Origin of the sequence: Oceanimonas sp. CAM02, from assembly GCF_032842915.1 — a bacterium.
GTDB classification, from domain to species: Bacteria; Pseudomonadota; Gammaproteobacteria; order Enterobacterales; family Aeromonadaceae; genus Oceanimonas; species Oceanimonas smirnovii.
On the sequence record NZ_JAWJBK010000007.1, the window covers coordinates 1 to 56,357 of the forward strand.

The following is a 56,357-nucleotide window of genomic DNA, read 5'->3' on the forward strand; positions in this document are numbered from 1 at the left end:
TACGCAACTCTTGGTGTTCGTCAAGCGTTGAATCAAACTTTGTTTCGTTGTCTTTCAACGTTTGTGACCGTAGGCCGCTTGCCCCGTGTCAGTGGATGCGCATTATAGGGAGCCGCGATTTTTGCGCAAGGGCTTTTTTGACAAAAAACGGGGTTTCAGCACCGAACGCTTATTAACTCAGCAAAACCACATGTTAGCCACAGAGTTATACACAGATCCTGCACTTTTATCTGGGTTTCGGTACTATATTGCCCTGTCAGCCCCCAATAAAGAGATGAAGGCATGAAATCATTAAAGGCATACCAGGGAATCGTTCCAACGCTGGGCGAGCGCGTGTTTGTGGAAGAATCTGCCGTGCTTTACGGCGACATTATTCTGGGTAACGACAGCAGCATCTGGCCTCTGGTTGCCGCCCGGGGCGATGTGAACCACATTCGCATCGGTGCCCGTACCAATATTCAGGATGGCAGCGTGCTGCACGTCACCCGCCAAAGTGATTCCCGCCCCGACGGCCTGCCGTTGCTGATCGGGGATGACGTAACGGTTGGTCACAAGGCCATGTTACACGCCTGCACCATCGGTAATCGGGTACTGGTGGGCATGGGTGCCATTATTCTGGATGGTGCCATCGTTGAAGACGATGTGATTATCGGTGCCGGCAGTCTGGTGCCGCCGGGCAAGCGACTGAAGACAGGTTTTTTATATGTCGGCTCACCGGTGCGTCAGGCGCGCCCGCTGACCGAGGAAGAAAAGGCATTTTTGCCCGCCTCAGCCGACAACTATGTACGCCTGAAGGATGAATATCTCCAGCAGAGGTAATCAACAGACAAATCTCGGTCACAAATATCATCGTCTGCAGAGCAGTGCACTATCGTCGCTCAAAGCGCACTACTTCGCCGGCACGCTGTGAATACCTCCATGTACGCTCCGTCGCGTCATCCCTGACGCGAAGGGCACGGCGAAGCAGACACCCTTTGCCCTCCTCTGCACGCCTGACGCTGACTGATTGTATGCAGATAATGCCGATGTTGCCCGAAGTAGCAGTGGGGATTGCCGTAGCCGAACATTAAATGCCAGGGATGGCATTTTCGAGCGTTCATGGGGCGAGCTTTGCTCGCCATGACGAATTAAAAAAGCCTGACCGAACATTAACTATGTTCGCAACAGGCTTTTTTAGTGAGTGGCAATAAGTGAAGCGTGTCGGCGGAGTGCAACCGCACTGATGCTTCGCGTAGCGCCCTCTCTGCCGGCTCTTGACCAAGATACAAGCCCTACAGGCTGATGCTGCCGTCCGGTGCAAAGGCTTCTTCTTCGATGCGCTCGCACACCAGCTCTTCAATATCAAAGCGCACCTGCTCAAAGGCCAGCATGGCACTGGCCTCGTCGGGTAACTGCTGACCCGCCAGGTGCTCCAGCCGGTGCTGAGTGATAAAACAGAATACCTGCCTGCCCTGCCAGTGAGCACTGAAGGCCAGCCGTTGTTCTTCGGGCTGCCAGTAAACTTCGTCGCCGACAATAATGTCCTGATTCATTGTGCCTGTTCCAGTCTGGTCCTGAGTGCCTGCAGTACCGGTGCCATATTCGGGCGCACACCACGCCAGAGATAAAAGCTTTCTGCCGCCTGTCCTACCAGCATGCCCAGGCCATCATAACGATGACTGACGCCCTGCTCCGTCGCCCAGCACATAAAGGGAGTTTCTTCCCGCCCATACATCATATCGTAGACATGGGTGCCGGAATGGCAAAGGCTGGCAGGCAAGGTCAGCCGCTCTCCCTGCAAACTGGCAGAAGTGCTGTTAATAATCAGATCAAAGGATCCCTGCAAGGCATCAAGCGGCTGGCTGCTGACCGGTCCCAGGCTGGCAAAGCGGCTGGCCAGTTCATCGGCCCGTGCCCGCGTGCGATTGGTCACCACCAGCATGGCCGGCTGCTCCGCCAGCAACGGGCCCATCACTCCCCGGGCTGCTCCGCCCGCGCCCAGCAGCAAAATGCGTTTATCCGTCAGCGGTACGCCCAGTCGTTTTAAATCCATGACCAGGCCGGCCCCGTCGGTATTATCGGCAAATAACCGGCCATCGCTCATTACTTTAAGAGTATTAACCGCTTCTGCCAGACTGGCACGCTCACTCAGCTCATCGGCTACCGCCAGCGCATCGGTTTTAAAAGGAACAGTCACATTGCAGCCAAGTCCCCCCTGCTTTACGAAATCCGCTATTCCCTGAGCAAAACCATCCAGTGGCAACAATAGCCTCTCGTAGCTGATTTGCTGACCGGTTTGATCGGCAAATGCCTGATGAATAAAGGGTGACTGACTGTGAGCGATGGGATTACCGGTAACGACGTATCTGTCCATGATGCTTCTCACTGCTACTGAATTTAAAGGAGATAGAAATTATATTGCCATCAAAGGCATTTTTTTGGTTGCATTAGCCGCCAAAACGAATAGATTTTGCGCTAACGAACAAAATAATTGTGGTTGGCCTTGGATACCGAACTTTTAAAAACCTTTCTGGAAGTGTCACGTACCCGTCACTTTGGCAAGGCAGCAGAGCACCTGTACCTGACGCCGTCTGCGGTCAGCTTTCGCATTCGCCAGCTTGAAAGCCAGCTGGGCGTCACCCTCTTCACCCGGTTGCGCAACAATATTCAGCTGACCTCATCAGGTGAAGCACTTATCCCTCATGCAGAATCCATGCTGCTGGCCTGGGCCCGGGCCCAGCACGAGGTAGCTTTAAGCGAACGGCAAACTCAGCAGCTGGCAGTGGCAGGCACCGCTAACCTGTGGGACGCCTACCTGCAAGACGGTTTGCACCGGCTTTATTGTGAGCTGCCGGCATTATCATTACGAGCCGATATTCGCACTCCGGAGCAAATGACCCGGGCGCTGCTGAGCCGCACTCTGGATCTGGCCTTTCTTACGGATCCAGCCCGTATTGAGGGAGTACGCCATATTGCTACCCACACCATGGATCTGCAGCTGGTCTCCACTTATCCAGGTTTGGATGCCAGCCGGGCCATGGCTCAGGATTACATTCGTATCGACTGGGGCACCGCCTTTAATACTCAGCACGCCAAACTGTTCAATACCGCCACGCCTCCGTTGCTGCATACTGGTTCAGTACGCATTGCGCTGGAATATCTGCTGCATCACGGCGGCAGTGCCTTTTTACCCAGTTCCATGATCCGTCAATACCAGGATCAGGAACGGCTGTTTCTGGTGGAAGAGGCTCCCACCATCAGTCGGGAAGTCTATGCAGCTTTTTTGCCCGGCGGTGAGCGCCAGGCATTAATTGACAAGGTGATAGAGCTATTTGGCACCGAGTCCGGCCGTACTTAAACCCAGCTACGCGGCACCAGAAACGCCTGCAGCCGTGCCTCTCTGGAGCCGGCTTCTGGCTGCCAGTCATATTCCCACCGGGCCAGCGGCGGCATCGACATCAGAATAGACTCGGTACGGCCGCCGGTCTGTAGTCCGAACAAAGTACCTCTGTCATATACCAGGTTGAACTCGACGTAGCGGCCCCGGCGATACAGCTGGAACTGACGCTCATCCTCACCATAGGGGGTATCTTTACGGCGCGCGATAATCGGCAGATAAGCATCCAGGTAGCCCTCACCCACTGCTTTCATAAAGGCAAAGCACCGCTCAAAAGGCCATTCATTCAGATCATCAAAAAAAAGCCCGCCCACGCCCCGGGTTTCATTCCTGTGCTTGAGGTAGAAATAGCGGTCACACCATTCCTTGTATTTGGGATAGACATCCTCACCAAAGGGTTCACACAAATCCTTGGATACTTGATGCCAGTGCCGGCAGTCTTCTTCCACCGGATAAAACGGCGTCAGATCAAAACCACCACCAAACCACCACACCGGATCGGCCCCTTCTTTTTCGGCAATAAAGAAACGCACATTGGCATGACTGGTGGGCACATGAGGGTTGTGCGGATGGATCACCAGCGACACCCCCATGGCCTCAAAAGAGCGGCCCGCCAGCTCCGGGCGGTGCGCTGTGGCCGACGCCGGCATGGCAGCACCGTATACATGAGAGAAGTTCACGCCACCCTGCTCGATTACGGTACCATTGCGCAGTACCCGACTGCGGCCACCGCCGCCTTCTTCCCGGGTCCAGCTGTCTTCAATAAAACGGCCGCTGCCGTCGGCCTGTTCCAGCTGCCGGCAGATATTGTCCTGCAGTGCCAGTAAAAATGCCTTTACGGCCGACGTATCCGGTTTGCTACTCATGATAATTCCTTGTTGATAAACAGTCAGGCCGGGCGTAATACAGCGCCGGTAATGCCATCGCGAATCAGCGACGGGTTAGCCCGGCCGCCGGTATCGCCGGGCAGAATATAGTCGAGCTCATTGCCCAGCCGGTCAGCCAGCTCGGCAGCACTGCGGGCAGGCTCTTCACCGCTCTTATTGGCACTGGTCGACACCAGCGGCTTGCCATAGGCCAGGCAGAGATCGTGGGCCTGAGGATGATCGGTGACCCGCACCGCCAACGAATCGAACCGGCCTTTCAGCCATTCGGGCACTTCGGGACGCGCCGGAATAATCCAGGTATAGGGCCCGGGCCAGCTTGCCAGAATCACCTCCAGCCGCCCTTCGGGCAGCCGGGTCAGATCCAGATAAGGCAACAGCTGACTGACATCGGCGGCGATTAGTACCAGCCCCTTGTCGACCGGGCGCTCCTTGATGGTCAGCACTCTTTGTACTGCCTCACCATTATCGGGATCACACCCAATACCAAATACCGCTTCCGTGGCATAACCGATGACACCGCCCTGTTGCAGCTGTTCAACGGCCGTAAAGAAAGCTTGCTGAGTCATGAAAACGAAATTCCTGAAGATGTTTATTGCTGGTAACCACAGCCTTTTTTCGGGCAACAAAGCCGGCCCTTGCGCTCGGTAAGAATACCAAAACCGCACTCCGGGCAGGGTTTGGCTACCGGTTTGTCGTTAACAATATAGCGGCAGCCCGGGTAAGCATCGCAGGCATAAAAGCGCTTGCCGTAACGGGAGGTACGAGCCACCAGATGACCTTTTTCGCACACCGGACAGGCAGGATCGCTGTTGCCCTGATCGTTGATATCAGCCACATAATGACACTCAGGATAATGAGAGCAGCCAATAAAAAGTCCGTAGCGCCCCTTGCGAATGGCCAGGGTATGACCACACAGCGGGCAGGTACTGCCTTTCAGCAGTTTTTCCACGTCTTCATCGTGCTCAATGACCTTGAGCGGCCTCAGATAGTCACAACCGGGATAGGCTGAACAGCCAAGAAAGGCACCATGCTTGCCATGGCGCAACTGCAGAGGTTTGCCACAAGCCGGGCAAGCCTCTTCGGCCGGGCCTGAATGCTGGCCACTGAACAGACTGGTATCGATTTTCGACATGCCGCGCCTCCGAATTCACTGGCTGTGAAGTCTACCAGCGCGGCCGGGATCAGTGAACCGCTCCGTCAGGTTGTTCAAACAGCAGATCTTCCAGCTCGTGATAAGCCGACTCACTCCCGGGCACATTGAACAGCACCATCAGCACTACCCACTTGAGGTCATCGAGTTCAATCACCGGCGAGTCCAGCTCCATTACCCGGTCAATCACAATTTCGCGGGTTTCGGCATTCAGCACCTTGATTTGCTCAAGGAACAACAAAAAACCACGCCCTTCGGTGTCGAGCTTATACAGCTCTTCCGGTGTATAGATGCGGAATGAATCGGGAGCAGAGCAGGCCCAGGCCGGCGGCTCTTCTGCTTCCTGCAGTGCAGCCAGGCGTTCCAGCCAGGCCAGCGCCTTGAGGATCTCTTCCTTGTTGAAGCCCGCGTCAGTCAGTTCTTCAGCGAGTTCATCCTGATCCACCATGGTGTCTACATCTGCATGGATGTAGGTCTCGAACAAGTACATCAGTACTTCGAACATGATCAGCTCCTCCTCGCTCTGACATAACCCCCGGGCACGGATTCCACCCAGCCGGCCAATTCCAGCTCGACCAACCGGGTTAACACCTGATGCACCGGCTGCTGGCAACGTTCTGCAATAATATCCAGTGCCGTTGCCTCTAAACCTACGTTATCCAACAAGTCCGGATAAGGCAATAATTGCTCCGTGGCAGCATCGTGAATTTTGACCGCTGCCGCAGAGAAGCCCGCCAGCTCTTCCAGTACGTCATTGGCCTCGTCCACCAGCTTGGCCCCCTGCTGTATTAACCGGTTACAGCCTGTCGCCTGCGGGTTTTGCCGGGCACCGGGCACGGCAAATACCTCTCGATTCTGCTCCAGGGCAAAGCGGGCAGTAATCAGCGAGCCACTGCGCTCAGCCGCTTCCATGACCAGCACCCCAAGAGCAAGACCGCTGATAATGCGGTTTCGTCTCGGAAACAGAAATGCCTGTGGTTTTTCCCAGGGGTAACATTCAGACATAATGACACCACCACACTCCACGATGTGACGAGCCAGCCGCAGATGCCGTTTGGGATGGCACTGGGCCAACCCGGAGCCAAACACCGCCAGCGTGGTACCGCCGGCATTCAGGGCGGCCTGATGAGCCAGACCATCAATCCCCATGGCAAGTCCGGAGGTAATGGCCAGCCCCGCTTCAACCAGAGGCGGAATAAGCTGGCGAGTGTTCTCCTTGCCCACATAGGAAGGATGCCGGCTGCCCACCACCGCCAGCTGGGGCAGTGTCAGCACCGCCGGATCCCCTTCTACAAATAACAGTAAGGGCGCGGCAGAAACCCGATTGAGTTGCTCGGGGTAGCGTGGATCGGCGCGCGTCAGCAAATGGCGCTCGGGGCCATCATTCAGCCACGCCAGCACTCGTTCCAGCAGGGCATGCTGAGGCGTCAGCAGATGAGTGAGAGTGGAGTCATCCAGGCCGGTTTCGCGCAAATATTCCGCCCGGCAGCAATTTTCCTGCAGTTTTTGCCACAGTTTCCAGCCGCGCACCGGGCCCAGGCCCTTGGCCTGCTGCAGGGCCAGCCAGGGTAATAAAGCGTGAGCATCAAGGTCTGTGTTGGTCATCTTCCTCTGCCTGCTGCCGACTGTTGCTGATTTTTGTGTTGCAAATGGCTAAAATACTGACAGAACCTAATACAGGAAATGAATCTCGTTATGGCCAAAGTTTTAGAAGTATTGCGCTTTCCCGATGAACGCCTCAGAACCGTCGCCAGGCCGGTAGACGCCTTTACTCCCGAGTTACAGACCATTGTAGATGATATGTTTGAGACCATGTATGCCGAAGAAGGCATCGGTCTGGCCGCCACTCAGGTGGATATTCATCAGCGTCTTATTGTGATCGACGTGTCCGAAGACCGGGAGCACCCCCTGGTGCTGATCAATCCGGAAATTCTGGAAAGCCACGGCAGCACCGGCATTGAAGAAGGCTGCCTGTCGGTGCCCGGTGCCCGCGCTCTGGTACCCCGGGCCGAAAAAGTAAAAATTCGTGCGCAAGACAGACACGGCGAGACCTTTGAGCTGGAAGCGGACGATCTGCTGGCCATCTGCATTCAGCATGAAATGGATCACCTGCAAGGCAAACTGTTTGTGGATTACCTGTCTCCGCTCAAGCGCCAGCGCATTCGTCAGAAAATGGAAAAAATGGCCCGTCAGGAACAGCGCTGATTCATCGCTAAGGATTTTTCTTGAGCAAACTCAATCTGGTTTTTGCCGGCACGCCCGACTTTGCCGCCCGTCATCTGCAGGCGCTGCTGGATGCCGGCCACAATGTCATTGCCGTTTACACTCAGCCCGACCGCCCTGCGGGCCGGGGCAAAAAGCTGACCCCAAGCCCGGTCAAGGTGACCGCTGAGCAAGCCGGCCTGCCGGTGTATCAACCTCAGAGCCTGCGTGACGACACCGCTCAGGCCGAGCTGGCCGCCCTGGGTGCCGATCTGATGGTGGTGGTGGCCTATGGCCTGATCCTGCCACAAGTGGTGCTCGATACGCCGCGCCTGGGCTGCATTAACGTGCATGGCTCCCTGCTGCCCCGCTGGCGTGGTGCCGCCCCCATTCAGCGTGCCATCTGGGCCGGCGATGCCAACACCGGCGTGACCATCATGCAGATGGACAAGGGTTTGGATACCGGTGCCATGCTGCACAAGGCCAGCCTGCCCATCGAGGCCGGCGACACCTCTGCCAGCCTCTATGAAAAACTGGCCGGGCTGGGCCCGCAGGCGCTGCTGCACACCCTTGGCCAGCTGGAAAATGGCAGCGTCAACGCCGAGCCCCAGAACGATGCAGAAGCCAACTATGCCGAAAAACTCAGCAAGGAAGAAGCCCGCATCGACTGGAGCCTGCCTGCGGTGCAGCTGGAACGCTGCGTGCGCGCCTTTAACCCCTGGCCGGTGAGCTACTTTATGGTGGCGGAGCACAATATCAAACTGTGGCAGACGCAAGTACTGGATCAAGGCACAGATGCCGCTCCCGGCACCATTCTGGCCGCTGGTAAAGCCGGCATAGACGTGGCCACCGGCCAGGGTGTACTTCGCCTGCTCAGCCTGCAGCCCCCGGGCAAAAAAGCCATGAGCTGCCAGGATTTGCTCAATGCCCGTAAAGACTGGTTCACTCCGGGCAGCCAGCTGTACTGATGTTCGCCAACCACAAGAGAACGCCATGAAAACTCGCGCCGCCGCGGCCAATATTGTTCACCGGGTGATCAATCAGGGTCAGTCCCTGTCTGCCCTGCTGCCCCGCTATCAGCAGGAGGTGGCCGCCAAGGATCGCGCCCTGCTGCAGGAGCTGTGCTTTGGCACACTGCGCTGGTACAGCCGGCTCGATGCCATGGCCAAGCAACTGCTCGACAAGCCGCTCAAGGGCAAATACCAGCCGGTGCATGCCCTGCTGCTGGTGGGGCTGTATCAGCTGCTCTATACCCGGGTACCGGCCCATGCGGCGCTGGCCGAAACCGTGGCCGCCTGCAAACAGCTCAAGGCCGATCCGTTCAAGGGGCTGGTCAACGGCGTGCTGCGCAATGTGCAGCGCCGGCAGCAGGAGCTGGAAGAAAAGGTGGATGCCCTGCCTCAGCTGCGTCAGGCCCACCCCAACTGGCTGATGAAACGGCTGCAGCAGGCCTATCCCGAGCAGTGGCAGGCCATTATGGCCGCCAATAACTGCCACCCGCCCATGTGGATTCGAGTGAACGAGACCCACCACAGCCGCGACCAGTATATGGCGCTGCTGGCGGAGCAGGGCATTGAGGCCAGTGCCGACCCGCTGGCCGCCCAGGCGCTGCGGCTGGGCCGGCCGGTGGATGTTACCACCCTGCCCGGTTTCAGCGAGGGCCATTGTTCGGTGCAGGATGCCGCTGCCCAGATAGCCGCGCAACTGCTCGATCCGCAGCCCGGTGAGCTGATCCTTGACGCCTGTGCCGCCCCCGGTGGTAAAACCGCCCATATTCTGGAGCGCCAGCCGGCGCTGAAGCAGCTGGTGGCCATTGATATGGACGCCGACCGGCTGGAGCGGGTGCATCAGAACCTGGACCGCATCGGCCTTGAGGCCACCGTGCTGCAGGGCGATGCCGCCAGACCGCAGGACTGGTGGCAAGGGCCGCAATTTGATCGCATTCTGCTTGATGCGCCCTGCTCCGCCACCGGCGTGATCCGTCGCCACCCTGATATCAAATGGCTGCGCCGGCCCGAAGACATCGCCCAGCTGGCGGCGCTGCAGTCGCAAATTCTGGATGCCCAGTGGCAGCAACTGAAACCCGGCGGTATGCTGCTCTATGCCACCTGCTCGGTATTACCGGACGAAAACCGCGAGCAGGTAAAGGCTTTTCTGGCCCGCACCCCCGACGCCTTGCTGCAGCCCCTGCATGATGGCGATACACCGCAGCAACCGGGCTGGCAGCTGCTGCCGGATGAACACGGACGGGACGGTTTCTATTACGCCAAAATAGCGAAACAGGCATGAAAATCATCATTCTGGGGGCCGGCCAGGTAGGCGGCACCCTGGCAGAAAACCTGGTGGGTGAAAATAACGACATCACCCTGGTCGACACCAACACGGAGCGGCTGCGCGAGCTGCAGGACAAATATGATCTGCGGGTCGTCAATGGCCATGGTGCCTATCCGTCGGTGCTGCGGGAAGCCGGTGCTCAGGATGCCGACATGCTGGTGGCGGTCACCAACAGCGACGAAACCAATATGATTGCCTGTCAGGTGGCCTATTCCCTGTTCAACACGCCCAACAAGGTGGCCCGTATTCGCTCACCGGAGTTCCTGGCGGAGCGGGAGCGGCTGTTTATGAACGAGGCCATTCCGGTAGATAGCCTGATCGCTCCCGAGCAGCTGGTGACTGAATATATTTACCGGCTGATTCAGTATCCCGGTGCCCTGCAGGTGGTGGACTTTGCCGAAGGCAAGGTGGGTCTGGTGGCCATCAAGGCCTATTATGGCGGCCCTCTGGTGGGCAATGCGCTCTCTACTCTGCGGGATCACATGCCCAGCATAGATACTAGGGTGGCGGCCATTTTTCGCCAGGACAGGCCCATACGCCCGCAGGGCACCACCATTATCGAGGCGGACGATGAAGTCTTTTTTGTCGCTGCCAGCGGCCATATTCGCGCGGTGATGTCTGAGCTGCAACGGCTGGAAAGTGACTATAAGCGCATCATGATAGTGGGTGGTGGCAATATAGGAGCAGGGCTTGCCAGCCGGCTGGAGCGACAATATTCAGTCAAGCTGATCGAACACAGCCCCAAGCGGGCTGAACAGCTGTCGGAAATGCTGGAGCACACCATGGTGTTTTGTGGTGATGCTTCGGATCAGGAGCTGCTGATTGAAGAACATATCGATCAGGTCGACGTTTTTATTGCGGTCACCAACCAGGACGAAGCCAACATAATGTCGGCCATGCTCGCCAAAAAAATGGGTGCCCGCAAGGTGATGGTGCTTATTCAGCGCGGTGCCTATGTGGATCTGGTGCAGGGCGGCACCATAGACGTGGCCATATCGCCCCAGCAGGCCACCATTTCGGCCCTGCTGACCCATGTGCGCCGGGCCGACATTGTTAACGTCTATTCCCTACGCCGGGGGGCTGCCGAAGCCATAGAGGCCATTGCCCATGGCGACAGCAGCACTTCCAGAGTGGTGGGCCGCATGGTGGGCGATCTCAAGCTGCCGCCGGGCACCACCATAGGGGCCATAGTACGGGGCGAAGAAGTACTGATTGGCCACGATAAAACCGTCATCGAACAAAATGACCATGTGGTGCTGTTTCTGGTCGACAAAAAGTTTATTCCCGAGGTGGAGCGGCTGTTTCAGCCCAGCCCCTTCTTTTTATAACTCCTTTGGCACTGACTCCAGCGCCGGCTCTTCGGTGATCCGGCTTTGCTCCTGCAGGTGCTCAGGCAAGGGCTTGGTCACTTCCACTCCCAGCTCGCGAAAGGCCTCCGCCTGGCGCACCAGATTACCCCGGCCCTGGCACAAACGCTTCATGGCACGCTGATAGCTGTCATCGGCACGGCGCAGTGAGCCCCCCACCGCCTCCATGTCTTCGGTAAACAGCCGCAATTTTTCATAGAGCTTGCCCGCCGACTCGGCAATGCGCCGGGCATTCTGATTCTGCCGCTCTACCCGCCACAGGTTCTCTATGGTACGCAGCGCCACCAGCAGGTTCGTGGGGCTGACCAGCAGAATATTATGGTCAAGGGCATATTTCACCAGTGCTGGCTCGTGCTCTACCGCCACCAGAAACGCCGGCTCTACCGCCACAAACATGAGCACATAATCCAGGGTACGCACCCCCTGCAGCTGATGATAATCCTTGCGTCCCAGCTCGCGAATATGGCCCCGCACAGAGGCAACATGCTCCCGCAGTGCCTGCTCGCGCTCGCCCTGAGTTTCACCGTTGAAATAACGCTCATAGGCGGTAAGTGATACCTTGGCGTCGATGATAATGTCCTTGTCCTGGGGCAGGTGCACTATCACATCGGGCTGATAACGCTTGCCGTCGGCGTTGCTCAGGCTTTGCTGAGTGCTGTATTCATGTCCTTCCCGCAGGCCAGACTCGGACAGCACTCGGGACAACACCACTTCGCCCCAGTTGCCCTGCTGCTTGCTGTCTCCTTTCAGGGCGCGGGTCAGGGCGCTGGTGTCGGCACTCATCTGTTTATGCAGCTCAGCCAGCCGTTCAATCTCAAACTTCAGGCTGTGGCGCTGGCGGCTTTCGTCAGCATAGGTTTCCTGCATATTTCGGCGAAAGCCTTCCAGCTGCTCGCGCAACGGCCCCAGCAGGGTGTCCAGGCTGTGCTGGTTCAGCTCCCGCAGGTTATGGGTTTTCTGCTCGAAAATGCGCTGGGCCAGATTTTCGAACTGCTGCTGCAGGCGGGCTTCACTGTCTTCAAACTGAGCCTGTTTTTCTGCTGCCCACTGCCGCTCCTGACGCAGCAGGGTTTCATACTCCTTGAGCCGGCCGTTCATTTTCAGCACCAGCTGCTGCTGTTGCTCCAGTCGCTGGCGCGTGTCCTGTAATTCGGCGCTGCGCTCGGTCAGGGCCTGCTGCCAGTGCTCACCTTGCTGAGCCGTCAGCTGCAGCCGCACGCCAAGAGTGATGTGGGCCAGCCCCCAGCCAGCCAGGGCAGACAGTGCCGCCAGCCCCAGCGGCCAGTAGGTGGGCAGCCACTCCGTCATCGCCATCTCCGGCGCACTATCAGGTCCATCACGCGACGATTAAGCCGCCACCACAGCAACACATATAAAAAATACAGAGAAACCAGAAGCCATTTATGGTGGTTTACGCCGGTATCGAACTCACTTAACGACAGGCCGGTCAGTTCTACATAACCAAATATCAGTACAGGAAACATCAGAAATACCGACCAGCGCCAGGTGATAGTCAGTAGCTTGATTATAAAGCTGTCATTCACTCAGGTTGCTCTCCGCAGGCTTGGATCAGGCTGAGCTTATCAGTGCTCATGGAGAATTTCAGCTCACCGGCCAGATACCGGAGCAACTGGGGCGAAGGAATGGACGAGGCCGATGTCAGAGTGCAGGCTGCCCAGTTGCCGGCTTCTGCCAGTGCCTCGGCCATTGACCAGCCTGAGCACAGACCATGAATAAGTCCGCCTGCAAAGGCATCACCTGCGCCGGTGGCATCCACCGGCGTCACTGCCGGAGCCGGCACATACAGCCGCTGCCCGGCAGAAATGGCCTCGGCACCCCGCTCACCGTGGGTAAGCACCAGCCACTCCAGCGAATCACCGGCCAGCTGTCTGGCATGCTGCCAGGGATCCGACAGCGTCCCCACGTCAGCGGCAGAGGCAATCATAATGCGGCAGGGACGTAACCAGCGACCACCGGCAGGATACTGACTGATCACCAGGCTGTGCGGGTTCATGGCCATCATATAATCTGCTGCCTGCTCGCCGTCGGTATTGACGTAAAGGCAATCTACCGGCTCCTGAGGCAAACATACAGGCAAGGCCGGCGGCCGGGTCTGACGCAGTATAGTGCGCTCACCCCGGCTGTCTACCAGCACCAGCAGCTCACCGGTGCTGCCCTCAAAGCGCTCGATATAATCCGTGTTAAGCCCCAGCTCTCTTGCCTGCTGCAGCAGCCAGTCACCGGTGTCATCATTGCCCAGCCGGGTTACCGGCAGCACTCTGTGGCCGGCCCAGCACAGGCCAGTGCCGGTGTTGGCGGCTCCGCCTCCCAGGCGACGACCGCCGTCCCGGTAATTCAGGCGACTGCCGGCAACCAGCGGCGCTTCCAGCTGCAGCACATGATCACAGTTCAGGTTAGCCAGCAATACCATGGTTTTGGTTTCTGTTTTTGCTTTCGCCACGGGCACTCCTTTATTCAGCAGGCCCGCATCTTACCGCTCACTTCCCTGCCGGCACCAGCCTCTATTTGCCCGACGCTTGATGCAGGTCAAGATTCAAAGACCCATAAGGCTACCTTTTGTCAGTGTGTTACTGCTATGCTGCTGCAACGGTCATGAAGGCCGTATTAACACCAATATCAATAAGCATGGGACGCTTTAGCCTGTTGTCGAATATGCCACCGCGGGCAGCCACAGGCTCACAAGCCACCCTCAGAGCCCTCGAGGATGGATATGCAATTTTTTAATAACCTCAGTTTGCGCAACAAACTGATGGTCATGGTCATTACGCTGTTTATCGGATTAGTACTGGTTCAGATTTCTGCCATGACCGGCCTTCATATTGAACTGCTCAAGGCACGTCAGGAAAAGGTACGAGAGCAGGTTGAAACAGCCACGTCTCTGGTCAACCACTATTACGAACAACGCCAGCGGCTCGGTGACAGCCGCAGCCGCGAGCTGGCACTGGAAGCCGTTCGCGCCATGCGTTATGGCGATGATGGTTACATGTGGATCAACGACATGCAGCACCGGCTGGTGATGCATCCCCTCAAGCCCGACGAAGAAGGGCGCGATATGACCCAGGTCACTGATGCTGATGGCCATTACCACTGGCAGGCCATGGTAAACAGCGTCAAGGACAGCGGCGCAGGCTTCGTAGAATACACCTATATCGGCCCTCAGTTTGACAGTCCTCAGCAAAAAGTCTCTTACGTGCAGGGTTTTGCTCCCTGGGGATGGGTGATTGGCAGCGGCGTTTATCTCAGCGACGTTAACGAACTGTTCTGGCAGCAGGCGAGCAAATCATTGGCACTGACCGTTATGGTAGTTCTGGTGGCACTGGTATTAATCATGATTATTACTCGCACCCTTACCTTTTCGGTTGCCCGCGTGCAGGAAGTGATCGCCCGCTTTGGGCAGGGCGACCTGGCTGCCCGCACCGGTGCAACCCGCACCGATGAAATCGGTCAGCTTTCTCGCGGCGTGGATACCATGGGTGAGCAATTATGCACCCTGCTGGCTCAGGTGCGGGAAGCCGCCAATCTGCTGGATGGTGAAGCCGAAGGGCTGAGTGTAAAAAGCCGGCAAACTCGCGCCAGCATGCAAAATCAGTTCAATGAGGTAGATCAGGTCGCCACTGCGATGAACGAAATGAATGCCACCGTGCACGAAGTGGCCCGTCATGCCAGCGATGCGTCCGCAGCGGCAGAAAAAGCCAATCAGGAAGCCAGCATGGGCCATGAGGATGTTAACCGCAGCATCAGCAGTATGCAGCAGCTGGCCGACTCAGTGGGTGAAGCGGGCCAGGCCATGGAAGAGCTGGAAAGCCAGACCCGTCAGATTGACTCTGTGGTGGAAGTGATCCGCAATATCTCCGAGCAGACCAACCTGCTGGCACTGAACGCCGCCATTGAAGCCGCCCGGGCCGGCGAATCAGGCCGGGGCTTTGCCGTGGTAGCCGATGAGGTTCGCTCCCTGGCACTGCGTACTCAGGAATCTACCGGTGAGATTCAGCGTATGATCCAGCAACTGCAAAGCCATGCCGGCACCGTATCGGAACACATGACCAACAGCCAGGAACAGGCTGCCATCAGCATGGATGTGGTGCGCGCCGCCGGCCGGGACCTGGAGCAGATCCTGACGGAAGTGCAGAGCATTAACGATATGAATGCCCAGATTGCCACTGCGTCGGAAGAGCAGTCGGCAGTAGCGGAAGAAATTAACCGCAACCTGCTCAATATTAACGAAGGCTCCAGAGAGGCGCTGCAGGTCGCGGATCTGATTTCGGAAAGCAGTGAGCGGGTACATGAGTCGTCTCATCAGCTGACTCAGCAAATTGCCCGGTTTCAGCTTGAGCGAACCGCGCCCGACAAGCCCCGGCAGGAGCCGGCCTTATTAACAGAGGCTCAGGCCTGAACAAAAACGCCGCTCGGTTGAGCGGCGTTTTTTATGGGGGTGAATGTCAGTTCTGCAGCACCTTATCCAGTGCGGCTTCAAAGGTGGCCACAGTGCGGTCCACGTTTTTCAGTTTGTCGAGACCAAACAGGCCCAGCCGGAAGGTCTGAAAATCAGCGGGCTCGTCACAGGCCAGTGGCACGCCCGAGGCAATTTGCAGGCCTTCGGCGGCAAACTTGCTGCCGCTCTTGATGCCGGCGTCGTCGGTATAACACACCACCACACCCGGAGCAGCAAAGCCGCTGGCCGCCACACTCTTGATGCCACGGGAAGATAAAGCTGCACGAATTTTATCACCCAGCTCCTGCTGACGCTGTTTCATCAGCGCAAAGCCAAACTCACGGCTTTCTGTAATGGTATCGCGGAACATGGTGAGTGCATCGGTAGGCATGGTGGCGTGATAGGCATGGCCGCCCTGCTCATAGGTTTCCATGATCTGCAGCCATTTTTTCAGATCAATGGCAAAGCTGGAGCTTTGAGTGTGCTCAATACGCTCCCGGGCCAGTTTGCTCAGCATCACCAGGCCACAGCAGGGTGAGCTGCTCCAGCCCTTTTGCGGTGCGCTCAGCAGAATATCTACGCCGCAGGCTTCCATATCTACCCAGATGGTGCCGGAAGCAATGCAGTCAATCACCAGCAAACCGCCCACCTCATGCACCGCTTCAGCCATGGCACGAATATAGTTGTCGGGCAGCATAATGCCGGCAGCGGTTTCTACATGAGCGGCAAACACCATATCGGGCTTTTGCTCACGAATGGCGGCGACCACTTCCTCAATGGGTGCGGGAGCCATGGCGGCCTGAGGGCCATCCTCAATGGTGCGGGCCTTGAGCACGGTTTCGGATGCGGGAATGCTGCCGGCTTCAAAGATCTGACTCCAGCGATAGCTGAACCAACCATTACGCACCACCAGACAGTGCTTGTTACTGGCAAACTGCCGGGCTACCGCTTCCATGCCGTAAGTACCACTGCCGGGAACAATCACGGTGGAATGAGCGTGATAGAGCTCTTTCAGACTGGCAGAGATGTCTTTCATCACTTGCTGAAAGCGGCCGGACATATGGTTCAGCGCACGGTCGGTATAAACCACGGAATATTCCAGCAGACCATCAGGGTCGATATTGGGCAGCAATCCGGACATAATCACCTCTTGATAACGTAACTGACTTAAACACAGGGACGCACACACATCGCCAAGCATCACAGGACTCAGAATGGCACAGTCTTGCCTCCAGGGGCAGCGTCAAATCATGAGAAGATAACAACACAGCAAATGGCGTGATCCAAACCGTTTATAATGCCCAGAACCGGACAAAACAGCAAAGAAACAATTGATAAAACCAAGAATTAACCAAAATTGTAAAATTTAAAACTATTTTTACTACTTAAAGCAATTCAAACCACCACCAAAGAGACACTCAATGAACGAAACATTCTACCTGGAAGGCAATGATTTTATTCCCCTGTGCAACCTGCTGAAAGTACTGGGCTGGTGCGACTCGGGTGCCATGGCCAAAGCGGTGATTGATGAGGGGGCCGTGACCGTGAATGGCCAGGTAGAAGTGCGCAAGCGTTGCAAGATAACAGCCGGACAGGAAGTTCACTTTAACGGCCAGACCGTCACGGTCAGCCGATAATAAAAAAGCCTCGCATTACTGCGAGGCTTTTTTGTGAATCTGGTCGGCATGAGAGGATTCGAACCTCCGACCCCTTCGTCCCGAACGAAGTGCGCTACCAGGCTGCGCTACATGCCGTTAACGGAGCGAGAATGTACCGAAACCGCGGTTCCCTTGCAAGCCCTTTTTTAGCTTTGCGTCGCTTTTGGCCCCAATAAGCGCAGAGTCCAGTCATCCACCCGGCCTGCCGCCAGATAATCTGCCGCTTTTTTGCGCCAGTTGGGAGATAAGTGTTCAAGCCCGGCCAGCTCCCGCAATCCATCAGCATCAAAACCGCGGTTGAACACAATATCACCGGCTCGCCTGACCGGCATGCCCGGACAAGGCCGCTCCACCAGCTCAACATTCGCAGCCGGCGGTACCATACCTTCTTCCAGCACCCGCAGCAGCCAGCCGGTACGGCCGTTGGCCTGCACCAGTACCGAGAAAAAGTCATGTCCAAAACGGGCATTGAGTTTATAACAGGGCGAGCGTGGCTGGCTGATTTGCACCAGGGCGTCCCCCAGCCGAAACACATCGCCAATGCAGGCGTTGTCTTCCGTCAGTCCGGTGCCGGACAGGTTCTCGCCAAACGCCCCGGGCACCAGCCGCTCGCGGCTGTCGGTCAGCCCCATGCCCTCGAACCACTGGCGCCACACCGGGTAATGCTCCGCCGGATAATAATGCAACGCCCGCTCGGGTCCGCCATGAAAGCGGGTAGATACCTGCTCGTCTCCTTTCAGTCCGGTGCGGCTGCAGAACAGGGCCGCACTGACCGGCCGTTTATCAATGGCACTGGCAATATCCGGCGTCAGTTGTCCGGCACCGCCGGTGAGCAGGGTCACGAACATGGAAGCTCCCGTTGTTAAAATGACTCAACATAAAATCACTTTTTACTATGGCCGGCAAGCTTGAAAAAACAGGCGGACCATACCAATAATCGTTACATACTCAGGCAAGGGAGCCGCCTTTTAGATGAATATCGCTTTTTTCAGCAACCATCCCTATATGCAGGCCGCGTTTACCGAGCATAACCACAGGCACGGTTTTAACATTACCTGGTTTGATGTTGCCCTGAACGATACAACCGCCTTGCTTGGCCAGGGGTTTGATGCTGTCTGCGTGTTTGTAAACGATCACCTTAACGCCGATGTTATCAGACTGCTGGCTGAAGGCGGCGTCAGGCACATTGCCCTGCGCTGCGCCGGCTACAACAATGTAGACCTGGACGCTGCCAACCGGGCGGGCATGAATGTGGTGCGGGTACCGGCCTACTCTCCTGAAGCCGTGGCCGAACACACAGTAGGGCTGATGCTCACGCTTAACCGCCATATTCACAAGGCCTATCAACGCACCCGTGATGCCAACTTTTCCCTTAACGGCATGGTTGGCTTCAATATGCATGGTAAAACCGCCGGTATTATCGGCGCGGGAAAAATCGGCCTGGCAACGCTGCGCATTCTGAAAGGGCTGGGCATGAAGTTACTGGTACATGATCCTGTTCAGGATGACGCCGTGCTGGCCATGGGAGCAGAATATGCGCCGCTTGAGCAGCTGTTTGCCGAGTCGGACGTGATCAGCCTGCACTGTCCGCTGACGCCTGACAACTATCATCTGCTTAACCGCCACAGCTTTGCGCAGATGAAGCATGGCGTCATGATCATCAACACCAGCCGGGGCGGACTGCTGAATGCCAGAGACGCCATTGATGCCATTAACACTGGTAAAATTGGTCATCTGGGGCTGGATGTATACGAAGAAGAAGAGCACCTGTTTTTTGAAGACAAATCCTGTCAGATAATACAAGACGAGATCTTCCACTTGCTTTCCGCCTATCCTAACGTCATTCTCACTGGACATCAGGCTTTCTTAACAAATGAAGCTCTGTCTGCTATCGCTGAGGTGACTCTCGACAATCTGCAGTGTCTCGCCGATAGTCTGCCCTGTCATAACAAAATTAATTAAGGAGCACTTATGAAACTCGCTTTTGCCGCTACCACCGCTCTGTTACTCACTGCCTGCAGCGGCGGTCTGAAAGTGGTCGAGTCCGACCTGCAGCATCATCACTGGAATCTGACCGCCGTTAACGGTGAAGCCGTTGGTGCCGATATCAAATCAGAGCTGGAAATCGGAGAGCACTTCTCCATTAACGGCCAGGCCGGCTGTAACCGTTTCTTTGGCAGCGCCACTCTGAAGCAGGGCGTGCTCAAGGCAGAACCCCTGGCCACCACACAGATGGCTTGCTCACCGGATGCCCAGAAAGTAGAGATTGCCGTGCTCAACACCCTGAACAAGGGAGCTACCGTGATTCAAGACAGCCAGCAACTCATCCTGAAAGGCGAAGAATATACCCTGACCTACCAACTGGCCGACTGGATGAAATAATGTGCGAGCAGTTCCTGGTATGTCCGGCCTGTTCGGCACGCAACCGGGTGCCGGCAGCGCGGCTGCAACAGGCCCCGAAATGTGGCAAGTGCAAAGCTGAGCTGACACCAGCGACAGCGCTTGAGCTGGATGGCCCGGCTCTGGAGCGCTTGCTGGTAAACGAAAGCCTGCCGTTAGTGCTGGACTTCTGGGCCCCCTGGTGCGGCCCCTGCAAAATGATGGCCCCCATATTTGAAGCTGCCGCCGGTGAGCTTGCCGGCCGTTTGCGCCTGGCCAAGCTGAACACCGAGGAGCATCAGCAGGCCGCAGCCCGTTTTGGCATTCGCTCCATTCCCACCCTGATCGTGTTTAAAAACGGTAAGGAAATTGCCCGCCAGTCCGGTGCCCTGCCCGCTGGCCAGCTGAATCAGTGGTTACGTCAGTTTTATTGATGACAGTTCCGGCACTGCTGAGTCAGTGCCGTACTGTCTTTGATTCCGGCATCAAATTGTTTAACACGCCAACTTCACAACACGTTTCAGGCATTTCCATGTGAATATCATTCACATTTTTTGAATAGTCGGCTCGAATATTCCCGCTTTATGAAAGACATACCGGCTTCCATACTGAACCCAGGTTTATCGTTAACGGAGGCAAGCCATGGGCAAGCTGATAGAAGGGGTATGGCATGATGTCTGGTATAACACCGACAAGAATAAAGGCCGCTTTGAGCGCAGTGAAAGCCGCTACCGCAACTGGGTGACGGCCGATGGCAGCCCAGGCCCCACAGGTGACGGCGGTTTTGCTGCCGAGCCGGACCGCTACCATCTTTATGTGTCGCTCGCCTGCCCCTGGGCTCACCGCACCCTGATTATGCGCAAGCTCAAAGGCCTTGAGGATCTGATTACCATCTCTGTGGTACATCCGTTAATGCAAGAGCACGGCTGGACCTTTGACACCGGCTTTGACGATACCACCGGCGACCAGCTTTACGGGCACAACTACCTGCACCAGCTTTACACACAGGCTGACCCGCACTATTCGGGCCGGGTGACCGTACCCATTCTGTGGGACAAACAACGCCAGACCATTGTCAGTAACGAGTCGGCAGATATAGTACGGATGTTCAACAGCGCCTTTGACAAGGTCGGTGCCCACACCGGCAACTACTATCCGGCTGAGCTGCAGGAACAAATAGAGCAGCTCAATAGCACTATTTACGATACGGTTAATAACGGCGTATACAAGGCCGGTTTTGCCACCAGTCAGGCCGCCTACGACGAGGCCATTGAGCCGCTGTTCGCGACGCTTGATCGGCTGGAACAACACCTGAACACCCGGCGCTGGCTGCTGGGCAACCGGCTTACCGAAGCCGACATTCGGTTGTGGACTACCCTGGTTCGCTTTGATGCGGTCTATCACACTCACTTCAAGTGTGATCGCAGGCGTATCAGTGATTATCACAATCTTTATGGTTTATTAAGAGACCTCTATCAACAAACGGGCATCGCTGACACCGTCAATATGGATCATATTCGCCATCACTATTTCTGCAGCCACTCAACCATTAACCCCAGCGGTATTATTTCGGCGGGGCCGCAACAGGACTGGTGGCAACCTCATGATCGGGCAGGCCGTTTTTTGTAAGGAGCGACCTATATGACAGCAAGAACCATCACCACGCTTTATCCGCCGCTGGATACTCAGGATGGTGCCGGTGTGCGCCTGCGCCGGGTACTGGGGCAGCATCAGCATCAACGCATGGATCCCTTTCTGATGATGGATCACTTCGTTTCTGATGAGGCCGCCGACTACATTGCCGGCTTTCCCGATCATCCGCATCGGGGGTTTGAAACCATTACCTATATGCTGGACGGGCACATGTTGCACCGGGATCATATGGGTAACCAAGGTCATCTGCGTCCCGGTGACCTACAATGGATGACGGCTGGCCGTGGGGTAATCCACTCAGAAATGCCCCAGCAGGAAGCCGGTCGCATGCAGGGGTTTCAAATCTGGCTCAATCTGCCGGCAGCACTCAAAATGCAACCGGCCCGTTACCAGGATATTCCTGCTGATCAGCTGCCGCGCATTCCCCTTGCAGACAATGGCAAACTGGTGCTGCTGGCTGGAGAACTGCGCCTGGCAGATCAAATCTGGACAGGGCCCATCCGCAGCGAGCATACTCAGCCGCTTATTGCCGATATTCATCTTGCTCCCGAACAGCCGCTGACACTGCCCCTGACAAAGGAGCTAAACGCGCTGTTATATGCCTTTGAAGGCGATATCAGGGTCAATGAGCAGGCTTTGCCTGCAAGGCAAAGCGCTATTCTGAGTGCAGGGGACCACCTTATACTGACGGCAGGCAGCAGCGGAGGCAGAGCACTGCTGCTGGCAGGACGGCCGCTTCATGAGCCCGTAGTGCAGTACGGCCCTTTTGTGATGAACACACAAGCAGAAATTGAACAGGCGATGATGGATTACCGGGCAGGCAAACTGGTATAACTGCCTTTTTAAACTCAGCAGGAAATCATCATGGAAGCATCTGAACAGCAACGACTGAAAACGATTCTTTCAAACACTCACAATATTGCTGTGGTGGGTGCCTCAAACCGCCCCGAACGGGCCAGCTATCAGGTAATGGAATATCTGCAACAGCAAGGCTACCGGGTGTTTCCGGTTAATCCGCAGCTGGCCGGTGCTGTTATTCTGGGGGAGACCTGTGTCTCGGGCCTGGAGGATCTGGATGAGCCGGTGCAACTGGTGAACGTGTTTCGCCGGGGCGAATATGCCGCTGATATTGCCGATGAAGCCATTGAGCACGAAGCGCTATGCCTGTGGCTGCAGGAAGGCATTACCAGCCACTCAGCGGCAGAGGCAGCCGCCGAGGCCGAGCTGGAATATGTGGAAGACAGCTGCATCAAGGTAGTGCACCGGGAATTGCTGGGGTAAGGAAAAAGTCGTCTGTAGCCGCTCCCTTTACTCTCCTTGTTAGCACCTTTGCAATAATAAAGGGGCCATCCTGGCCTCTTTTGAAACTTAGTGGTGGTGATGCCCTTCATCGTGGGCCATCTTCACTGGCTCGGGCGCAGTGGCGTCCACGGATATTTCTACTTCCACCTCACCGGCCTGCTCAAAGTTCAGGGTCAGAGGAAAGCGGTCGCCTTCCTTGGGTGCCTGTTTCAGCCCCATCAGCATCAGGTGATGGCCGCCCGGGGCCAGGGTGACAGCCTCACCTGCAGGCACCGGCAGATTGTCGAGCTGGCGCATTTTCATCATGTCACCGTCCATCACATGGGTATGGATCTCCACTCGCTCGGATACCGGACTCTCGGCGCTCAGCAGCACATCATCGGTGTTGCCATGGTTATTTATCACCAGATAGGCGCTGCCGTTGACCGCCATGGGCGGGGCCGGACGACTCCACGGGTGATCAATATGCAGGCCGCCCTGCTCATATTCGTGAGCTACAACACCAGTGGCGCTCAGCAGCAACAAAGAGGCAAGGGCACTACGCATTAGCTTCATGTTTTCACTCCTTAAAATAAAAAAGAGCGGCACCGGTTGGCACCGCTGGAATCCGTTGCACGGGTAGTGAAAGATGAGTCCCGTTTATAGTAGAAAAAAGTGACTCGTTGCACCATGCGGCACATTGTCGCAGCGGTTAACGACTGACAGCGTGCTTTTGCAGCATGCGCTGCAGAGTACGCCTGTGCATGCCCAGGGCGCGGGCAGTGGCCGAAATATTGCCATCGTGCTGCTGCAATACAAACTGCACATATTCCCACTGATGACGTTTGAGCGACGGGGATTCCTCCTCGATACTCAGGCCCGCGGTCTGCCCGGCATCATCTTCTTCAAACGCGGCAAGAATGGTGTCAATTTCTGCCGGTTTGGGCAGGTACTGCACCGCACCCAGTTTGATGGCGGCAATGGCGGTACTGATGCTGGCATAACCGGTGAGCACCACAATACGCGCTCGAGGCTGAGCCGCCACCAGCTCCGGCAGCAGTTGCAGGCCGCTTTCGCCATTCAGGTTCAGATCCAGCAAAATGCCCTGAAAGCGGGCCGGCAGCGCCAGCGCCTCGTCGCCGGTGGCCGCCCACTCCAGATTCAACCCGCGACGTTTAAAGCCCCGGCACAACAGGCGGGCAAAGGTTTCGTTGTCATCCACCAGCAAAAAGTCGGTCATGCGCTCGGCTCCAGAGGCAGCAAAATGCGGGCATAGACGCCGCCTTCGGCGTGATTACTGAGTTCCAGCCGGCCGTTCAGCCGCGACAGAGTCGCGTGAGACAGCCAGACTCCGAGCCCGAGACCGGCGGGTTTGCCCGAGTCAAACTGATCCAGTCCGGCCCGGCGCAACTGGGCTTCGCTCAGCACCCCACTGCGGTTATGCACGCCCAACTCCCAGTCGCCGTTGTCGTGCAAATGCGTGTGCAGTTCAATGCGGCCTTCGCCGGCATCGGCGGCATTATTAAGAATGTTGAACAGCGCCGGCCAGAACAGCGGGCTGAGCTGAACAGTCTGATCCGCCACCGGTCGCTGCCAGTCTACCCGCACTTCCGGCCGCAGGTTCTGCCACTGAGCCAGCCGCTCGCCAAGGGTGTGATACAGCCGAACCGGCTCCCGCTCCGCCTGACTCTGAGACTTAAGCCGGCTCAGGATATCGGCGCATTGCGCCAGCTGGGTATGGGCCAGTTGCAGATCTTCCTGCACTTCTTCAGGCAGATCAGGAGTCTCGCGCAGCTCTTCGTTAAGCAGAAACAGGTTGTTAAGGGGAGTAGACAACTGATGAGTCAGGCTCGCCGCCTCCATCGCCAGCACCAGCAGCCGCTCATCGGTGTCCTGACGCTGATAGGCCTGATTGAGCCGCCGCTCCCGCTCGCCGAGAATACGCACCAGCCGGGATACACAGGCGGTGATCAGCCCCGCCGACAGGGCAAAGGTCAGCCACATGCCAATCAGATGAAGATTAAACAGCGCCTCATGATCGCCATGGCCAGCGTGCTCCCCTGTAGGCAGCGGCAGGTTCCAGAAAAACAACAGCAAATACAGCACGATGGCGATAGCAGTCAGCCACCAGGAAAAACGGGGTGGACACACCAGTGCCGCCATCACCAGTGGCAGCAAAAACAATACTGCCAGCGGATTGCTGGCACCGCCGGTCAGCCCCAGCACCAGCCCCAGCGCCAGCACATCCAGCAGCAGACCGAATTCCAGCAGCCGCTGTGCCGGCCGGCCTCTGCGCCAGTCGCGGGTCAAAAACAGATTCACACCGGCCATACCGGCCGCCACCAATGCCAGTGGCAGCAGCGGCAGCCTGAGTTGCAACAGATAAAACACCAGAGTGCTGGTACCGAGCACAGCCACAAACACCCAACGGCTGTACAGGCTGAAGCGCAGCACGCGATCCAGATCGAGCAGGGGCAACGTAGCGGAAACGGGTTTGGTCATGGCGGCTGAATAACACACAAACAAAGGGGCCATGGTAGCACGAATAAAAACGCCGCAAGTGCGGCGAAATGTCGCACTTGCGGCGTTTTTTGCCTGGGTCATTCCGGCCCTTGAGCCGGAATCCATTCTGCAGACAACTTAGAAATCCGCTCCTGAACTCCGGCCCGTCATGCTGAACCTGATTCAGTACGGAGTGACGGTATTTGTAGAGCCGTGCAACCCTGCTGCTGCTTCACATTGCCAAATCCTCAGGAGGGTGTTTTGGCTACCTTAACAGGCTCAACAGTGACCGACTCTATTTCCTCGGCGTCGGCGCGCTTGCCCAGCAGTCGCAGGCCGGCGGCCATGGCCAGGGTGCAGAGTACGATGCCCAGCCACCAGGGCATGCCGTAGGCCACGGGCACCACACCGAGCAGGGTGGCAATCACCCCCACAAACAGCGCATAGGGCAGCTGAGTACGCACATGCTCCACCAGACCACAGCCCGAGGCCATGGCCGCCAGCAGCGTGGTCTCGGCCAGGGGCGAACAATGGTCGCCCCAGACCGCCCCCGCCAGCACCGCCGCCACCGAGGCGTAGAACAGGTGCATGGCTTCAGGATCACCGGCCAGGCCGTGGTGCTGCAGCACCGCCCAGGCCAGAGGCACCACCAGCGGCATCATGATGCCCATCACCCCCCAGGATGAGCCGGTGGCAAAGGCGGTAAAGGCCGACAGCACAAACACGCTCACCGGAATCAGCTCCGGCTGCAGGCTGTCGCTGAGCACGCTCACCAGGTAGTCGCTGGTGTTCAGGGTTTCGTTCACCGACGACAACGCCCAGGCCATCATCAGAATGGTGATGGGCAGCAGCATCGACTTCACCCCTTCAAACCAGTAATGGGCGGCCTCGTCCATGCTCAGCAAGCCCTGAATACGGGTCATCACCAGTGCCACCAGGGTACTGAGCAGTGAGCCCCACATCATGGCGGTAAAGGAGTCGCTGTTACCGAACACCTCCCGCAGGCTGGCCTCAGCAGGAAAACCCAGCTCACTCATGCCGGTATACCAGATGCCCCCAAGGGTAGTGAACACCAGTACCGTCATCGGAATAATGGCGTTCAGAGCCCGGTGGGGAATACCCGGCTTGGCGTCAATGCTGGCTTCCTCAGCAATGGCTTCCCGGTCGGTGAGTTCGTCGTCCGCTTCCAGTTGCTGCCTCACTGCTCTTTGCTCAGCCTTGAGCATGGGGCCAAAGTCACGGCCGGAAAGGCTGATCATAAACACAAACACCAGCGCCAGAATGGGATAAAAACTGTAGCTGATCGAAGCCATAAACACGCCGTAGGCAGATCCCTCAAATCCGTCCACCAGCCGGAGTGCCTCGTCAATCAATCCCACCTGAAAACCGATCCAGGTGGTCACCAGCAAAATGGCAGATACCGGGGCGGCAGTGGAGTCCACCAGGTAGGCCAGCTTTTCCCGGGAGATCCGCAGCCTGTCGGTGATGTTGCGCATGGTATTGCCCACAATCAGGGCATTGGCGTAGTCATCAAAGAAAATGGCGGTACCCAGCAAACCCGTGGTGGTCTGGGCGCTGCGCCGGCCGCGCACAAAGCGGGTAATGTGCCGGGCAATGCCCACGGTGCCGCCGTTGCGCGAGATAATGCCCACCATGCCGCCGATCAGCAGGCAGAACAGCACCACCGACATATGCTCCGAGTCGCTGGCGGCGGCCAGCACGTGCACGTTCACCGAGTCGAGCACGCTGTTAAGCAGCTTGTCGCCGGCCAGACCATAACCCAGCCAGCCGCCACAGCAGATAGCCACAAACAGCGCCAGAATCACCTGCCGGAACGCCAGCGCCAGCACAATGGCCAGCAGCGCCGGCACCACCGACAGCCAGGCCGCAATGGCCGGACTGGCCGTTGCGGCCAGCACGGTGCCGGCCTCATTCTGCAGTCTGAGCGCCAGGCTGTCGGCACCGGTCACCAGCTCTATGGTTGCTTCGCCGTCCAGCGGCATCAGGGCATGACGACGATCCCCCTGCACCAGCCACAGCGGCTGGTCGGTGATGCCGCTCACCGTCACCTCAAAGGGAATGCCTTTCAGTACCAGTGCAGGCACTTCCAGGCTGGGGGCATCGGCCCGGGCCAACCCGGGCAGCACTAAAAAAAGGGCCAGCAGCGGCATCAGCCAGCGGCGAAAGTTACATCCTTCCATGGGACTTGCTCCTGTCAGACCGAACGCAGATACCAGTCATACTCCTGCGAGCTGACATGGCGCATAAACAGTTGCCGTTCGCCGTAGCGGTTGGCGTGGTACACCCGGCAAAACTCCTGCCCCAGGTATTCCGGCAGGATCTCATTTTGCTGCCACTGATCCAGAGCCTGGATCCAGCTGTTGGGCAGACTGGGAGGATGGCTGGCATAGGCGTTGCCGGTGGCGGGCTCGGGCGCTTGCAGCTGATGAGTCAGGCCATAATGAATGCCAGCCAGAATGCTGGCCACCAGCAGGTAGGGGTTGGCATCAGCACCGGCCACACGGTGCTCCAAACGACGGGCGGCGGGGTTGCCACCAGGCACGCGTACCGCCACAGTGCGGTTGTCGGCACCCCAGGTCTGGCTCATAGGCACATAATAGCCGGGCTGAAAACGGCGGTAGCTGTTGGCATTGGGTGCAAACACCACCATCGACTCGGGCATCAGCGCCAGCACCCCGGCCACCGCCTGTTGCAGCAGCTCACTGCCCAGAGCCTGCTCGTTGTTACCGCAGAAAAGGTTATTGCCGTCGTTATCCACCAGGCTCACATGAATATGAGTACCGCTGCCCGCCTCCTGGTTGTAGGGCTTGGCCATAAAGGTGGCTTCCATGCTGTGGCGCGCCGCCACGCCCTTGATCAGCCGTTTGAGCAACACCGCTTCATCGCAGGCCTGCATGGCATCAGGTCGGTGCTTGAGATTAATCTCGAACTGGCCCGGGGCACACTCGGCAATGGCGGTGTCCACCGGCAGGTTCTGAGTCATGGCCGACTGCTGAATGCTTTCAAGAAAATCGCAATAGTCATCCAGATCCGACAGCGAATACACCTGACACTGACGATCCCGCTTGCCACTCACCGGCGACACCGGCGGCTGCAGCTGGTGCTCGTCGTCGCGCTCCCGGTCGATCACATAAAACTCGGTTTCCACCGCCACCACCGGCGTCAGGCCCAGCGCGGAAAAGCGATCCAGCACCCGCTGCAGCACATGACGAGGATCGTACACAAAGGGACTATGATCGTTTTCATACATGCTCATCAGCAGCTGGGCACAGGGTCTGTCCTGCCAGGGCACCCGGCTCAGGGTGCCGGGCACCGGAAAGCACAGCCGGTCACCCTCGCCCTGATCCAGCCCCAGTCCGGTTTCCTCAATGGTATTGCCGTTAATGTCGAGGGCAAACAGCGAGGCCGGCAGGCAGACCCCTTCCTCGTAGGCCTTGAGCAGGCTGTCCCGGGGAATGCGCTTGCCGCGGATCACCCCGTTGATGTCGCCGATCATCAGATCGATGGAATTAATATCCGGGTTTCGTTCCAGAAACTCCCGGGCCTCTTGCATGCCCCTGTCACTCATGGTGACCTCCATGTTGCGTTTTAATAACCATCCAGAATGTCATTTGTTATAGGATAATGAACACAACAAGACAATCACTCGAGCACCACAAAAGTTAAAACTTTGTAAAAAAGAGTTAACTACGTCACATAAATTAAACCAAAGCTGCTTTTTTAGGCCGTTAATCACTGGATTTCGTGCAGTTACCGTGCTTCCATGCCGTTATGGATTCGGCACACAGGGCCGTTGAATATATAAACCAACTGGTTTGAGCAGGTGAACGCATGGAAAGAATAATGCACAAGCCTCTGATCGGCGTCACCGCCTGTCAGCGGCAGATTGAAGGGCACCAGTGCCACATGGTGGTGAACAAGTACGTGGACGCCCTGCGCCATTCGGCGAAGGTGGAAGTGGTGCTGCTGCCGGCCCTGGCCGAGGGCCTGAACGAAGGGATCCTGGAGCGCCTCGACGGCCTTTGCCTCACCGGCAGCTACAGCAATGTGGATCCGCGCCATTACGCCGCCGATCAGGAGCATGTGGACTGCCGGCTGGATCCCGATCGGGACGGATCCGCACTGTCGCTGATCCGTGCCGCCCGCCGGCTGCAACTGCCGCTGCTCGGCATCTGCCGCGGCCTGCAGGAAATGAACGTGGCCTGGGGCGGCAGCCTGCGCCAACCGCTGCAGGAACTGCCCGGCCTGATGGATCACCGCGAGCCGGACAGCGGCGGAGTGAACTCGCATTACGAGCCGGCTCATGCCCTCAGTCTGAACCCGGACGGCCTGCTGCACCGGCTCACCGGTGAGCTGAACTTCGAGGTGAACTCATTGCACCAGCAGGGCATCGACCGCCTGGGCGAAGGCCTGCTGGCCGAGGCCCTTGCCCCGGACGGCCTGGTGGAAGCCATCAGCGATCCCACCCTGCCTTTTGCCCTGGGCGTGCAGTGGCACCCGGAGTGGCGCACCGACGAACACCCGCTCTATGCCGCCATTTTTACCGCCTTTGGCGCGGCCTGCGCGAACTACCGCCAGCGCGTCAACGCCTGAACAACATGAAGAAAAAGGACACCATCATGCATCAGTACAACACTCAAGACCTGCGCAAACAGGACGGCCAGCACCACCTGCACCCCTTTACCGACACCAAGGATCTGGGCAGCAACAGCCGCATAATTACCGGTGCTGAAGGCATTTATATTATTGATTCCGAAGGCAACCGTATTCTCGATGCCATGGCCGGCCTGTGGTGCGTGAATCTGGGCTATGGCCGCCAGGAGCTGGTGGACGCCGCCGCCACCCAGATGACCGAGCTGCCCTACTACAACAACTTCTTCAAGACCGCCCACCCGCCGGCGATCAAACTGGCCAAAAAGCTCACCGAGCTGGCCCCCGAGCACATCAACCACGTGTTCTTTACCGGCTCCGGTTCCGAGTCCAACGACACGGTCGTGCGCATGGTGCGCCGCTACTGGCAGCTCAAGGGCCAGCCGGAAAAAACCGTGATCATCGGCCGGCGCAACGGCTACCACGGCTCCACCGTGGCCGGTGCCAGTCTGGGCGGTATGGCCCCCATGCACGAGCAGGGCGGCCCCATGCTGGCGGACGTGGAGCACATCGCTCAGCCCTACTGGTTCGGCGAAGGCCGGGAAATGAGCCCGGAAGCATTCGGCCTGCTGGCGGCGCGGTCGCTGGAGCAGAAGATCAAGGAGCTGGGGGTAGACCGGGTGGCGGCCTTTATTGCCGAGCCGGTGCAGGGTGCCGGCGGCGTGATCATTCCGCCCGAGAGCTACTGGCCAGAAGTGCAGCGTATTTGCGATCACTACGGCATTCTGCTGATCGCCGACGAAGTGATCTGCGGCTTTGGCCGGCTGGGTCAGTGGTTCGGCAGCCAGCATTTCAACATCAAGCCCGATCTTATGCCCATCGCCAAAGGACTGTCTTCCGGCTACCTGCCCATCGGCGGCGTGCTGGTGGGTGATCGGGTGGCCGAAACCCTGATCGAACAGGGCGGTGAGTTCTACCACGGCTTTACCTACTCCGGTCACCCGGCCTGCGCCGCCGTGGCCCTGCGCAACCTGGAGCTGATGGAAGAAGGCGGCGTGCTGGAACACGTACGCGAGGTGGCCGCGCCCTATTTTGCCGAGCGCTGGGCCAGCCTGGCGGATCACCCGCTGGTGGGCGAGGCCCGCAGCCTGGGGTTGCTGGGTGCCCTGGAGCTGGTGGCCGACAAGACCAGCCTGGCGCGCTTTGAGCCAGGCATCGGCGGCCGCTGCCGGGACAACTGCTTTAACACCGGCATCGTAATGCGCTCCGTGGGCGAAACCATGGTGGTGTCTCCGCCCCTGGTGATCACCAAGCCCGAAATCGACGAGCTGGTGCGCCTGGCCCGCGAGAGCCTGGACGCCACCGCCCGCCAGCTGGGCATTATGAGCTGAGGAGGCGACCATGACGCAACATTCTCTTGCCCACTGGCAAGCCTTAAGTGAAGGACTGCGGCCCGAGGGCCGCGCCTTTATCAACGGCCGTTACTGCGACGCTATTTCCGGCGAACACTTTGCCAGCCACAACCCCGCCACCGGACAGCCACTGGCCGAGGTGGCCAGCTGCGACGAGCAGGACGCCAACCTGGCGGTGGCCCACGCGCGCACCGCCCTGCCCCACTGGGCCGGCCTGGCCCCGGCCGAGCGCAAGCGCATTCTGCTGCAGTTCGCCAATCTGGTAGAGCAGCACGCCGAGGAGCTGGCGCTGCTGGAAACCCTGGACATGGGCAAGCCCATCTCCAACAGCCTGGAAGTGGACCTGCCCGCGGCAGTGCGCTGCCTCCGCTGGAATGCCGAGGCCATCGACAAGGTATATGGCGAAATCGCCCCCACCGCCGCCAGCAGCCTGGGGCTGGTGACCCGGGAACCCTTGGGGGTGGTGGCCGCCATCGTGCCCTGGAACTTTCCGCTGATGATGGCCTGCTGGAAAATCGCCCCGGCCCTGGCCGCCGGCAATACCGTTATTTTAAAGCCCTCGGAGAAATCTCCGCTGAGTGCGCTGCGGCTGGCGGCGCTGGCCCATGAGGCCGGCCTGCCCGCCGGCGTGTTGCAGGTGCTACCCGGCTACGGTCACACCGTGGGCAAGGCCCTGGCCCTGCACATGGACGTGAACGCCCTGGCCTTTACCGGCTCCACCGGCGTGGGCAAGCTGCTGACCCAGTATGCGGGCGAGTCCAACCTGAAACGCACCTTTATGGAGTGCGGCGGCAAGAGCGCCAATATCGTGTTTGCCGACGCCGGCAATCTGGATCGCGTGGCGCAACAGGCGGCCCAGGCCATTTTCTACAACCAGGGTGAAGTGTGCATCGCCGGATCCCGGCTGCTGGTGGAAAACGCCATCAAGGACGAGCTGGTGGAACGCATCCTGCACCACGCCGCCGCCTGGCAGCCCGGCAACCCGTTGGACCCGGCCACCGCCATGGGCGCCATTGTCGATGCCACCCAGCTCGACGGCATTGCCGGCCACGTGGCGGCAGCACAGCAGCAGGGCGCGCGCCTGCGCACCGGCGGCGAACCGGTGAGCGTGAACGGCGGCCTGTATTTTGCTCCCACCGTGTTTGATAACGTGAACAACGGCATGGCGCTGGCGCGAGAAGAGGTGTTCGGCCCGGTGCTGGCGGTGATCGGCTTTGACAGCGCCGACGAGGCGGTTGCTATCGCCAACGACTCACCCTACGGCCTGGCGGCGGCGGTCTGGACCCAAAACCTGGACCGCGCCCTGACCACGGCACGACGACTGGAGTCGGGCCAGGTGTTCGTCAACAACTACGCCGGCGGTGACATGACGGTGCCCTTTGGCGGCTATAAACAGTCCGGCAACGGCCGCGACAAGTCGCTGCATTCCCTGGACGAATACAGCCAGCTGAAAACCACCTGGATTGAGTTCGGGTGAGCTGATCGTCATGTGAAGCACCAGCAGGCCGAAAAACACCAAGGGCGCCGGAAGGCGCCCTTTCTTTTTACTCAACTCCCAACTGTCGCAAAAACAACTGAAACAGCTCGGCCTGACTGTTGATGACGAGCTTGCCGTAGATGTTCTTGCGATGGTTTTTCACCGTGCCGGGACTGATACACAGCTGCTCGGCAATGGCTGCGGCACTGTGCCCTTGCAAAAACAGCCGTGCCACCTGCTGCTCGCGTTCGCTCAGACGCTCATCCAGAAACTCCCCGGACCTTGCCCCATCGTCATGTAGGGCAGACGCCGACTGCCAGTGGTGCTTTTCCAGCAACGCCTGCAACAGCGGAAACAGGTAACCCATCTTGTCGCTCAGCAGGCGACCATTCGAGTGCGGCGGGGGACGGTAAAAGCCCAGTGAAAAAGCCAGGGTGGTATCGGTATTGGATGAGAAAAAACACATCAGCTCGTCATGTAACCCGAGCCCGGTGTAATAGGTCAGGAAATACTCGGTACGCCGAAACTCCGACGGCGCAATATCGTCCAGAAGAAACACCCCGGCGGCTGGCCGGGCCAGCCAGTGCTGGTAAAAAGGGTCGAGCTGGTACATGCCGGCGCAGTAAGGATGCAGGGTCGCCGCCTCCTGCTGCTGGTTCAGATTATGTAACAGTATCTCGGGACTGCGATGACGGTAAAACCGGCATAACACCAGATCGATGCAGGGGAAATAACTTTCCAGACAGGCCTGAAGTTGCGGCAAAAATTCACTGCAATCCACTGAAGATAGCAGCATTGCCAGGGGTTCAAGGGAATGGGGTGCAATATCCTTTTGCATGAAAACCATCTTTCACCGACAGATAAAACGGTGAATAAAATGTAACACTCAAAAAAGGCCCTGACCAGTTTTTGCGCTGGTTCAGGGCCGGAACATCAGGCGTGAATATCCGTCAGCAAGGGCACAAGACTTTCGAGCAGCGCCGCCTGGTGGGGCTGCAGCTCCTGCTGGCCCCAGCGGGCAATGTCTCCACCGGCGGGATCGGGCACATGAATGTCGCTTCGGCTCAGGGTTTCGATCACCCGGTGACCGCAGAAGGGCACATAGCCTTCCGAATAGCCCCCTTCATGCACCATCACCAGCCGGCCTCGGCACAGGCGATCGGCGGCGGCCATCACCCTGGCGGTGAGCTGGCCAAAGGCATCAGCATTAAGCAGCATGCAGCCGAGCGGATCCATGGCGCTGGCATCAAAGCCACAGGCCACCACGATCAACTCGGGCTGAAAACGATCCAATGCCGGGATCACCAGTTGATCCATGGCCGCCAAATAGGTGCCAATGCCGGATCCGGCCGGCAGCGGTACGTTGAGGTTATAACCAAAGCCGGCCCCACTGCCCCGCTCGTCTGCACTGCCCGAGTCAATGGGATAGTTGTTGTCGTGATGCAGGGAGATGGTCAACACCTCGGCATCCTCATAAAACGCCTGCTGAGTGCCGTTGCCATGGTGCACATCCCAGTCAATCACCGCGACCCGGCGCACCAGCCCCTTTGCCTGGGCCGCCCGAATGGCGATGGGAATATTGCCCAGCAGGCAAAATCCCATGCCCCGATCCGCTTCAGCGTGATGCCCGGGCGGGCGCGACAGGCAGTAGCCGTTGTCGACTTCGCCCCTGAGCACCGCCGCCACCGTGGCCATGGCCAGGCCGGCCGAGCGGCAGGCAATGGGAAAGGCATCCTGACGAAAGGGCGCATACTGGCCGGCATCACCGAAGCCCTGTTCGCTCATGGCGCTCAGCTCGTCAATGTATCGTCCGGTATGAAAGCGCAGCAAATCTTCCCGGGTGGCCGGCTCGGCGTGCACCGGGGTCAGCTGCTCCAGCAGGCCGCTCACCGCCAGCAGGTTGCGCAACCGGCGCTTGGTTTCCGGGTGCTCCGCGGCGGCGGCGGGCTGCACAAAGCCACCGGGGCGATCAAACACCGAGCAGGGGCCAGCATCGTGCCACAGGCAGTGTTCGTGAAAGGCGAATCCGGTTCGTTTCATCTTGTTCTCCTTGTTTCAAATCAGGCCAGCAGCCACAGCACTACCGTGGTGACGGCAGCGGCAATCAGGGTATAGGGCAGTTGGCTGAGCGCGTGCTGCATTGGGCTGATGCCGCAGCCGCGGGCGGAAATCACGGTGGAATCCCCAAAAAAGCAGGCATGGCTGCCAAAGGCCCCCGCCGACACTACGGCCCCCAGGGTCAGGGCCATATTGGCATCCAGAGCCTGCGCCAGGGGGATCATGATGGGAAAGGCGATGGCATACACACCCCAGAAGGAGCCGGTGGCAAAGGTCAGCCCGGCCAGTACCAGAAAGCTCAGCGCCGGCAGCCACTGGGCGTTCATGTAGGGAGTGATGGTGTCGATCAGATAAGGCGCCAGCCCCAGCTTCTCGTTGACTGCCTGCAGCACAAAGGCAGCAAACACGATGCCCAGCGGCAGCAACATGGTGGCCATGCCCTGAATAATTTCATCAAACAGCCGGGGCAGACTGGCCAGCCCCTGTAGCCGGTACAGCACCAGCGATACCACCAGGGCGCAGCCCACGCCCATCAGCGCATCAATATTGAAATACCAGGTGGCCAGCAGCAGGGTCAGCACCGGCAGCATGAAGTTCACCAGTCGCGGCGGCTGGCGATGGCCCGGCTCGTCCTGTTCGATAGCCTCGCTGTTGCCTGCCAGGCAGTCACGCTCTGCCTGCTTCATGGTGCCAAGCAGCGGCATCACGCCAAAAGCCACCAGGGGCACCAGCAGCAGTGCCACCCAGGGGTACACCAGGTAGGGCAACAGGCTCAGGTAATAATTGAAGCCTTGCCCTTCGGGCACCAGGCCATTGGCTTCAATCAGGCCGGCGAGATAAATTACCCAGGTGGAAAACGGGATCAGCAGGCACACCGGTGCCGAAGTGGAGTCCACTACATAGGCCAGCATGTCCCGGGAGATTTTCAGCTTGTCCGACAGCTTGCGCATGGCGGTGCTGACGGTCAGAGCATTGAGGTAGTCATCAATAAAAATGGCAATGCCCAGCAGCCAACTGGCCATCAGGGCATGAGAGCGACGCTTGACGTATTTGCCCAGACTGTCGCTGAAGGCCAGAGTCGCACCGGAAAATTGCAGCAGGGCAATCAGACTACCGAGCAGGCCGCACACCAGAATAAGCCAGCCCATAATGGGCCCCTGCATCACCTCCAGGGTGCTGGCCACAAAGTTGTGCAGCGTCCGCTGTGGCTCCACCAGGGCAAAGCCCGTCAGGGCACCGGCCAGCAGCGGCTCCAGCGTGCGCCGGGTCATCAGCGCCAGCCCCAGCACCACCAGGGTGGGCACCAGGGCAAAGAGCCCGAACTCGCCTTCAGTCTTGCCCGCACCGAGTGCTAACACCAGCAGAAACAGACCGGTCAATATTGCCAGCCTGGTCCAGCCGATGGGCAGTTGCTCCATGCGGGGGGTCAGTATTTTCTCCATAGCCTCTTCCTTGTCTGTCCGTTGACGCTTCATCATAGAGGCAGACGGAAAGTGGCCGACATGTCCCTTAAGGGACATTTGACGTGATCTGAGTCACACCAGAAGTTAACTTTTTATAAACAAAAATAAAACAAATGATGGGGTGGCGAGGGTATTACCCTCGCTAAAACTCAGAAATGCTTGGCCGGAGTGGAGCAACTGACGATACGGCAGGGCTGATCGCTGATATTGCGAAAACGGTGGGGTTGAGTGGTGGAGAAGTAATAGCTGTCGCCGGCCTTCAGCAGCCGGTGCTGAGCACCTATGGTAATTTCGATTTCCCCTTCAATCACCACGCCGGCTTCCTCGCCGTGGTAGGCCATCATGTCGTGGCCGGTGTCCACGCCAGGCGGGTAGGTTTCCACAATAAATGACATGGCCCGGTTCTTGCGGTTATAGCCCACCAGTTTCAAAGACAGATTACCGCTGCCCACGTCCTGCAGCTCGTCGGGACTGAAAAAGATCTGATCGGTGTTTTGCAGATCCAGAGTAAAAAACTCACCCACCGTCATGGGAATGCCGTCGAGGATCTTTTTCAGCGAGCTGACCGACGGGCTGACCTTGCCCTGCTCAATCAGCGACAGGCTGGAGTGGGTCACGCCGGTGCGTTTGGCCAGCTCCCGCTGGGAAATATTGCGCATCAGGCGCACCGCCTTGAGGCGGGTACCCACATCGTTATTGTCGTCGCCCTGCTTCGCCGTTGTCATATTTCTCCGTTCAATATCAGAAAACCCTCGGCCAAATTCTACTCAAGGGAGGATTCGGCTGTAAATTGAATTAAGACACTTACAGCCCGGCCTGCTCCAGCCGGGTGGCCATATCACCCAGGCCGTCCAGCCCCTGAATATCCGTGGGCTGCAGATATAACGGATAGCGATTCAGACCGGCAAAGGTTCGCTCTATCTCAGCCAGATGTGTTTTTTCCTGGCTTCGACGTTGTGCCAGAAAAGCACCGTCAGCTTCATCAGGCAGAATGCGGTTCACCACCAGGCCGGCCAGGGGCAATTTTTCTTCCCGCAGTGCTGTTACCGCCCGTTCGGTTTCCAGTATCGGCAGCTTTTCGGGAGTGAGCACAAACAACAGTGCAGTCTGCTGGCCGTTGGTCAGCAACCGGCGAGTGCGCTGAAACAGCCGCTGACGCGCCAGCAGCGTTTCGGTAATGGATTTGGTGCGTTCGTCCATACCGGCGGTTTCGTGAGCCCGCGGATCGCCAAAAGGGCTGTCCACGTCCTTGCCCGGGGTTAAATGGTCCAGCACCTCGCCCAGTTTTTCCGAGCGCTGGTTGCTTTTGAGCATCCCTTGAGTCCAGGCGGCCATGGCCTCGGGCAAACTGAGCAGGCGCAGGGTGTGGCCGGTGGGTGCCGTATCGAAAATCACCAGGTCGTGGGTCTGCTGACTGTCTTCCATCACTCTGGCCATACGCTCCAGCAGTGCCGCTTCCTGGGCCCCCGGCGATTGGCGGGTAAGGCGCATCTGTCGCTCCACCTCGCCGTACATCTCGGGCCGGGTAAAGCGTTTAAGCTGCGCCAGCACCCGGGCCAGGTGCTGCTCCACTTCATGATCCGGATCCAGCTCCAGAGCGTCTAGATTGGGGGCCAGCCGGGTAATGGTATCGCCAATTTCCCGCCCAAAGGCATCGGCCAGGCTGTGAGCGGGATCGGTGGACACCAGCAGGCAGCGCTTTCCCCGGCGGGCCGCCAATAGTGCCAGGGACGACGACACAGTGGTCTTGCCCACGCCGCCCTTGCCGCCCACCAGCAACACCCGCTTGTCGGTCAGTAACATGTAATCTCTCCAGACAATAAAGCCGGCATCAAAGCCGGCCCGTTGTGCGAAATGTTGGGATTCGTAAAACGCATCCCAACGCAACTTTATTCGCAGAACTCAGCAGCAGCGAAAGTGATCCAGCGGCGAGTGCTCCATGCCCATGCGCTGGTGCCAGTCGTGAAACCGCTCCAGCAGCAGGGGCTGCAGTTCCAGGGTGTAATAGGAGGCCGGATTCGGCACGCCCATCATCTCCGAGAATACCAGCAGCATAAAGAGATCGTCTTCCTCGCGCCGGGCCCGGGCAATGGCCGCCCGGTAGGGCGCGTTATAGACTTCTTCCGCATACCGGCTGGCCTTGTCTATCCAGGCCAGCACCCGCTTGATTTTCACGACTTGTTCTCGGCGCTTTCAGCTTTGCCACTGCGCAGCTTGTTCAGGGTAGAGCCACACTCCAGCGCCACCAGAATGGCCGCCGCCAGCACTACCAGATCAAGAGTAAACAGGAACCAGTTGGCCTGTGCATAGAAGTCCTTAAGCTGGATCAACAGTGCCAGAACTGTCATTACCAGCAGGAACAGCAGCGGGATCAGGGTCACATACATGGGCCGGCCCAGACGCGCCAGCATCACAGTGATCACCAGCAGGGTCAGACCCGCCAGCAGCTGGTTGGTGGTGCCGAACAACGGCCAGATCAGCAAGCCGCCGGAGCCGTCGCCACCGGAGCCAAAGGCCAGCAACAGGCAGGAAGCTACCGCCAACAGGGTGGCCGGGGCCGCTTTCTGCATCCAGTTGATGTTATAGATGCTGCCCCACTCCTGGAAAATATAGCGCTGCAGCCGCAGGCCGGTGTCCATGGTGGTGCCGGCAAACAACACCGCCATTACCGTGAGAATGGTTTGCGACAGCTCGATGTCAAAGCCCAGGCCATTGCTCAGAATATTGGCTCCGCCCTGCACAAAAGCGGCTACCCCGCCCTGACCAAAGCCGCTGTACACGGCCTGCCAGTCGGCGAGCGTCGCAAAACCGGCGGTGGCGGCAATGATCGCGGCCAGTGCCAAGCACCCTTCCCCGATAGCGCCGAAATAGCCCACAAAGCGCAGGTCGGTTTCCTTGTCGAGCTGTTTGGAGGTGGTGCCGGACGACACCAGACCATGAAAGCCGGAGATAGCACCACAGGCAATGGTCACAAACAACAGTGGCAGCAGCGAGGGCGTGCCTTCCGGCACATTGTCGTTAAAGGCCGGGGCCACCACATCCGGAGCCGACAGCAATACGGCACCATAAAGCAGACCCAGACCTACAAACAGCTGCAGACCGTTAATGTAGTCGCGGGGTTGCAGCAGCATCCATACCGGCAGCAACGAGGCAATGGCGGCATACACAAACAGCAGAATAATCCACTGAGCCTTGTCGGTCAGGCCCATAAACATCTCGGGCAGCGCCAGCGGCATGGAAGGCCCTACCCAGATCAGGGCATAAAGCGCAATCACGCCCACAATGGAAACGGTGATCAGACCAATCATTTTGCGGTAAATAAGCTGACCGATAATCAGTGCCACCACAATGGCCCCCCATACCGGCACCACAGAGGTCTGGAACTTGGTCAGCAGACCGGCGATCACCACCGCAAATACGGCGTTAACCATCAACAGCACCAGGAAGATGACGATCATAAAGATGCTGCGGGCGCGCTTGCCCACCACATCACCGGTGAGCGCGCCCACCGATTTGGCCTTGTTGCGGTTACTGGCCCAGATAGCCCCCGCATCGTGCACGCCGGCAAAAAAGATGGTACCAAACACCACCCACAAAAAGGCCGGCACCCAGCCCCAGATCACCGCAATAGCCGGCCCCACTATGGGTGCCGCCCCGGCTACCGAGGTGAAATGGTGACCCCAAAGCACAAATTTGTTGGTGGGCACATAATCTATGCCGTCCTCAAACTCGTGCGCCGGCGTCCGAAAGCCGGGATCCAGCCGAAATATTTTTTCGGCCACAAACTTGGAATACACAAAATAGCCGAGCGCCATGGCACCCAGCCCAACCAACATCAGGAATATGGCATTCATTGCACCGCTCTCCCGTAACGAATTTTCCCTGTTATTATCCGTAGCGCGGATCATCAGATCCGGCACTCCTAAAGGCTACAATAGAAAGGAAAAACCGCTCAGAATCAACATGCTAGCTATAAATTCAAATGGCACTCAATTAAGTGGCAGCGGTATATACAAGGTGAGCTCATCACAAACAAATCAACCACTTGGAAATATGAAAATCAAGCAGTTATAAACACTAAAAAATAACAAAAAATAAGAATAATAAATAAATCGATTCCAAGGGCAGACGCAAACTTATTCGTCTTTAAAGATCGTGACCTGAGTCACACCCAGCTTACGAAAATATTCTTCCCGGAACTCCTTCATGGTCTTTCTGTTGTTGCGGCTGATATTGGCAAGCTGATCTTCCATGCGGCGAAACTCTGCCAGATCCAGCCCTTCAGCGGTGGCAATGGCATCGTAGATGCTGTGGTGCTTGTCATTGGCATAGCCAATTTCTTTTTGTTGTTTGCGATAGTGATAACGAATGCGAAAAGCCATAATGAAAAACTCCGTAAAAACGTCATTGTCGCTGCAAAGTGCCTGTGCACTCAAGAGTGCGGGAGCCATCACGCCAATTTACCGCCGTAACGCGCATAATACGCCCATCATGAGACGGAACTCCTTTGCCCTTTTTCTGCTGCTGTTGTTTGGCACCCTGCTGGTTAGCACAGCGTTGTTCTGGCACACCCGGGAGCAGGGGCTGGCAGATATTCGCCAGCATGCGCAAGTAAGCCTGGGCCGCTACATTACCAACCTGCGTCATCAGCTGGCACGCCATCAGGACTTGCCCCGGCTGCTGGCCGATCAGCATCAGCTCAAGGCGCTGCTGAACGATCCCGATAACCCGCAAAAAACCGATGAGGCTAACCGCTATCTGGCCCGGGTTAATGCCACCATGGGTGCCACTGACAGTTATCTTATCAACAGCAACGGCATGACTCTGGCCGCCAGCAACTGGGATCAGGCCGCGCCCTTTGTGGGGAACGACTACAGCTTTCGCCCCTATTTTCAGCAGGCCATGGAGGGAGGGCTGGGCCGCTATTTTGCCCTTGGCAATACTTCCCGGGTGCGAGGATATTTCTTTTCCGCGCCGGTGCGCCAGCAGGGACAGATTATTGGCGTGACCGTGGTCAAGGTAGATCTGGAAGACATAGAAGGCAGCTGGAACGACCCGCTGCAGGACATTCTGGTCATGGACGAAGATGGCGTTATTTTTATCTCCACCCGCCACCAGTGGCGCTTTCGTCTGTTGCCCAAACCCGGCCTGCTCACGCCGGATCCGCAGCTGCTCAGTCGTATTGAAGGCAGCCGCCGTTATGAAAGAGTACAGCTGCAGCCGCTGCCCCTGCAGCAAAGAGACACCACACCAAGAGGCAATCAGCTGCTGACCATGAAAGGCGAGGAAGCCAGCGGCCATTATCTGCTGGTGAGCGAACTGCTGCCGGATGTGGGCATGCGGGTTGCCATTCTGGCCAATCTCAAGCCACTCAGAGAGCGCATAGCCCGCACTCTGATTGCCGGACTTGGTACATTCTGGACACTGGCGGCGCTGCTGTTATTTTTGCGGGCCCGGCATCGCATGAAGGTGCGCCATCAGCGGGAGCTGCAACAAGCTCATGAAGCCCTGGAGCGCAGGGTAGAGCAGCGCACTCATCAGCTCACCGACAGCAACCGGCGGCTGAAGCAGGAAGTAGAGCAACACCGGCAAACCCAGAGTCAGCTGATCCAGGCTGCCAAAATGGCGGTGCTGGGGCAATTATCTGCCGGCATTAATCATGAGCTGAACCAGCCACTCACCGCCATTCGCCAGTTTGCCGATAATGGCCGCAAGCTGCTGAAGCGAGGCCGCACCGAGGCGGTAGCCGGCAATCTGGAAGAAATTAGCGGCCTGGCAAATCGTATGGCCGCCATTTTGCAGCCGCTGCGTGAGTTTGCCCGCCAGCATCATGCCGGCAACACCCATACTACCCTGGCCCAGCTGCGCCGGGGCGTAATGGTCTTGATGGGAGCCGAGCTGGAAAAGCACAAGGCAAGGCTGTACTGGCCTGATGAACAGGACAATCTTGCAGTAGCGGGGGATCAGGGCCGGCTGGAGCAGGTGCTGGTTAATTTGATTGGCAATGCACTACAGGCCATGACCGAAACGCCGTTACCACGTATTGATATTCATGTTCAGGCCAGTACTGCTCAGGTTACTCTTGCCCTGCGCGATCATGGTCCCGGCCTGAGCGAACAGGCGCTGGCCCATATTTTTGAGCCTTTTTTTACTACCAAATCCACCGGCCTCGGGCTGGGGCTGTCCATCTCTCACCGCATAGTAGAAAGTCTGAACGGTGAACTGATCGCTGCCAACCATCCTGACGGGGGTGCCGTCTTTACCCTGGTACTGAACCGCATGCATAAGGAGCCCGCATGACTTCGCCCCATATTTTGCTGATTGATGACGATGCTGCCATTTTGCGTTCCGCCAGCCAGACCCTGGAGCTGGAAGACTACCAGGTCTGTACCCTGGACAGGGCCGACAAGGCGCTGCCGCTGCTCAATGAAGATTTTGCCGGCATCGTGATTACCGATATCAACATGCCGGGCACCACCGGACTGGAACTGCTGGCCAGAATAAAAACCATTGATTCAAATATTCCGGTCATTCTTATTACCGGCTTTGGCGATATTTCCATGGCGGTCAGTGCCATTCGTAACGGCGCTTACGACTTTATTGAAAAGCCATTTTCATCAGATCTGCTGCTTGATGTGGTGCACAGGGCTCTGGAAAAGCGTACCCTTACTCTGGATAACCGCCGCCTGCGCCAGGAGCTGCAGGCTCAGAGCGCTCCCGGCCCGCGTATTCTGGGCAGCTCACCGGCAGTGCAGGACCTGCGCCGGCTGGTACAAAGCGTGGCGTCCAGCCCGGCGGATATTCTGCTGATGGGGGAAACCGGCTCGGGCAAGGATCTGCTGGCCCGCTACATTCACGAACACAGCCCGCGCCGGAACAAAAACTTTGTTGCCATCAACTGCGGCGGCATGCCGGAAAACCTGATTGAGTCTGAACTGTTTGGTCATGAAAAAGGGGCCTTTACCGATGCTAAAGAGAGGCGCATCGGCAAGCTGGAACATGCCCACGGCGGTACTCTGTTTCTGGATGAAATAGAAAGCATGCCCATGAGCCTGCAAATCAAACTGCTGCGGGTACTGGAAGAGCGTGCCATTGAACGGCTGGGTTCGAACCGGCTGATCCCGCTGGATATTCGTATTATTGCCGCCACCAAGGCTAATTTGCGCGCCCTGGCCGATGCCGGTGATTTTCGTGAAGATCTCTATTACCGGCTGAATGTGGTGCGCATCGACATTCCGCCGCTACGCGCCCGCCCCGACGATATTCCGCTGTTGTTTCAGCATTTTGCGCTGCTGGCATCCGCCCAGTTTGAACGGGAAATACCGCCGTTATCAGCCCCGCAGCTGCAGCAGCTGCTGAGCCATTCCTGGCCGGGCAATGTGCGGGAGCTGCGCAATCTGGCGGAGCGCTATGTGCTGCTGGGCGAGGCCTGCTCCTTTGACCTGAGTGAACACAGCCAGACCGAGACGCCTGCCAGCGGGCAGGGGCTGGCCGCCCGGGTGGATCAGTTTGAGAAAACCCTGATTCAATCCGAGCTGGCCCGCCACGGCGGCTCCATCAAGCACACTCAGGAAAGCCTGCAACTGCCCCGTAAAACCCTGTACGACAAAATGAAAAAACACGGCCTGGACAAGAACGACTACAAGGGCTGAACGCTTGTCGTTTGCCATGCCGTGCACACACGTCGGCAATCGCGCTATCGCTTCGCATTGCATACATGCTCACTCTTGCTTTTAACGCCGCACGATTTAATATAAGAAAAAACTAAATTAGAGGTGGTTATGGCAACGAAAACTTACACAGTAAAAACCGAAATGGGAAATACCTGGCAGGTGCGGGCTCAGGTGGGCTCACATCAAATGATCATCGATCAGCCCTCTGCCGGCGACACCGGTCCCAATCCGCTGGATACCTTTCTGTTTGCGCTGGCGGGCTGTGTTTCCACCATTGCCAAAATGGCTGCCCGGGAGCAGGGTGTTGAGCTGCGCGGCATCAATGTTGAAGTTAATGGCGAGCTGAACCCGGCGGGGCTCGCGGGCAAGCCCAGTGACGATCCGGTGGGCTTCAAGCACATCAACATCAGTGCCGACATCGACGCCGATCTTGATGACGCCGAAAAACAGGCTTTTCTGGATCTGGTCTGTGCCCGCTGCCCGGTGCACGACAACCTGCTGCGGGCCACTTCGGTCAGCCACCAGAGCCGTTAATCCATTGATGGGGGGATTTCCACCCATGATCAAAGCGCCCAGGGGCGCTTTTTTTTGTCAGGTCACCCCACGTAGCGGCACTGCAACCTCAGGCAACGCCGGTCTTGCCTGTGTCTTCACTGCCCGTTAAAACATTCAGACAAGACAATATGTGTGAAAATCCGCCCATGCGCTGATGAATATGGGCGGATTACCACCCATTTAACATTCATATTCATACCAACGGCTCTGCTTCCATTATCGCAAAACCAGTGCTGGCCTGACTTAACAATACCTTAGCCTGAGTTGGCCCCGATTTTGCTAATAAGCTGTTAATCAAAACAGCAGCTTATTGGCGGCTGGTGAAAAAACGAGGTTAAGGAATGTCACAGCAACAACTCGACGAGCTCAGCCCACAAGAGCAGAAAAAGCTTCAGGAGCTGATGGAAAAGGATGCCAAGTCCGAGCGCAAGCTCACCGGGCCCTGGGCCTGGCTGGTGGCGGCGCTGGCCGCGGCCATGGTCGTTCTTTACTTTTACGGTGCCGGCGTCGCCGCCCTCAGCACCCAATACCATCTTGGCATTTATGTGCTGATCACTTTTGTGCTGGTATTTCTGCTCTATCCTGCCGGCAGCCGCGGAGCCCATGCCGGCCTTTCCATTATAAGCGCTGCCCTGCTGGCCTTGCTGGCCGGCTGCTTTGTCATTTACGACTCCCCCACCACGCTTTACCAGCAATTCACGCTGTTCAAGGAGACCTGGGAATACGACGGCCTGAGCGTAGCGCTGGAGCAGGATGCCGACAAACTGCACTATGTGCTGCTGCTTACCCTGCCCTTTGCCGCCCTGATGCTGCCATTGGATCAGTGGCTGAGCCGGCGCAACAGCAACAGCCCCACCGCCAGCGATGTAGTGCTGGCGTTGATGGTAGCCGGCACAGTGCTGTACTGGATCAGCCAGTTTGAAGCGCTCAACTACCGGGCCGGAGCCGAAAACGAGGTAGACATGCTGGTGAGCGTGGTGGGTCTGCTGCTGTCGCTGGAGATCTGCCGCCGGGTGCTGGGCTGGTCCATCACCCTGATTGGTGTGGGCATGATCGCGTTTGCCCTGTTCGGCCCCTACCTGCCGGAGCTGTTTGCCCACCGCGGTTTTCGCTTTGAGCGCCTCGCCACCGCCCTGTTCCTGACCACCAATGGCGTGTTCGGGGTGATGGCAAACGTACTGGCCACCTACGTGATTTTGTTTATCTTTTTTGGCGCCTTCTTGCAGAAGTCCGGTGCCGGCAAGTTCTTTATCGACTTGCCCCTGGCCATGGCAGGCCGCTCCACCGGCGGTCCTGCCAAGGTGGCGGTGATCTCTTCTGCTCTGTTCGGCTCGGTATCCGGCTCCGCCATTGCCAACACAGTGTCGTCCGGCGCCTTTACCATTCCCATGATGAAACGAGCCGGCTTCAAGCCCCACGTGGCCGGCGCCATTGAGCCCGCCGCCTCCATCGGCGGCATGTTCCTGCCCCCCATTATGGGCGCGGGCGGCTTTCTGATGGCCGAGCTCACCGGCACCCCCTATTCCACCATCATGATCCTGTCCATCGGGCCGGCCATTCTGTACTTCCTGGCGGTGTACTGCATGGTGCACTTCGAGGCCAAGAAACACGGCCTGGTGGGCGTGCAGGGCGAGGAAATCCCCCACTGGAAAACCGTGTTCAAGAGCGGCTGGTACTATGCCCTGCCGCTGGTGATCATTACCGTGCTATTGCTGGCCGGCCGCTCCGCCGGCAACTCGGCATTCTGGGCCACGTTGTCGTGCATTGCAGTAAGCTGGGTCAACAAGGAAACCCGCATGGGGCCGAAGCAAATCTGGGAAGCCATTCAGGTAGGCGCGCGCAACACCCTGATCGTAGGCGCCACCATTGGGGTTATCGGCGTGATTGTGGGCACCATTTCCCTCACCGGCATGGGCCTCAAGTTCTCGGATCTGATCATCTCCATGGCCGGCGACAGCCTGCTGCTGGCGCTGGTGCTGGTGGCCATCGCCTCACTGGTGCTGGGCATGGGCGTGCCGGTCACCGCCGCCTACCTGATTGTGGCCGTGCTGGCAGTGCCGGCCCTGGGCGAGTTCGGCGTCTCGGCCATCGCCGCCCACATGATAGTGTACTGGCTGTCCCAGGATTCCAACATCACGCCGCCGGTGTGCGTGGCCGCCTATGCCGGTGCCGCCATTGCCGGCTCGGATCCGTGGAAAACCGGCTGGACCTCCTTCAAGTTCGCCAAAATGCTGTACGTGATGCCACTGCTGTTTGCCTATGTACCGGCCATGCTGCTTGACGGCACTACCCTGGAGATCATCACTGCCTTTGTCTCCGCCACGCTTGGGACTCTGGCCTTTGGTGCCTTTGCCATGGGCTATCTGCGTCGCCAGACCAAACTGCACGAATGGCTGCTGCTGGGTGCCGGCACTCTGCTGCTGTACTGGCCTACACTGGTGTCCGATATCGCCGGCCTGGCGCTGGTGGCCCTGGTGTGGTGGCTACAGCGCGAAGGCAACGTCACTCCCGCCATTAACCATTCCAACGTTCATTAAGGAGCATGCATGTCTGTTATTACTCATATTCTGTATGCCACTGACTTCTCCGACGGGGCCGCTGAAGCAGCGGTCCTGGCCCGGGAGCTGGCCAAAGCCCACGGCGCACGCTTGCACCTGCTGCATGTGATCACCGAGCTGGATGACCGGCACCGTCGGGGCATTCCCGCCAGTGTGATGGAATCCTTTGTAAAAGAAGTTAAAACCCAGGCCATGGCGGATTTGCACAGCTTTCAGAGGCGTTATTTTCAGGGGCTGGAGAACCAGCTGACCACCGAGCTGCGTCTGGGACACGGTGCCGACGAAATTCTGGCCAGTGCCACTGAAACAGGTGCCAGCCTGATTGTGCTCGGCACCCGCAGCCGGCGCGGAATGGAAAAATGGCTTATCGGCTCCACCGCCGAGCGGGTGCTGCGCCAGTCTGCGTTGCCAGTACTGACCGTACCCGAGCGCAGCTGACAATGATTCACCGGAAGACCATAAACGTAACGACAATGAGGACATCATCATGACCAAGCATACCCACTCCTTTCGCGTGTTAACCACCCTGGCGGTGGCCACTGTCGCCAGCCTGGGCGCTGCCACTACCCAGGCTCAGACCGAGCGTCTGGCTTTTTCCGGCGGCCCCGACGGCGGTACTTTTCAGTATTTTTCCAACGGCATTTCCACCCGGCTGTCCCGCACCCTGGACGGGGTGGAGGTGTCCAACATGGCCTCTGCCGGCTCGGTAGAAAACCTGCGCCGGGTTAACTCCCGTGATGCCGACTTTGGCATTGTCTATTCCGGCGACATGTTTCTGGGCCTGAACGGCAAGCTGACCAACGACACCCGCAAATACCGCAACGCCAAGGCGGTGTCCTACCTTTACGGTGCACCCGCCCACCTGATTGTGCTCGACGGCGCCGGCATTACTGAAGTATCCCAGCTTGAAGGCAAAAGCGTGGCTGTGGGTCCGGCCGGCTCCGGTGCTGCCGCCTCGGCCCAGCGCTTTTTTGAAAGCGTAGGCCTGTGGGACAAGATCACCCCGCAATACATCGGCTATAACCAGGGTGCTTCCGCACTTGGGGACCGTCAGATCGACGCCCTCTGGGTGTTTGCCGGCTTCCCCAATGCCTCGGTTATTCAGGCTGCCTCCAGCAACGACATTCGCCTGCTGCAGGTACATGAAGCCGCAAGCCAGGGCACCCTGTTTCAGGATCACCCCTACTACGCCGAGGTGACCATTCCCGCCGGCACCTACCCGGGCGTGGACTACGACGTGGTGACAGTGCAGGACTCCGCCCTCTGGGTGGCCGGCCGTCATCTGTCTGCGGATCAGGTCGCTGCCAGCCTGAAACAAATTTATTCCGAGGAAGGGCTGACCTTTATGCGCTCTGTATCTCAGGCCGCTGCTTCAATGAGCATCGACTCGGGCACCATGGGCATAGTGACGCCGCTGCACGACGGTGCCAAGGCCTTCTGGACTGAGCAGGGCAAAACCCTGACTGATCAGCAGCAATAAAATACTCGCTTTTCCTCTCTAATTAACGGGCCCATTGCGGCCCGTTTTCTTGTTATAGTCTTTGAGTTCTTTTTTCTACCTTCTCAGGAGACAGTGATGACGCACTTATATCCCGAACGGGATGCCCTTCTCGACACTGCCCTGGATCTGGCACTGGAGCGCGGCTGGCACGGCTTTGGTTTACGCCAGCTGGCCGATGCCGGGAACATGCCCCTGGCTGAGCTGAGCCAATATTACCGCTCTCGCGATGATCTGGCAGAAGCCCTGTTCGACCGGGCCGATCAGGCCATGCTGAGTGTGCAGCAAGACTGGCAGCAGCCTCTGCATGAGCGGCTGTTCAGCACCCTGATGGTCTGGTTTGATTATCTGTCGCCCTATCGCGACCTGATCAAAGACATGCTCGGCTACAAGCTGGAACCCGGCCATCTGCACCTGCAGGCCCATGGCATTACCCGGGTCAGTCGCACCGTGCAATGGCTGCTGGAAGCCACCGACTGGCAGGCAGGCGGTCTGCGCCGCAGTGCCGGCGAGGTGGCGCTGACCGGCATTTATCTCACTGCCATGGCCAGCTTTGTTAATGATGCCAGCGACCATTTCGACACCACAGAAACCTTGCTCTATGGCCTGCTGAGGCGTTCAACCCGCCTGCTGCAGGACTGACACCGGAGCCTGCAAGTCGTGATTTTTGTCGAACGTAAAGACGGTCATCTGCTCAAGCTGTCGCGCATTTTGCGGGAAGCCACCGAGCATCGCTTTGAGCTTTATCTGTTTGTGCCCGGCGAGCTGGGGCTCAACAGCACCGTGGTGCCCGAAGAAAGCTTTTATCACAACGCCATTCATACCAGCCGCACCTATTTCAGTGACAGGCCGCACCTGCCGCTGGTGCACAGCCGGCTGGCGGAGCGGGGCAAGCTCACGCCCGAACAATACCGACTCAGTCTCAGCCTTTATGGTTATCAGTATGTGGTGGGGCTGGAGCAGTCCTGTCACGATCTGCGCAACCACATGGAAACAGTAGAGCTGGAAAAGGTGGAAGAAGTGGTGGCTCTGGCCCAGGACATTCTCAGCCGGCTGCGCCGCCGCGTGCCCACCGACGACACCCTGCGCAAGTATTACACTAACATAGACAACTATGTGTCCTGGTTTACCGAGCAGCGGCTGCTGGGGCTGGTGGCTCACCTGCCCCGCAACGGCGACTATAAAACCGTGAAGTCCATGTTGCTGGATGTGTGTCAGCTCGAGCGCCAGCACCGCATAGAGCACCAATACAATACCGCCCATGCCAGCGATTCATTATCCCGCATTTCCAACAAGATGCGGCTGTTGCGCCGGCTGATCGAATATCCGGTTACCCTCAAGGAGAAAACCCGGGAGCTGGGCGGCGGCGAGCAAAAACTGCTTAAATCCGTGGTCACCGCCGTGGTGATGACCACTGTTTCGCTGGCCGCTTATGAAGTACGGGAAACCCTGGGCGGTATTTCCATGATGGTGATTTTTGCTCTGGCCCTGCTCTATGCACTGCGGGAGCTGTTCAAGGACGACCTGCGCAACACCCTCTGGCGCTGGCTGCGCAAGGGCAGACCCAAATGGCGGCGGCAGTATTTTGATGTGCACAGCAGTCAGCCCGTGGGCCGCCAGCTGGAATGGTTTGATTACAAGCGTCCGCCCCGGGTGCCCGATGAGGTACGCGCCGTGCGTCGGGCCAGCATCAGCCAGCGGGAAGAAGTGGTGATGTTTTACGGCAGCCATTCGCGCATGCTGCCCACCCGATTTCTGACCGGCTATGAACAGACCCGGGAAAGCCTGCAGCTGGATTTAAGCATGCTGGCACGGCTGATGGAAAAAGGCTCTCACCATGTGTATCAGCTTAAAGACAATCAGGTGGCCCGCCAGCCGGTGGAAAAGCGCTATCTGTTCAATCTGGTCACCCGGGAAGTGCAGGGCCAGAACCCGCCGGTGCTGCAGCGCTGGAAGGTAGTAGTCAGCCGCTCCAAGATAGTGGAAATTGAAGAAATTCCGCAACCATCAAAAAACGGAAAAAAACTGTAAGAATCCGGCCCTGTCCTTCGACAGTACAAGGGAACAGACACCTGTTTTTTCTTTACTGACAGAAGGATGCCGATGATGAACAAGGTCAACACTGCCACTACCCTTGCTTTTGCCCTGAGCACCGCACTGGCTGCTTCCGGCACGGCGCTTGCCGACGATCACAGCGGTGCCAAAAGCGATATGGAAAAATGCTACGGCGTGGCCCTGGCCGGCCAGAATGACTGTGCCGCCGGCCCCGGCACCACTTGCGCCGGCACATCAAAAACCGATCACCAGGGCAACGCCTGGAAACTGGTGCCTGCCGGCACTTGTCTGGAAACCGACTCTTCCACCTCGCCCACCGGCAAGGGCCAGCTGAACGCCTTTGAAGAAGTAAAGGCCTGAGCCCAGGGAGGCACCATGACCACAGCGCTTAACAACGCCGGCACCGGTGCCTTCTCCCTGCCGGCCTCGGCGGGGCTGGGGCTCAAGCTGCAGCACGCCGAGGAAATACTCACCACTCACCCGCCCCTGGGCTTTGTGGAAATTCATGCGGAAAATTTTATGGTGGCGGGCGGCCCCCGCCATCATTACTTAAGCCGTATTCAGCAGCATTAAGTGCCTATTCAAAATTAATCGCGTGATCAGTTCCATAGCCACCGAGCAGCCGGTGTACCTCATCACAGAGATGCTCAAACGAGAGGTACGCACTCAGCGGCAGCCATGCATACTTCATCTGCCGTCACAGGATCTCAATCAGGTTCAGCTCCGGCGAGCAAGCCGATAGGTAGACCAAGTGCACACGATGCGACATCCACTCGATTATCTTTCGCCAGAAGGCCTTGGAGCGATGCATGCTGGCATTGTCGAGCACCACCACGGGAAGGTATCGGGGTCTTTCTGGGCCACAAACTGGTCAAACGCTTCGATGACCGTCTCGGTGGTCACGGGTTTGGTGGCGGTGTGATAGACCAGCTTCCCTGCCCGGCTGAGGAACCCCAATACGTTCAGCCTGCGGCTATGTGAGTAAGCGGTCACCTCGCAGGGCTTCCCGATGGGGCTCCACGCATAGGGCACCGACGATGATTGCGAAAAGCCTGATTCATCAAAGTAATAGAACTCATGTTCACCCAAGTCTTCGCGCTGGTACAGCGCCTTGAGGAGGCCCTGAGTATTGCGGAAATCCGTTTCGTCACGCCGCGCCTTGAGTGAGTGCCGAATGCGCTTGAAGCTGAGGTCATTTTTTTTCAACGCCCGGCGAAGGGTCACCGTGCTGACCGTCTTGCCGGTCTCTTCTTGAAAGCGAGCCTGCAAGGATCGAATCTGATGGGGCTGTTCGGCAACCAGTTCCTGCAATCGCTGGTGGTCATGCTTATCCAAGACCGGCGGGCGGCCACTGCGCGGCTTGTCGATCAGCCCATCGAGGCCTGACGCTTCCCACTGTTTGAGCCATCGTGATACGGCATCACGGCGAACCTGCAGTATCTCACTGATTTGATTGATCGTATGGCCTTGATCACTCAGCAGGATGGCATGAGCACGCCGACGTAGGGCGCGCTTCTCACCATGGTGATAGGCAGAAGACAGCGTCTGCTGTTCAGAGTCAGAGAGAGGGGCAACAAAGCGCCTTGCCATGGTTCCATCCGTGTCAGAAATCCTGACATCGAAAATACACGAAAACTTCAGATCAGGCACTTAATGTCTGAGGCCCAGGACAGGTCCCTCACCGCCAGAGAAAAACTCAGCCTCAGAATGCACACCCTGATGTGCCGCGTCTGCCATCACTTTCAGCAGCAGCTGCCAGTGTTGCGCCGGCTGAGCCGCAGCTATATCAAACGCAAGTAAGCCCGGCTTGCGCCGGGCAACATACGGTTACCGCTTCAGCCGCACCACCAGATCATGCAGCTCGGCAGATACCGATTGCAGTGCATCCATGCTGGCGGCAGCAGCATCCGCTTGCTCCAGTCCGGAATCGGAGACTTCCGCCATGGTCACCGCCTGGCGGTTAATGTCTTCCGCCACACAGGCCTGTTGCTCCACGGCGGTAGCCATCTGCAATGACATATCGGCAATACGGGACACAGCTCCGGCAATGCCTTCAAGAGTTTGCTCGGTTTCCACCACTCGCGCCAGCCCCGATTCGGCACTGGCTTTACCCTGCTCCGCCACATGCACCGAGGAGCCGGCCCGCTCGGTCAGCTCCGCTACTATGCGGTGAATTTCGCCGGTAGACTCCCGGGTGCGGGCTGCCAGCTGACGTACCTCATCGGCTACCACCGCAAAACCGCGACCGTGTTCGCCGGCCCTGGCCGCTTCAATGGCGGCATTCAATGCCAGCAGATTGGTCTGTTCAGACAGGGTTTCAATCATGCCTGCTACCTGCGCAATGGCAGCGGTCTGCTCCGCCAGCTGCCGCACTTCTCCGCTGATGTCGTCTACGGTATTTTTAAGGCCGGCAATGGCTTCCCGGGTAACGCCCGCCACATTCAGCCCCTGCACAGCCATCTGGTTAGCAGTGTCGGCCTGGCTGGCGGTTTCCTGCACATGAGCGGTCACTTCATTAATGGTGGCGCTCATTTCATTCATGGCGGTGGCCACCAGCTCGGTCTGCTCCCGCAGTCCGAACATGCCTTCACGAGTCTGCCGGAACTGTACTGCACCATCATCGGAACGGCGGCTGACTCTGGCGGCGGCATCTTCAATGCGGGTAATAATGGCCATCAGCCGTGCCCGCTCACTGCGAATGCCCACACCAAGCCGGCCCGGCATGCCTTGCTGCTGGCTGTGCGTCTGCACCGCCAGTTTATGGCGAAACGCATTGCCCAACAGGTTATCAAGCTGCCTGAGAGTGCGAACATGGCGGTAATGACTCCAGCCGGCAAAGGCCGCCAGTGCTGTCAGCTCCAGCGCAATGCCGGCCCCGGTTCTTGAGGTAAGCAGCAAACCTGCCACTACCAGCTGGCTTGCCCCCAGCCAGAGCAGAGGATGTTTGAGCAAACCAAAAGACAGCGCTTTTTTACCGGTGCGCAATTGCTCATACAGCCGCTCGGCCCGCTCCACATCGGCGCGGGACGGGCAGGAGCGCACCGATTCATAGCCCACGGTTTTACCGTTTTCGGTAATGGGTGACATATAAGCGTCTACCCAGTAAAAATCGCCGTTCTTGCAGCGGTTTTTTACCAGCCCCATCCAGGTTTTACCAGCCTTGAGGTGCTCCCACATCACCTTGAACGCCTGCACCGGCATATCGGGATGGCGAATCATGTTGTGGGGCTGGCCTATCAGCTCATCACGGGAATAGCCGCTTATCGCCACAAAGGCGTCATTGCAGTGCAATATGTTGCCCTGAGTATCTGTTGTGGACACCAGACGCTCGCCAGCACCAAAGATGCGCTCATTATTTGTGACTGGAAGATTTTTTCGCATTAAACGTCCTTTACTACTACAACAAACCAAAAGACGATCTCTTATGCTAAATGCAGAACAAAAAACTTCTGGCAGCACTCAGACCCAAGGGAAAGTGGTTTAGCCTTCATTAATATTATAGCGCCTGATCGGCACTGCCTGCAGGCGACTTTAGCCGACAATTTCTTTCTTATTTGAAGTGGAACACTTAAGTCCCGGGGGCCAACTGTCATACAATGAGCGCCGGAAATTCCGCGCAGCGTATGTCGAGCGCCAGTATCCGATACCCTCTGGTACCAGGCACGGCCGCTGCTCCCCCAACACCAACCTGGGAAATAGGGAAATAATGACCAATAAACAATCCACCATCGTCTACACCCTGACCGACGAAGCTCCTGCGCTGGCCACCTACTCTCTGCTGCCCATTATTCGCACCTTTACCGATGCCGCCGGCATTGATGTTACCCTCAGCGATATCTCTCTGGCCGGCCGCGTTCTGGCTGCCTTTCCTGATCGCCTGACCGACGAGCAGCGTGTGGCCGACGGCCTGGCCGAACTGGGTAAATTGACTCAGGATCCTCACGCCAATATCATCAAGCTGCCCAATATCAGTGCCTCAGTGCCGCAGCTGCGTGCCTGCATCAAGGAGCTGCAGTCTCAGGGTTACCAGGTTCCCGACCTGCCCGATGACCCGAAAACCGATGAAGAAAAAGCCATTCGCGATACCTACTCCAAAATCCTTGGCAGTGCGGTCAACCCGGTACTGCGCCAGGGCAACTCCGATCGTCGCGCGCCGGCTGCAGTAAAAGCCTTTGCCCGCAAATATCCTCATTCCATGGGTGAGTGGTGCAAGGCCTCACGCTCTCATGCCGACTACATGAACGGCGGTGATTTTTTCTCCAGCGAGCAGTCCATTACCAGCGACAAAGCCCAGACAGTTCGCATCGAGTTTATTGGTAAAGACGGCAAACCCCAGCTGAAAAAAGAACTGCCGCTGCAAAAAGATGAAGTGCTAGACAGCATGTTTATGGATGCTGCGGCGCTGGAACGCTTCTTTGAACGCACCCTGCGCGAGTGTAAAGACACTGGCGTCATGTGGTCACTGCACGTAAAAGCCACCATGATGAAGGTGTCTCACCCCATCGTATTTGGTCATGCCGTGAAAGTGTTCTACAAGGAAGTGTTCGACAAATATGGCAAGCTGTTTGAAGAGCTGGGTGTCAACCCCAACAACGGCATGAACAGCGTACTGGAAAAGATTAAAACCCTGCCTCAGTCCACTCAGGAAGAAATTGAAGAAGCCATTCACGACTGCTACGAGCATCGTCCGGAAATGGCCATGGTGGACTCCGTAAAAGGCATTACTAACCTGCACGTGCCCAGCGACGTGATTGTGGATGCGTCCATGCCCGCCATGATCCGTAACTCAGGGAAAATGTGGGGCCGCGACGGCAAGCTGAAAGACACCAAGGCCGTTATGCCCGAGTCTACCTATGCCCGCATTTATCAGGAAGTAATCAACTTCTGTAAAACCAACGGTGCCTTTGATCCGCGCACCATGGGCTCGGTATCCAACGTGGGCCTGATGGCAATGAAAGCCGAAGAATACGGCTCTCACGACAAAACCTTTGAAATGACAGAAGACGGCACCATGCGCGTGGTCAGCGAAGCTGGCGACGTGCTGATGCAGCATGAGGTACATAAGGGTGACATCTGGCGCGCCTGCCAGACCAAGGACGCCGCCATTCGCGACTGGGTCAAGCTGGCCGTAAACCGCGCCCGCAACTCTGGCACACCTGCCGTCTTCTGGCTGGATGAAGAGCGTGCTCACGATAATGAACTGCGCAAAAAGGTAGAAACGTATCTGCAGGAGCATGATCTGAACGGCCTGTCCATTCACATCATGGGTTATAACGAAGCCATTCGTTTCTCCATGGAGCGCATGAAACGTGGCAAGGACACGATTTCCGTTACCGGTAACGTGCTGCGTGACTACCTGACCGATCTGTTCCCCATTATGGAACTGGGCACTTCTGCCAAAATGCTGTCCATCGTGCCCATGCTGGCCGGTGGCGGCATGTATGAAACCGGTGCCGGCGGCTCTGCACCCAAACATGTACAGCAGCTGATGGAAGAAAACCATCTGCGCTGGGACTCTCTGGGTGAGTTCCTGGCCCTGGCCGTGTCGCTGGAAGAGCTGGGCATCAAGGAAGGCAACGACCGCGCCAAGCTGCTGGCCAAGTGCCTCGATAAAGCCACCGAACAGCTGCTGGACAATGGCAAATCGCCGTCACGCCGTGCCGGTGAGCTGGACAACCGCGGCAGCCATTTCTATCTGGCCATGTACTGGGCCAAGGAGCTGGCAGCACAAACCGACGATGCCGAGCTGGCCGCT

Annotated in this window: 55 protein-coding genes, 1 tRNA gene and 1 pseudogene (1 of these 57 running past the window's edge); 29 read left to right on the forward strand and 28 right to left on the reverse strand. The window is 57.9% G+C overall.

Annotation, left to right across the window (positions count from 1 at the left end; genetic code table 11):
• Nucleotides 1–282: 282 nt before the first annotated feature.
• The gene (locus tag R0I78_RS02180; protein ID WP_026344842.1) at nt 283–819 is read left to right on the forward strand and encodes a gamma carbonic anhydrase family protein; all 537 of its coding nucleotides are present in this window, start codon (nt 283–285) and stop codon (nt 817–819) included.
• 452 nt (nt 820–1,271) lie between these two features.
• On the opposite strand, the gene R0I78_RS02185 is transcribed toward R0I78_RS02180, so the two are convergent.
• Both R0I78_RS02185 and aroE read right to left on the reverse strand, forming a co-directional pair.
• Nucleotides 1,272–1,532 carry a DUF1488 domain-containing protein gene (locus R0I78_RS02185; protein ID WP_019935086.1) on the reverse strand — a complete coding sequence of 87 codons (261 nt, stop codon included), beginning with the start codon at nt 1,530–1,532 and terminating at the stop codon, nt 1,272–1,274.
• On the reverse strand, nt 1,529–2,353 hold the full coding sequence (gene aroE / locus R0I78_RS02190; RefSeq protein ID WP_317074142.1) for a shikimate dehydrogenase: 825 nt from the start codon (nt 2,351–2,353) through the stop codon (nt 1,529–1,531). The genes R0I78_RS02185 and aroE overlap by 4 nt, the downstream gene beginning before the upstream one ends.
• A gap of 129 nt (nt 2,354–2,482) precedes the next feature.
• On the opposite strand from aroE, the gene hdfR reads away from it, so the two are divergent.
• The gene (gene hdfR / locus R0I78_RS02195) at nt 2,483–3,337 is read left to right on the forward strand and encodes an HTH-type transcriptional regulator HdfR (RefSeq protein ID WP_026344843.1); all 855 of its coding nucleotides are present in this window, start codon (nt 2,483–2,485) and stop codon (nt 3,335–3,337) included.
• Here hdfR and hemF read toward each other — a convergent pair.
• The 5 genes from hemF to dprA are packed head-to-tail and all read right to left on the reverse strand — an operon-like array spanning nt 3,334 to nt 7,018.
• Nucleotides 3,334–4,242, reverse strand: coding sequence for an oxygen-dependent coproporphyrinogen oxidase (gene hemF, locus R0I78_RS02200; RefSeq protein ID WP_317074143.1), 909 nt, complete (start codon nt 4,240–4,242; stop codon nt 3,334–3,336). The genes hdfR and hemF overlap by 4 nt on opposite strands.
• A 23-nt stretch (nt 4,243–4,265) precedes the next feature.
• A complete protein-coding gene (locus tag R0I78_RS02205; RefSeq protein WP_317074144.1) occupies nt 4,266–4,829 on the reverse strand; it encodes an L-threonylcarbamoyladenylate synthase in 564 nt (187 codons plus the stop codon).
• A gap of 23 nt (nt 4,830–4,852) precedes the next feature.
• Nucleotides 4,853–5,395: a type I DNA topoisomerase gene (locus R0I78_RS02210; RefSeq protein WP_019935091.1), complete on the reverse strand. Its 543-nt coding sequence runs from the start codon at nt 5,393–5,395 to the stop codon at nt 4,853–4,855.
• Between the two features lie 49 nt (nt 5,396–5,444).
• The gene (locus R0I78_RS02215; RefSeq protein ID WP_019935092.1) at nt 5,445–5,918 is read right to left on the reverse strand and encodes a DUF494 family protein; all 474 of its coding nucleotides are present in this window, start codon (nt 5,916–5,918) and stop codon (nt 5,445–5,447) included.
• Between the two features lie 2 nt (nt 5,919–5,920).
• Nucleotides 5,921–7,018: a DNA-processing protein DprA gene (gene dprA, locus R0I78_RS02220; RefSeq protein WP_317074145.1), complete on the reverse strand. Its 1,098-nt coding sequence runs from the start codon at nt 7,016–7,018 to the stop codon at nt 5,921–5,923.
• Nucleotides 7,019–7,108: 90 nt separating this feature from the next.
• Between dprA and def the strand changes: the two genes are divergently transcribed.
• Genes def through trkA form a run of 4 tightly spaced genes read left to right on the forward strand, consistent with a single transcriptional unit; the run spans nt 7,109 to nt 11,277 of the window.
• Complete coding sequence (def, locus tag R0I78_RS02225; protein WP_019935094.1) at nt 7,109–7,618, forward strand: peptide deformylase; 510 nt, start codon at nt 7,109–7,111, stop codon at nt 7,616–7,618.
• A gap of 20 nt (nt 7,619–7,638) precedes the next feature.
• On the forward strand, nt 7,639–8,583 hold the full coding sequence (gene fmt, locus R0I78_RS02230) for a methionyl-tRNA formyltransferase (RefSeq protein WP_317074146.1): 945 nt from the start codon (nt 7,639–7,641) through the stop codon (nt 8,581–8,583).
• A 25-nt stretch (nt 8,584–8,608) separates the two neighbouring features.
• Nucleotides 8,609–9,904: a 16S rRNA (cytosine(967)-C(5))-methyltransferase RsmB gene (gene rsmB, locus R0I78_RS02235; protein ID WP_317074147.1), complete on the forward strand. Its 1,296-nt coding sequence runs from the start codon at nt 8,609–8,611 to the stop codon at nt 9,902–9,904.
• Nucleotides 9,901–11,277 (forward strand): Trk system potassium transporter TrkA, encoded by a 1,377-nt coding sequence (trkA, locus tag R0I78_RS02240; RefSeq protein ID WP_019935097.1) that lies wholly within the window; start codon nt 9,901–9,903, stop codon nt 11,275–11,277. The genes rsmB and trkA overlap by 4 nt, the downstream gene beginning before the upstream one ends.
• Here the strand turns inward: trkA and rmuC are convergent.
• The 3 genes from rmuC to R0I78_RS02255 are packed head-to-tail and all read right to left on the reverse strand — an operon-like array spanning nt 11,272 to nt 13,747.
• Nucleotides 11,272–12,624 carry a DNA recombination protein RmuC gene (gene rmuC, locus R0I78_RS02245; RefSeq protein WP_317074149.1) on the reverse strand — a complete coding sequence of 451 codons (1,353 nt, stop codon included), beginning with the start codon at nt 12,622–12,624 and terminating at the stop codon, nt 11,272–11,274. The two genes, trkA and rmuC, sit on opposite strands and share 6 nt — an antisense overlap.
• Complete coding sequence (locus R0I78_RS02250) at nt 12,621–12,860, reverse strand: hypothetical protein (RefSeq protein WP_317074150.1); 240 nt, start codon at nt 12,858–12,860, stop codon at nt 12,621–12,623. Before R0I78_RS02250 ends, rmuC begins: the two co-directional genes overlap by 4 nt.
• Complete coding sequence (locus tag R0I78_RS02255; protein ID WP_317074201.1) at nt 12,857–13,747, reverse strand: PfkB family carbohydrate kinase; 891 nt, start codon at nt 13,745–13,747, stop codon at nt 12,857–12,859. The genes R0I78_RS02250 and R0I78_RS02255 overlap by 4 nt, the downstream gene beginning before the upstream one ends.
• A 300-nt stretch (nt 13,748–14,047) precedes the next feature.
• Between R0I78_RS02255 and R0I78_RS02260 the strand changes: the two genes are divergently transcribed.
• Nucleotides 14,048–15,730 carry a methyl-accepting chemotaxis protein gene (locus R0I78_RS02260; RefSeq protein ID WP_317074151.1) on the forward strand — a complete coding sequence of 561 codons (1,683 nt, stop codon included), beginning with the start codon at nt 14,048–14,050 and terminating at the stop codon, nt 15,728–15,730.
• A 46-nt stretch (nt 15,731–15,776) separates the two neighbouring features.
• Here the strand turns inward: R0I78_RS02260 and R0I78_RS02265 are convergent, their stop codons facing one another.
• Nucleotides 15,777–16,910, reverse strand: a complete 1,134-nt coding sequence (locus R0I78_RS02265) for an aminotransferase class V-fold PLP-dependent enzyme (protein WP_317074152.1) — start codon at nt 16,908–16,910, stop codon at nt 15,777–15,779.
• A 280-nt stretch (nt 16,911–17,190) separates the two neighbouring features.
• Between R0I78_RS02265 and R0I78_RS02270 the strand changes: the two genes are divergently transcribed.
• Nucleotides 17,191–17,406 carry an RNA-binding S4 domain-containing protein gene (locus tag R0I78_RS02270; RefSeq protein ID WP_317074153.1) on the forward strand — a complete coding sequence of 72 codons (216 nt, stop codon included), beginning with the start codon at nt 17,191–17,193 and terminating at the stop codon, nt 17,404–17,406.
• A gap of 40 nt (nt 17,407–17,446) precedes the next feature.
• Here R0I78_RS02270 and R0I78_RS02275 read toward each other — a convergent pair.
• Nucleotides 17,447–17,523 (reverse strand) — tRNA-Pro (locus R0I78_RS02275).
• A 50-nt stretch (nt 17,524–17,573) separates the two neighbouring features.
• A complete protein-coding gene (locus R0I78_RS02280; RefSeq protein WP_317074154.1) occupies nt 17,574–18,275 on the reverse strand; it encodes an MOSC domain-containing protein in 702 nt (233 codons plus the stop codon).
• A gap of 124 nt (nt 18,276–18,399) precedes the next feature.
• Between R0I78_RS02280 and R0I78_RS02285 the strand changes: the two genes are divergently transcribed.
• The 6 genes from R0I78_RS02285 to R0I78_RS02310 all read left to right on the forward strand — a co-directional run bounded on the left by R0I78_RS02285 (nt 18,400) and on the right by R0I78_RS02310 (nt 22,740).
• A complete protein-coding gene (locus tag R0I78_RS02285) occupies nt 18,400–19,389 on the forward strand; it encodes a 2-hydroxyacid dehydrogenase (protein ID WP_317074155.1) in 990 nt (329 codons plus the stop codon).
• Between the two features lie 9 nt (nt 19,390–19,398).
• On the forward strand, nt 19,399–19,809 hold the full coding sequence (locus R0I78_RS02290; RefSeq protein ID WP_019935106.1) for an META domain-containing protein: 411 nt from the start codon (nt 19,399–19,401) through the stop codon (nt 19,807–19,809).
• Nucleotides 19,809–20,240 (forward strand): thioredoxin TrxC, encoded by a 432-nt coding sequence (gene trxC / locus R0I78_RS02295; protein ID WP_317074156.1) that lies wholly within the window; start codon nt 19,809–19,811, stop codon nt 20,238–20,240. Before R0I78_RS02290 ends, trxC begins: the two co-directional genes overlap by 1 nt.
• A gap of 208 nt (nt 20,241–20,448) precedes the next feature.
• Nucleotides 20,449–21,435, forward strand: coding sequence for a glutathione S-transferase family protein (locus R0I78_RS02300; protein WP_317074157.1), 987 nt, complete (start codon nt 20,449–20,451; stop codon nt 21,433–21,435).
• A gap of 12 nt (nt 21,436–21,447) precedes the next feature.
• Entirely contained in the window at nt 21,448–22,293 is an 846-nt protein-coding gene (locus tag R0I78_RS02305) for a pirin family protein (protein WP_317074158.1), read from the forward strand.
• 30 nt (nt 22,294–22,323) lie between these two features.
• Complete coding sequence (locus R0I78_RS02310) at nt 22,324–22,740, forward strand: CoA-binding protein (protein WP_019935110.1); 417 nt, start codon at nt 22,324–22,326, stop codon at nt 22,738–22,740.
• Between the two features lie 87 nt (nt 22,741–22,827).
• On the opposite strand, the gene R0I78_RS02315 is transcribed toward R0I78_RS02310, so the two are convergent.
• The 5 genes from R0I78_RS02315 to R0I78_RS02335 form a co-directional block, all read right to left on the reverse strand.
• Complete coding sequence (locus R0I78_RS02315; RefSeq protein ID WP_317074159.1) at nt 22,828–23,316, reverse strand: copper chaperone PCu(A)C; 489 nt, start codon at nt 23,314–23,316, stop codon at nt 22,828–22,830.
• Nucleotides 23,317–23,452: 136 nt separating this feature from the next.
• Nucleotides 23,453–23,980: a response regulator transcription factor gene (locus R0I78_RS02320; RefSeq protein WP_317074160.1), complete on the reverse strand. Its 528-nt coding sequence runs from the start codon at nt 23,978–23,980 to the stop codon at nt 23,453–23,455.
• The gene (locus R0I78_RS02325) at nt 23,977–25,344 is read right to left on the reverse strand and encodes a HAMP domain-containing sensor histidine kinase (RefSeq protein ID WP_317074161.1); all 1,368 of its coding nucleotides are present in this window, start codon (nt 25,342–25,344) and stop codon (nt 23,977–23,979) included. Before R0I78_RS02325 ends, R0I78_RS02320 begins: the two co-directional genes overlap by 4 nt.
• Nucleotides 25,345–25,490: 146 nt before the next feature.
• Complete coding sequence (locus tag R0I78_RS02330; protein WP_317074162.1) at nt 25,491–27,443, reverse strand: Na+/H+ antiporter NhaC family protein; 1,953 nt, start codon at nt 27,441–27,443, stop codon at nt 25,491–25,493.
• A 14-nt stretch (nt 27,444–27,457) separates the two neighbouring features.
• Nucleotides 27,458–28,831, reverse strand: a complete 1,374-nt coding sequence (locus tag R0I78_RS02335; RefSeq protein ID WP_317074163.1) for a glutamine synthetase family protein — start codon at nt 28,829–28,831, stop codon at nt 27,458–27,460.
• A 275-nt stretch (nt 28,832–29,106) separates the two neighbouring features.
• On the opposite strand from R0I78_RS02335, the gene R0I78_RS02340 reads away from it, so the two are divergent.
• Genes R0I78_RS02340 through R0I78_RS02350 form a run of 3 tightly spaced genes read left to right on the forward strand, consistent with a single transcriptional unit; the run spans nt 29,107 to nt 32,742 of the window.
• Nucleotides 29,107–29,856, forward strand: coding sequence for a gamma-glutamyl-gamma-aminobutyrate hydrolase family protein (locus R0I78_RS02340; protein WP_317074164.1), 750 nt, complete (start codon nt 29,107–29,109; stop codon nt 29,854–29,856).
• A gap of 26 nt (nt 29,857–29,882) precedes the next feature.
• Nucleotides 29,883–31,244, forward strand: coding sequence for an aspartate aminotransferase family protein (locus R0I78_RS02345; RefSeq protein ID WP_317074165.1), 1,362 nt, complete (start codon nt 29,883–29,885; stop codon nt 31,242–31,244).
• A 10-nt stretch (nt 31,245–31,254) separates the two neighbouring features.
• Nucleotides 31,255–32,742 (forward strand): aldehyde dehydrogenase, encoded by a 1,488-nt coding sequence (locus tag R0I78_RS02350; RefSeq protein WP_317074166.1) that lies wholly within the window; start codon nt 31,255–31,257, stop codon nt 32,740–32,742.
• A gap of 67 nt (nt 32,743–32,809) precedes the next feature.
• Here the strand turns inward: R0I78_RS02350 and R0I78_RS02355 are convergent, their stop codons facing one another.
• From R0I78_RS02355 to R0I78_RS02390, 8 genes are all read right to left on the reverse strand, one after another.
• Nucleotides 32,810–33,580 (reverse strand): helix-turn-helix transcriptional regulator, encoded by a 771-nt coding sequence (locus R0I78_RS02355; protein WP_317074167.1) that lies wholly within the window; start codon nt 33,578–33,580, stop codon nt 32,810–32,812.
• Nucleotides 33,581–33,675: 95 nt separating this feature from the next.
• Nucleotides 33,676–34,782: a class II histone deacetylase gene (locus tag R0I78_RS02360; RefSeq protein ID WP_317074168.1), complete on the reverse strand. Its 1,107-nt coding sequence runs from the start codon at nt 34,780–34,782 to the stop codon at nt 33,676–33,678.
• Between the two features lie 20 nt (nt 34,783–34,802).
• Nucleotides 34,803–36,242 (reverse strand): Na+/H+ antiporter NhaC family protein, encoded by a 1,440-nt coding sequence (locus R0I78_RS02365; protein ID WP_317074169.1) that lies wholly within the window; start codon nt 36,240–36,242, stop codon nt 34,803–34,805.
• 170 nt (nt 36,243–36,412) lie between these two features.
• Nucleotides 36,413–36,988, reverse strand: coding sequence for a cupin domain-containing protein (locus R0I78_RS02370; protein WP_019935122.1), 576 nt, complete (start codon nt 36,986–36,988; stop codon nt 36,413–36,415).
• A 79-nt stretch (nt 36,989–37,067) separates the two neighbouring features.
• Entirely contained in the window at nt 37,068–38,066 is a 999-nt protein-coding gene (locus R0I78_RS02375; protein ID WP_317074170.1) for an ArsA family ATPase, read from the reverse strand.
• Between the two features lie 99 nt (nt 38,067–38,165).
• A complete protein-coding gene (locus R0I78_RS02380; RefSeq protein ID WP_019935124.1) occupies nt 38,166–38,438 on the reverse strand; it encodes a cory-CC-star protein in 273 nt (90 codons plus the stop codon).
• Nucleotides 38,435–40,117: a carbon starvation protein A gene (locus tag R0I78_RS02385; protein WP_019935125.1), complete on the reverse strand. Its 1,683-nt coding sequence runs from the start codon at nt 40,115–40,117 to the stop codon at nt 38,435–38,437. The genes R0I78_RS02380 and R0I78_RS02385 overlap by 4 nt, the downstream gene beginning before the upstream one ends.
• Before the next feature lie 282 nt (nt 40,118–40,399).
• Nucleotides 40,400–40,645: a DUF2960 family protein gene (locus tag R0I78_RS02390; protein ID WP_019935126.1), complete on the reverse strand. Its 246-nt coding sequence runs from the start codon at nt 40,643–40,645 to the stop codon at nt 40,400–40,402.
• Between the two features lies 1 nt (nt 40,646).
• Here R0I78_RS02390 and R0I78_RS02395 point away from each other — a divergent pair, with 1 nt between their 5' ends.
• The 10 genes from R0I78_RS02395 (at nt 40,647) to R0I78_RS02440 (ending at nt 51,175) form a co-directional block, all read left to right on the forward strand.
• The gene (locus R0I78_RS02395; RefSeq protein WP_317074171.1) at nt 40,647–42,563 is read left to right on the forward strand and encodes an ATP-binding protein; all 1,917 of its coding nucleotides are present in this window, start codon (nt 40,647–40,649) and stop codon (nt 42,561–42,563) included.
• Nucleotides 42,560–43,915, forward strand: a complete 1,356-nt coding sequence (locus tag R0I78_RS02400) for a sigma-54 dependent transcriptional regulator (protein ID WP_317074172.1) — start codon at nt 42,560–42,562, stop codon at nt 43,913–43,915. The genes R0I78_RS02395 and R0I78_RS02400 overlap by 4 nt, the downstream gene beginning before the upstream one ends.
• 129 nt (nt 43,916–44,044) lie before the next feature.
• Nucleotides 44,045–44,470, forward strand: a complete 426-nt coding sequence (locus tag R0I78_RS02405) for an OsmC family protein (RefSeq protein WP_026344847.1) — start codon at nt 44,045–44,047, stop codon at nt 44,468–44,470.
• A gap of 362 nt (nt 44,471–44,832) precedes the next feature.
• Entirely contained in the window at nt 44,833–47,028 is a 2,196-nt protein-coding gene (locus tag R0I78_RS02410) for a TRAP transporter permease (protein ID WP_317074173.1), read from the forward strand.
• A 9-nt stretch (nt 47,029–47,037) separates the two neighbouring features.
• Nucleotides 47,038–47,487 carry a universal stress protein gene (locus tag R0I78_RS02415; protein ID WP_317074174.1) on the forward strand — a complete coding sequence of 150 codons (450 nt, stop codon included), beginning with the start codon at nt 47,038–47,040 and terminating at the stop codon, nt 47,485–47,487.
• A 49-nt stretch (nt 47,488–47,536) separates the two neighbouring features.
• Entirely contained in the window at nt 47,537–48,529 is a 993-nt protein-coding gene (locus R0I78_RS02420) for a TAXI family TRAP transporter solute-binding subunit (RefSeq protein ID WP_317074175.1), read from the forward strand.
• Nucleotides 48,530–48,625: 96 nt separating this feature from the next.
• On the forward strand, nt 48,626–49,189 hold the full coding sequence (locus tag R0I78_RS02425; RefSeq protein WP_317074176.1) for a TetR family transcriptional regulator: 564 nt from the start codon (nt 48,626–48,628) through the stop codon (nt 49,187–49,189).
• 18 nt (nt 49,190–49,207) lie between these two features.
• A complete protein-coding gene (locus R0I78_RS02430; RefSeq protein WP_317074177.1) occupies nt 49,208–50,578 on the forward strand; it encodes a hypothetical protein in 1,371 nt (456 codons plus the stop codon).
• A gap of 75 nt (nt 50,579–50,653) precedes the next feature.
• Entirely contained in the window at nt 50,654–50,962 is a 309-nt protein-coding gene (locus tag R0I78_RS02435; RefSeq protein WP_317074178.1) for a DUF2282 domain-containing protein, read from the forward strand.
• Between the two features lie 15 nt (nt 50,963–50,977).
• Nucleotides 50,978–51,175: a DUF692 family multinuclear iron-containing protein gene (locus R0I78_RS02440; protein WP_317074179.1), complete on the forward strand. Its 198-nt coding sequence runs from the start codon at nt 50,978–50,980 to the stop codon at nt 51,173–51,175.
• Nucleotides 51,176–51,179: 4 nt separating this feature from the next.
• Here R0I78_RS02440 and R0I78_RS02445 read toward each other — a convergent pair.
• Nucleotides 51,180–52,192, reverse strand: a pseudogene (locus R0I78_RS02445) (IS630 family transposase).
• Between the two features lie 63 nt (nt 52,193–52,255).
• On the opposite strand from R0I78_RS02445, the gene R0I78_RS02450 reads away from it, so the two are divergent.
• On the forward strand, nt 52,256–52,402 hold the full coding sequence (locus R0I78_RS02450; RefSeq protein ID WP_317074180.1) for a zf-HC2 domain-containing protein: 147 nt from the start codon (nt 52,256–52,258) through the stop codon (nt 52,400–52,402).
• 27 nt (nt 52,403–52,429) lie between these two features.
• On the opposite strand, the gene R0I78_RS02455 is transcribed toward R0I78_RS02450, so the two are convergent.
• Nucleotides 52,430–53,983: a PAS domain-containing methyl-accepting chemotaxis protein gene (locus R0I78_RS02455; RefSeq protein WP_317074181.1), complete on the reverse strand. Its 1,554-nt coding sequence runs from the start codon at nt 53,981–53,983 to the stop codon at nt 52,430–52,432.
• 325 nt (nt 53,984–54,308) lie between these two features.
• Between R0I78_RS02455 and R0I78_RS02460 the strand changes: the two genes are divergently transcribed.
• Nucleotides 54,309–56,357, forward strand: the 5' portion of a protein-coding gene (locus R0I78_RS02460) for an NADP-dependent isocitrate dehydrogenase (RefSeq protein WP_317074182.1). Its footprint extends 183 nt past the window's final position; 2,049 of the gene's 2,232 nt are visible here — the first part of the coding sequence; the start codon lies at nt 54,309–54,311; the stop codon falls past the right edge of the window.

What these genes read in the sequence shown, in the direction of transcription:
- R0I78_RS02180 (WP_026344842.1), top strand. Translation starts at nt 283, where the DNA reads ATGAAATCATTAAAGGCATACCAGGGAATCGTTCCAACGCTGGGCGAG.
- R0I78_RS02185 (WP_019935086.1), bottom strand. Translation starts at nt 1,532, where the DNA reads ATGAATCAGGACATTATTGTCGGCGACGAAGTTTACTGGCAGCCCGAA.
- aroE (WP_317074142.1), bottom strand. Translation starts at nt 2,353, where the DNA reads ATGGACAGATACGTCGTTACCGGTAATCCCATCGCTCACAGTCAGTCA.
- hemF (WP_317074143.1), bottom strand. Translation starts at nt 4,242, where the DNA reads ATGAGTAGCAAACCGGATACGTCGGCCGTAAAGGCATTTTTACTGGCA.
- R0I78_RS02205 (WP_317074144.1), bottom strand. Translation starts at nt 4,829, where the DNA reads ATGACTCAGCAAGCTTTCTTTACGGCCGTTGAACAGCTGCAACAGGGC.
- R0I78_RS02210 (WP_019935091.1), bottom strand. Translation starts at nt 5,395, where the DNA reads ATGTCGAAAATCGATACCAGTCTGTTCAGTGGCCAGCATTCAGGCCCG.
- R0I78_RS02215 (WP_019935092.1), bottom strand. Translation starts at nt 5,918, where the DNA reads ATGTTCGAAGTACTGATGTACTTGTTCGAGACCTACATCCATGCAGAT.
- dprA (WP_317074145.1), bottom strand. Translation starts at nt 7,018, where the DNA reads ATGACCAACACAGACCTTGATGCTCACGCTTTATTACCCTGGCTGGCC.
- def (WP_019935094.1), top strand. Translation starts at nt 7,109, where the DNA reads ATGGCCAAAGTTTTAGAAGTATTGCGCTTTCCCGATGAACGCCTCAGA.
- rsmB (WP_317074147.1), top strand. Translation starts at nt 8,609, where the DNA reads ATGAAAACTCGCGCCGCCGCGGCCAATATTGTTCACCGGGTGATCAAT.
- trkA (WP_019935097.1), top strand. Translation starts at nt 9,901, where the DNA reads ATGAAAATCATCATTCTGGGGGCCGGCCAGGTAGGCGGCACCCTGGCA.
- rmuC (WP_317074149.1), bottom strand. Translation starts at nt 12,624, where the DNA reads ATGACGGAGTGGCTGCCCACCTACTGGCCGCTGGGGCTGGCGGCACTG.
- R0I78_RS02255 (WP_317074201.1), bottom strand. Translation starts at nt 13,747, where the DNA reads ATGGTATTGCTGGCTAACCTGAACTGTGATCATGTGCTGCAGCTGGAA.
- R0I78_RS02260 (WP_317074151.1), top strand. Translation starts at nt 14,048, where the DNA reads ATGCAATTTTTTAATAACCTCAGTTTGCGCAACAAACTGATGGTCATG.
- R0I78_RS02265 (WP_317074152.1), bottom strand. Translation starts at nt 16,910, where the DNA reads ATGTCCGGATTGCTGCCCAATATCGACCCTGATGGTCTGCTGGAATAT.
- R0I78_RS02270 (WP_317074153.1), top strand. Translation starts at nt 17,191, where the DNA reads ATGAACGAAACATTCTACCTGGAAGGCAATGATTTTATTCCCCTGTGC.
- R0I78_RS02280 (WP_317074154.1), bottom strand. Translation starts at nt 18,275, where the DNA reads ATGTTCGTGACCCTGCTCACCGGCGGTGCCGGACAACTGACGCCGGAT.
- R0I78_RS02285 (WP_317074155.1), top strand. Translation starts at nt 18,400, where the DNA reads ATGAATATCGCTTTTTTCAGCAACCATCCCTATATGCAGGCCGCGTTT.
- R0I78_RS02290 (WP_019935106.1), top strand. Translation starts at nt 19,399, where the DNA reads ATGAAACTCGCTTTTGCCGCTACCACCGCTCTGTTACTCACTGCCTGC.
- trxC (WP_317074156.1), top strand. Translation starts at nt 19,809, where the DNA reads ATGTGCGAGCAGTTCCTGGTATGTCCGGCCTGTTCGGCACGCAACCGG.
- R0I78_RS02300 (WP_317074157.1), top strand. Translation starts at nt 20,449, where the DNA reads ATGGGCAAGCTGATAGAAGGGGTATGGCATGATGTCTGGTATAACACC.
- R0I78_RS02305 (WP_317074158.1), top strand. Translation starts at nt 21,448, where the DNA reads ATGACAGCAAGAACCATCACCACGCTTTATCCGCCGCTGGATACTCAG.
- R0I78_RS02310 (WP_019935110.1), top strand. Translation starts at nt 22,324, where the DNA reads ATGGAAGCATCTGAACAGCAACGACTGAAAACGATTCTTTCAAACACT.
- R0I78_RS02315 (WP_317074159.1), bottom strand. Translation starts at nt 23,316, where the DNA reads ATGAAGCTAATGCGTAGTGCCCTTGCCTCTTTGTTGCTGCTGAGCGCC.
- R0I78_RS02320 (WP_317074160.1), bottom strand. Translation starts at nt 23,980, where the DNA reads ATGACCGACTTTTTGCTGGTGGATGACAACGAAACCTTTGCCCGCCTG.
- R0I78_RS02325 (WP_317074161.1), bottom strand. Translation starts at nt 25,344, where the DNA reads ATGACCCAGGCAAAAAACGCCGCAAGTGCGACATTTCGCCGCACTTGC.
- R0I78_RS02330 (WP_317074162.1), bottom strand. Translation starts at nt 27,443, where the DNA reads ATGGAAGGATGTAACTTTCGCCGCTGGCTGATGCCGCTGCTGGCCCTT.
- R0I78_RS02335 (WP_317074163.1), bottom strand. Translation starts at nt 28,831, where the DNA reads ATGAGTGACAGGGGCATGCAAGAGGCCCGGGAGTTTCTGGAACGAAAC.
- R0I78_RS02340 (WP_317074164.1), top strand. Translation starts at nt 29,107, where the DNA reads ATGCACAAGCCTCTGATCGGCGTCACCGCCTGTCAGCGGCAGATTGAA.
- R0I78_RS02345 (WP_317074165.1), top strand. Translation starts at nt 29,883, where the DNA reads ATGCATCAGTACAACACTCAAGACCTGCGCAAACAGGACGGCCAGCAC.
- R0I78_RS02350 (WP_317074166.1), top strand. Translation starts at nt 31,255, where the DNA reads ATGACGCAACATTCTCTTGCCCACTGGCAAGCCTTAAGTGAAGGACTG.
- R0I78_RS02355 (WP_317074167.1), bottom strand. Translation starts at nt 33,580, where the DNA reads ATGCAAAAGGATATTGCACCCCATTCCCTTGAACCCCTGGCAATGCTG.
- R0I78_RS02360 (WP_317074168.1), bottom strand. Translation starts at nt 34,782, where the DNA reads ATGAAACGAACCGGATTCGCCTTTCACGAACACTGCCTGTGGCACGAT.
- R0I78_RS02365 (WP_317074169.1), bottom strand. Translation starts at nt 36,242, where the DNA reads ATGGAGAAAATACTGACCCCCCGCATGGAGCAACTGCCCATCGGCTGG.
- R0I78_RS02370 (WP_019935122.1), bottom strand. Translation starts at nt 36,988, where the DNA reads ATGACAACGGCGAAGCAGGGCGACGACAATAACGATGTGGGTACCCGC.
- R0I78_RS02375 (WP_317074170.1), bottom strand. Translation starts at nt 38,066, where the DNA reads ATGTTACTGACCGACAAGCGGGTGTTGCTGGTGGGCGGCAAGGGCGGC.
- R0I78_RS02385 (WP_019935125.1), bottom strand. Translation starts at nt 40,117, where the DNA reads ATGAATGCCATATTCCTGATGTTGGTTGGGCTGGGTGCCATGGCGCTC.
- R0I78_RS02390 (WP_019935126.1), bottom strand. Translation starts at nt 40,645, where the DNA reads ATGGCTTTTCGCATTCGTTATCACTATCGCAAACAACAAAAAGAAATT.
- R0I78_RS02395 (WP_317074171.1), top strand. Translation starts at nt 40,647, where the DNA reads ATGAAAAACTCCGTAAAAACGTCATTGTCGCTGCAAAGTGCCTGTGCA.
- R0I78_RS02400 (WP_317074172.1), top strand. Translation starts at nt 42,560, where the DNA reads ATGACTTCGCCCCATATTTTGCTGATTGATGACGATGCTGCCATTTTG.
- R0I78_RS02405 (WP_026344847.1), top strand. Translation starts at nt 44,045, where the DNA reads ATGGCAACGAAAACTTACACAGTAAAAACCGAAATGGGAAATACCTGG.
- R0I78_RS02410 (WP_317074173.1), top strand. Translation starts at nt 44,833, where the DNA reads ATGTCACAGCAACAACTCGACGAGCTCAGCCCACAAGAGCAGAAAAAG.
- R0I78_RS02415 (WP_317074174.1), top strand. Translation starts at nt 47,038, where the DNA reads ATGTCTGTTATTACTCATATTCTGTATGCCACTGACTTCTCCGACGGG.
- R0I78_RS02420 (WP_317074175.1), top strand. Translation starts at nt 47,537, where the DNA reads ATGACCAAGCATACCCACTCCTTTCGCGTGTTAACCACCCTGGCGGTG.
- R0I78_RS02425 (WP_317074176.1), top strand. Translation starts at nt 48,626, where the DNA reads ATGACGCACTTATATCCCGAACGGGATGCCCTTCTCGACACTGCCCTG.
- R0I78_RS02435 (WP_317074178.1), top strand. Translation starts at nt 50,654, where the DNA reads ATGAACAAGGTCAACACTGCCACTACCCTTGCTTTTGCCCTGAGCACC.
- R0I78_RS02440 (WP_317074179.1), top strand. Translation starts at nt 50,978, where the DNA reads ATGACCACAGCGCTTAACAACGCCGGCACCGGTGCCTTCTCCCTGCCG.
- R0I78_RS02450 (WP_317074180.1), top strand. Translation starts at nt 52,256, where the DNA reads ATGTCTGAGGCCCAGGACAGGTCCCTCACCGCCAGAGAAAAACTCAGC.
- R0I78_RS02455 (WP_317074181.1), bottom strand. Translation starts at nt 53,983, where the DNA reads ATGCGAAAAAATCTTCCAGTCACAAATAATGAGCGCATCTTTGGTGCT.